General features: G+C 48.3%; 52 protein-coding genes, 2 tRNA genes and 1 pseudogene (1 of these 55 only partly in view). 46 read left to right on the forward strand and 9 right to left on the reverse strand.

Annotation, left to right across the window (positions count from 1 at the left end):
- Window positions 1-641 precede the first annotated feature (641 nt).
- The 4 genes from HMPREF0980_RS10730 (at window position 642) to HMPREF0980_RS10745 (ending at window position 5,337) form a co-directional block, all read left to right on the forward strand.
- Window positions 642-1,523: a DMT family transporter gene (locus tag HMPREF0980_RS10730; RefSeq protein WP_049729040.1), complete on the forward strand. Its 882-nt coding sequence runs from the start codon at window positions 642-644 to the stop codon at window positions 1,521-1,523.
- Window positions 1,524-1,568: 45 nt separating this feature from the next.
- Complete coding sequence (locus HMPREF0980_RS10735) at window positions 1,569-3,383, forward strand: diguanylate cyclase (protein WP_049729041.1); 1,815 nt, start codon at window positions 1,569-1,571, stop codon at window positions 3,381-3,383.
- Between the two features lie 105 nt (window positions 3,384-3,488).
- Window positions 3,489-4,373: a proline iminopeptidase gene (pepI, locus tag HMPREF0980_RS10740; RefSeq protein ID WP_049729042.1), complete on the forward strand. Its 885-nt coding sequence runs from the start codon at window positions 3,489-3,491 to the stop codon at window positions 4,371-4,373.
- A gap of 22 nt (window positions 4,374-4,395) precedes the next feature.
- Window positions 4,396-5,337, forward strand: coding sequence for a DMT family transporter (locus tag HMPREF0980_RS10745; protein WP_049729043.1), 942 nt, complete (start codon window positions 4,396-4,398; stop codon window positions 5,335-5,337).
- A gap of 523 nt (window positions 5,338-5,860) precedes the next feature.
- Here the strand turns inward: HMPREF0980_RS10745 and HMPREF0980_RS10750 are convergent.
- Window positions 5,861-6,499 carry a type 1 glutamine amidotransferase family protein gene (locus HMPREF0980_RS10750; RefSeq protein ID WP_049729044.1) on the reverse strand — a complete coding sequence of 213 codons (639 nt, stop codon included), beginning with the start codon at window positions 6,497-6,499 and terminating at the stop codon, window positions 5,861-5,863.
- A gap of 106 nt (window positions 6,500-6,605) precedes the next feature.
- Between HMPREF0980_RS10750 and HMPREF0980_RS10755 the strand changes: the two genes are divergently transcribed.
- The 5 genes from HMPREF0980_RS10755 to HMPREF0980_RS10775 all read left to right on the forward strand — a co-directional run bounded on the left by HMPREF0980_RS10755 (window position 6,606) and on the right by HMPREF0980_RS10775 (window position 10,794).
- On the forward strand, window positions 6,606-7,538 hold the full coding sequence (locus HMPREF0980_RS10755) for a helix-turn-helix transcriptional regulator (RefSeq protein ID WP_049729045.1): 933 nt from the start codon (window positions 6,606-6,608) through the stop codon (window positions 7,536-7,538).
- A 91-nt stretch (window positions 7,539-7,629) separates the two neighbouring features.
- Complete coding sequence (locus tag HMPREF0980_RS10760; protein ID WP_084002733.1) at window positions 7,630-8,400, forward strand: polysaccharide deacetylase family protein; 771 nt, start codon at window positions 7,630-7,632, stop codon at window positions 8,398-8,400.
- A 91-nt stretch (window positions 8,401-8,491) separates the two neighbouring features.
- Window positions 8,492-9,133 (forward strand): lysoplasmalogenase family protein, encoded by a 642-nt coding sequence (locus tag HMPREF0980_RS10765; protein ID WP_049729046.1) that lies wholly within the window; start codon window positions 8,492-8,494, stop codon window positions 9,131-9,133.
- 189 nt (window positions 9,134-9,322) lie between these two features.
- Complete coding sequence (locus HMPREF0980_RS10770) at window positions 9,323-10,525, forward strand: FprA family A-type flavoprotein (RefSeq protein WP_049729200.1); 1,203 nt, start codon at window positions 9,323-9,325, stop codon at window positions 10,523-10,525.
- Between the two features lie 23 nt (window positions 10,526-10,548).
- Entirely contained in the window at window positions 10,549-10,794 is a 246-nt protein-coding gene (locus HMPREF0980_RS10775; protein ID WP_049729047.1) for a TM1266 family iron-only hydrogenase system putative regulator, read from the forward strand.
- Window positions 10,795-10,832: 38 nt separating this feature from the next.
- On the opposite strand, the gene HMPREF0980_RS10780 is transcribed toward HMPREF0980_RS10775, so the two are convergent.
- The gene (locus HMPREF0980_RS10780) at window positions 10,833-11,477 is read right to left on the reverse strand and encodes a phosphate propanoyltransferase (RefSeq protein ID WP_049729201.1); all 645 of its coding nucleotides are present in this window, start codon (window positions 11,475-11,477) and stop codon (window positions 10,833-10,835) included.
- 193 nt (window positions 11,478-11,670) lie between these two features.
- Here HMPREF0980_RS10780 and HMPREF0980_RS10785 point away from each other — a divergent pair, with 193 nt between their 5' ends.
- The 5 genes from HMPREF0980_RS10785 (at window position 11,671) to HMPREF0980_RS10805 (ending at window position 16,102) form a co-directional block, all read left to right on the forward strand.
- A complete protein-coding gene (locus tag HMPREF0980_RS10785; RefSeq protein WP_049729048.1) occupies window positions 11,671-11,880 on the forward strand; it encodes a hypothetical protein in 210 nt (69 codons plus the stop codon).
- A gap of 191 nt (window positions 11,881-12,071) precedes the next feature.
- Window positions 12,072-13,403 (forward strand): glutamine synthetase family protein, encoded by a 1,332-nt coding sequence (locus HMPREF0980_RS10790; RefSeq protein ID WP_049729049.1) that lies wholly within the window; start codon window positions 12,072-12,074, stop codon window positions 13,401-13,403.
- Between the two features lie 47 nt (window positions 13,404-13,450).
- The gene (locus HMPREF0980_RS10795) at window positions 13,451-13,999 is read left to right on the forward strand and encodes an ANTAR domain-containing response regulator (RefSeq protein ID WP_049729050.1); all 549 of its coding nucleotides are present in this window, start codon (window positions 13,451-13,453) and stop codon (window positions 13,997-13,999) included.
- 24 nt (window positions 14,000-14,023) lie between these two features.
- Window positions 14,024-14,857, forward strand: coding sequence for a diaminopimelate epimerase (gene dapF, locus HMPREF0980_RS10800; RefSeq protein WP_049729051.1), 834 nt, complete (start codon window positions 14,024-14,026; stop codon window positions 14,855-14,857).
- A gap of 30 nt (window positions 14,858-14,887) precedes the next feature.
- Complete coding sequence (locus HMPREF0980_RS10805) at window positions 14,888-16,102, forward strand: LL-diaminopimelate aminotransferase (protein WP_049729052.1); 1,215 nt, start codon at window positions 14,888-14,890, stop codon at window positions 16,100-16,102.
- Window positions 16,103-16,192: 90 nt separating this feature from the next.
- Here the strand turns inward: HMPREF0980_RS10805 and HMPREF0980_RS10810 are convergent, their stop codons facing one another.
- The gene (locus HMPREF0980_RS10810) at window positions 16,193-16,990 is read right to left on the reverse strand and encodes a MerR family transcriptional regulator (protein WP_049729053.1); all 798 of its coding nucleotides are present in this window, start codon (window positions 16,988-16,990) and stop codon (window positions 16,193-16,195) included.
- A 157-nt stretch (window positions 16,991-17,147) separates the two neighbouring features.
- Here HMPREF0980_RS10810 and HMPREF0980_RS10815 point away from each other — a divergent pair, with 157 nt between their 5' ends.
- From HMPREF0980_RS10815 to HMPREF0980_RS10825, 3 genes are all read left to right on the forward strand, one after another.
- The gene (locus HMPREF0980_RS10815; protein ID WP_049729054.1) at window positions 17,148-18,476 is read left to right on the forward strand and encodes an MATE family efflux transporter; all 1,329 of its coding nucleotides are present in this window, start codon (window positions 17,148-17,150) and stop codon (window positions 18,474-18,476) included.
- Between the two features lie 81 nt (window positions 18,477-18,557).
- Window positions 18,558-18,628: transfer RNA gene (locus HMPREF0980_RS10820), tRNA-Gln, on the forward strand.
- A 61-nt stretch (window positions 18,629-18,689) separates the two neighbouring features.
- Window positions 18,690-18,763, forward strand: a tRNA-Pro gene (locus HMPREF0980_RS10825).
- Window positions 18,764-18,789: 26 nt separating this feature from the next.
- Here HMPREF0980_RS10825 and HMPREF0980_RS19150 read toward each other — a convergent pair.
- Window positions 18,790-19,227, reverse strand: coding sequence for a hypothetical protein (locus HMPREF0980_RS19150; RefSeq protein ID WP_198146259.1), 438 nt, complete (start codon window positions 19,225-19,227; stop codon window positions 18,790-18,792).
- A gap of 627 nt (window positions 19,228-19,854) precedes the next feature.
- Here HMPREF0980_RS19150 and HMPREF0980_RS10830 point away from each other — a divergent pair.
- The 4 genes and pseudogenes from HMPREF0980_RS10830 (at window position 19,855) to HMPREF0980_RS10840 (ending at window position 22,421) form a co-directional block, all read left to right on the forward strand.
- Complete coding sequence (locus HMPREF0980_RS10830) at window positions 19,855-20,235, forward strand: GNAT family N-acetyltransferase (protein ID WP_049729055.1); 381 nt, start codon at window positions 19,855-19,857, stop codon at window positions 20,233-20,235.
- A gap of 613 nt (window positions 20,236-20,848) precedes the next feature.
- Window positions 20,849-21,139 (forward strand): annotated as a pseudogene (locus HMPREF0980_RS20035) (hypothetical protein); the annotation flags it as partial.
- A 45-nt stretch (window positions 21,140-21,184) separates the two neighbouring features.
- A complete protein-coding gene (locus HMPREF0980_RS10835) occupies window positions 21,185-21,817 on the forward strand; it encodes a GNAT family N-acetyltransferase (RefSeq protein ID WP_049729056.1) in 633 nt (210 codons plus the stop codon).
- 142 nt (window positions 21,818-21,959) lie between these two features.
- Window positions 21,960-22,421, forward strand: coding sequence for a GNAT family N-acetyltransferase (locus tag HMPREF0980_RS10840; protein WP_049729057.1), 462 nt, complete (start codon window positions 21,960-21,962; stop codon window positions 22,419-22,421).
- Between the two features lie 89 nt (window positions 22,422-22,510).
- Here HMPREF0980_RS10840 and HMPREF0980_RS10845 read toward each other — a convergent pair whose 3' ends face one another.
- A complete protein-coding gene (locus HMPREF0980_RS10845; protein ID WP_049729058.1) occupies window positions 22,511-24,433 on the reverse strand; it encodes a PfkB family carbohydrate kinase in 1,923 nt (640 codons plus the stop codon).
- 299 nt (window positions 24,434-24,732) lie between these two features.
- Here HMPREF0980_RS10845 and HMPREF0980_RS10850 point away from each other — a divergent pair, with 299 nt between their 5' ends.
- The 16 genes from HMPREF0980_RS10850 to HMPREF0980_RS10925 all read left to right on the forward strand — a co-directional run bounded on the left by HMPREF0980_RS10850 (window position 24,733) and on the right by HMPREF0980_RS10925 (window position 44,430).
- Window positions 24,733-25,893, forward strand: a complete 1,161-nt coding sequence (locus HMPREF0980_RS10850) for a M24 family metallopeptidase (RefSeq protein WP_049729059.1) — start codon at window positions 24,733-24,735, stop codon at window positions 25,891-25,893.
- Between the two features lie 87 nt (window positions 25,894-25,980).
- Window positions 25,981-27,120 (forward strand): sugar ABC transporter substrate-binding protein, encoded by a 1,140-nt coding sequence (locus HMPREF0980_RS10855; RefSeq protein WP_049729060.1) that lies wholly within the window; start codon window positions 25,981-25,983, stop codon window positions 27,118-27,120.
- A gap of 126 nt (window positions 27,121-27,246) precedes the next feature.
- Entirely contained in the window at window positions 27,247-28,740 is a 1,494-nt protein-coding gene (locus HMPREF0980_RS10860) for a sugar ABC transporter ATP-binding protein (RefSeq protein WP_198146230.1), read from the forward strand.
- A gap of 18 nt (window positions 28,741-28,758) precedes the next feature.
- On the forward strand, window positions 28,759-29,727 hold the full coding sequence (locus tag HMPREF0980_RS10865) for an ABC transporter permease (RefSeq protein WP_049729062.1): 969 nt from the start codon (window positions 28,759-28,761) through the stop codon (window positions 29,725-29,727).
- Window positions 29,727-30,668 (forward strand): ABC transporter permease, encoded by a 942-nt coding sequence (locus HMPREF0980_RS10870; RefSeq protein WP_049729063.1) that lies wholly within the window; start codon window positions 29,727-29,729, stop codon window positions 30,666-30,668. The genes HMPREF0980_RS10865 and HMPREF0980_RS10870 overlap by 1 nt, the downstream gene beginning before the upstream one ends.
- 19 nt (window positions 30,669-30,687) lie before the next feature.
- On the forward strand, window positions 30,688-31,611 hold the full coding sequence (locus tag HMPREF0980_RS10875) for a dihydrodipicolinate synthase family protein (protein WP_049729064.1): 924 nt from the start codon (window positions 30,688-30,690) through the stop codon (window positions 31,609-31,611).
- A 26-nt stretch (window positions 31,612-31,637) separates the two neighbouring features.
- Window positions 31,638-32,597 (forward strand): phosphoglycerate dehydrogenase, encoded by a 960-nt coding sequence (locus tag HMPREF0980_RS10880; protein WP_049729065.1) that lies wholly within the window; start codon window positions 31,638-31,640, stop codon window positions 32,595-32,597.
- A 173-nt stretch (window positions 32,598-32,770) separates the two neighbouring features.
- Complete coding sequence (locus HMPREF0980_RS10885; protein ID WP_442855433.1) at window positions 32,771-34,024, forward strand: dicarboxylate/amino acid:cation symporter; 1,254 nt, start codon at window positions 32,771-32,773, stop codon at window positions 34,022-34,024.
- Window positions 34,025-34,193: 169 nt separating this feature from the next.
- Window positions 34,194-35,876 carry a LytS/YhcK type 5TM receptor domain-containing protein gene (locus tag HMPREF0980_RS10890; protein WP_049729066.1) on the forward strand — a complete coding sequence of 561 codons (1,683 nt, stop codon included), beginning with the start codon at window positions 34,194-34,196 and terminating at the stop codon, window positions 35,874-35,876.
- An 8-nt stretch (window positions 35,877-35,884) separates the two neighbouring features.
- Window positions 35,885-36,613 carry a LytR/AlgR family response regulator transcription factor gene (locus HMPREF0980_RS10895; protein WP_049729203.1) on the forward strand — a complete coding sequence of 243 codons (729 nt, stop codon included), beginning with the start codon at window positions 35,885-35,887 and terminating at the stop codon, window positions 36,611-36,613.
- 1,034 nt (window positions 36,614-37,647) lie between these two features.
- Window positions 37,648-38,670, forward strand: a complete 1,023-nt coding sequence (locus tag HMPREF0980_RS10900; RefSeq protein WP_049729067.1) for a type II glyceraldehyde-3-phosphate dehydrogenase — start codon at window positions 37,648-37,650, stop codon at window positions 38,668-38,670.
- 93 nt (window positions 38,671-38,763) lie between these two features.
- Window positions 38,764-40,017 carry a phosphoglycerate kinase gene (locus HMPREF0980_RS10905; protein ID WP_049729068.1) on the forward strand — a complete coding sequence of 418 codons (1,254 nt, stop codon included), beginning with the start codon at window positions 38,764-38,766 and terminating at the stop codon, window positions 40,015-40,017.
- Window positions 40,018-40,029: 12 nt separating this feature from the next.
- Window positions 40,030-41,364 carry a nickel-dependent malate racemase, LarAH6 family gene (gene larA, locus HMPREF0980_RS10910; RefSeq protein ID WP_084002734.1) on the forward strand — a complete coding sequence of 445 codons (1,335 nt, stop codon included), beginning with the start codon at window positions 40,030-40,032 and terminating at the stop codon, window positions 41,362-41,364.
- Between the two features lie 27 nt (window positions 41,365-41,391).
- The gene (locus tag HMPREF0980_RS10915; RefSeq protein ID WP_049729069.1) at window positions 41,392-42,567 is read left to right on the forward strand and encodes an NAD(P)-dependent malic enzyme; all 1,176 of its coding nucleotides are present in this window, start codon (window positions 41,392-41,394) and stop codon (window positions 42,565-42,567) included.
- Window positions 42,568-42,610: 43 nt separating this feature from the next.
- A complete protein-coding gene (locus HMPREF0980_RS10920; RefSeq protein WP_049729070.1) occupies window positions 42,611-43,477 on the forward strand; it encodes a transketolase in 867 nt (288 codons plus the stop codon).
- Window positions 43,474-44,430, forward strand: a complete 957-nt coding sequence (locus HMPREF0980_RS10925; protein WP_049729071.1) for a transketolase family protein — start codon at window positions 43,474-43,476, stop codon at window positions 44,428-44,430. Before HMPREF0980_RS10920 ends, HMPREF0980_RS10925 begins: the two co-directional genes overlap by 4 nt.
- A 67-nt stretch (window positions 44,431-44,497) precedes the next feature.
- Here HMPREF0980_RS10925 and HMPREF0980_RS10930 read toward each other — a convergent pair whose 3' ends face one another.
- From HMPREF0980_RS10930 to HMPREF0980_RS10940, 3 genes are read right to left on the reverse strand one after another with little or no spacing between them, the layout of a single operon-like run.
- Entirely contained in the window at window positions 44,498-45,571 is a 1,074-nt protein-coding gene (locus HMPREF0980_RS10930; RefSeq protein WP_049729072.1) for a LacI family DNA-binding transcriptional regulator, read from the reverse strand.
- On the reverse strand, window positions 45,568-46,389 hold the full coding sequence (locus HMPREF0980_RS10935) for a sugar phosphate isomerase/epimerase family protein (RefSeq protein WP_049729073.1): 822 nt from the start codon (window positions 46,387-46,389) through the stop codon (window positions 45,568-45,570). The genes HMPREF0980_RS10930 and HMPREF0980_RS10935 overlap by 4 nt, the downstream gene beginning before the upstream one ends.
- A gap of 11 nt (window positions 46,390-46,400) precedes the next feature.
- Entirely contained in the window at window positions 46,401-47,459 is a 1,059-nt protein-coding gene (locus HMPREF0980_RS10940; RefSeq protein WP_049729074.1) for a zinc-dependent alcohol dehydrogenase, read from the reverse strand.
- Window positions 47,460-47,735: 276 nt separating this feature from the next.
- Here HMPREF0980_RS10940 and iolN point away from each other — a divergent pair, with 276 nt between their 5' ends.
- The 6 genes from iolN to HMPREF0980_RS10970 all read left to right on the forward strand — a co-directional run bounded on the left by iolN (window position 47,736) and on the right by HMPREF0980_RS10970 (window position 54,977).
- Window positions 47,736-48,866 (forward strand): 3-dehydro-scyllo-inosose hydrolase, encoded by a 1,131-nt coding sequence (iolN, locus tag HMPREF0980_RS10945; RefSeq protein WP_242847381.1) that lies wholly within the window; start codon window positions 47,736-47,738, stop codon window positions 48,864-48,866.
- Between the two features lie 40 nt (window positions 48,867-48,906).
- Complete coding sequence (locus HMPREF0980_RS10950) at window positions 48,907-50,349, forward strand: tagaturonate epimerase family protein (RefSeq protein WP_049729075.1); 1,443 nt, start codon at window positions 48,907-48,909, stop codon at window positions 50,347-50,349.
- Between the two features lie 31 nt (window positions 50,350-50,380).
- Window positions 50,381-51,400 (forward strand): inositol 2-dehydrogenase, encoded by a 1,020-nt coding sequence (gene iolG / locus HMPREF0980_RS10955; protein WP_049729076.1) that lies wholly within the window; start codon window positions 50,381-50,383, stop codon window positions 51,398-51,400.
- 81 nt (window positions 51,401-51,481) lie between these two features.
- On the forward strand, window positions 51,482-52,459 hold the full coding sequence (locus HMPREF0980_RS10960) for a substrate-binding domain-containing protein (RefSeq protein WP_049729077.1): 978 nt from the start codon (window positions 51,482-51,484) through the stop codon (window positions 52,457-52,459).
- Window positions 52,460-52,494: 35 nt separating this feature from the next.
- On the forward strand, window positions 52,495-54,009 hold the full coding sequence (locus HMPREF0980_RS10965) for a sugar ABC transporter ATP-binding protein (RefSeq protein WP_049729078.1): 1,515 nt from the start codon (window positions 52,495-52,497) through the stop codon (window positions 54,007-54,009).
- Window positions 54,009-54,977 (forward strand): ABC transporter permease, encoded by a 969-nt coding sequence (locus tag HMPREF0980_RS10970; RefSeq protein ID WP_049729079.1) that lies wholly within the window; start codon window positions 54,009-54,011, stop codon window positions 54,975-54,977. Before HMPREF0980_RS10965 ends, HMPREF0980_RS10970 begins: the two co-directional genes overlap by 1 nt.
- A gap of 145 nt (window positions 54,978-55,122) precedes the next feature.
- Here the strand turns inward: HMPREF0980_RS10970 and HMPREF0980_RS10975 are convergent, their stop codons facing one another.
- Window positions 55,123-55,752, reverse strand: a complete 630-nt coding sequence (locus HMPREF0980_RS10975; protein WP_049729080.1) for a GNAT family N-acetyltransferase — start codon at window positions 55,750-55,752, stop codon at window positions 55,123-55,125.
- Between the two features lie 82 nt (window positions 55,753-55,834).
- Between HMPREF0980_RS10975 and HMPREF0980_RS10980 the strand changes: the two genes are divergently transcribed.
- From HMPREF0980_RS10980 to HMPREF0980_RS10990, 3 genes are all read left to right on the forward strand, one after another.
- Entirely contained in the window at window positions 55,835-56,641 is an 807-nt protein-coding gene (locus tag HMPREF0980_RS10980) for a MerR family DNA-binding transcriptional regulator (protein ID WP_049729081.1), read from the forward strand.
- A 107-nt stretch (window positions 56,642-56,748) separates the two neighbouring features.
- On the forward strand, window positions 56,749-57,264 hold the full coding sequence (locus HMPREF0980_RS10985; protein WP_049729082.1) for a GNAT family N-acetyltransferase: 516 nt from the start codon (window positions 56,749-56,751) through the stop codon (window positions 57,262-57,264).
- Window positions 57,265-57,275: 11 nt separating this feature from the next.
- Window positions 57,276-57,671, forward strand: partial view of an HAD family hydrolase gene (locus HMPREF0980_RS10990; RefSeq protein ID WP_049729083.1) — the 5' portion only. Its footprint extends 294 nt past the window's final position; only the first 396 of its 690 coding nucleotides appear in the window; the start codon lies at window positions 57,276-57,278; its stop codon lies off the right edge, out of view.

Consider the following 57,671-nt stretch of genomic DNA (forward strand, 5'->3'; position numbering starts at 1 on the left):
GGCACGGGCGGGGGTGGCTGTGTGACGTTACTGGCGGTCAGAAGGAATTTATCTGTGCCGGTATATTAATAAAAAAGCTGAGCGAGTGAAAACCTTTGAAAAATGAAATTATTATGAGGAAGAGCCGGAATCAGGTACAGGGCTGTTATATGAGATAACATCCCTTGCCTGATTCCGGCTCTTCTTCCAGCAACGGCGTGCACGCCTCGCTGCAAACGTTTAACTGCGATAATATACACCGTACTAATTTGTATGTGTTGTATACACTAAGCTTGCTATCATTTTCCATCTAGCTGACACAGCCAGCGTTCATCCGCTGGCTAGTAACGCTACACAGCCGTCCTCGCCCTTGTTAAGTAAAGTAGATAGCGGGCGGGGAGCCGGGTGGGAGATGCGCAGGTGTAAGCGGAAGAGGCGGAGAATCCTTTCCGTAGCCCTTATCCTGCGGGATGCAAGCCGCTATCAGCGCGCATTACGCAGGGTTAGGGATACGTGAAATAGTCGGAGCCTCGAACGCATCGGAGCAGATGCCACCCGGCTCCCCGCCCGCAGCCTAATTTACGTAAACTCACATTTGTATTTGCACAGCCCCTGTATTATAATATCCATAATAAGCTGACGTCTGGAAAGTGGGGGGAAGGATGAAGGAGAAGAAATCGGTCTACATACTGTTTATCTTTTTACAGAGTATCTTGTACGGCATCGGCAACCCGGTGACGAAGATTGCGTTTGAGAGCATCTCTGTCTACTGGTGTCTGGCGCTGCGTTTTTTACTGGCCTTTTTAGTGCTCCTTCTATTTTTTGGAAAGAAGATTGTCCGGGAATTAAAAGGCGCAAAGATTATGGATTACCTGCCAGCCAGCCTCTGCATGGCGGCGGCGTACATATCTGTCAATCTCGCGCTCAAATGGACGACAGCCACTAACGTCGGATTTCTGATGTCTCTTCCGGTGGTCATCGCGCCTGTGCTTGCGAGAGTTGTACTTAAGACAACATATGAGTGGAAACATATCCCGGTACAGACTGCCGTGGTGGCGGGGCTGTATCTGCTTTGCTGCGGGGAGCAGGGGTTCGCATTCGGCAAGGGAGAAGCATTTGCCCTGATAACGGCGGCCGCAGTAGCGGGGGCATTGGTATTTGGCGAGAAATCACTTGAAGGTATGAGTGCCTGTACGGTGTCGGCAGCCCAGGCCGGACTGACGGCGGTAATCAGCCTTGTCCTTGCAGCCGGTCTGGAGGAATTGCATGTAGGCAGCGTGACACCGGCTGCATGGGGCGTCGTGGCCTATCTTGCAATCGGTTGTACGTGTATTGCCTACTTGCTGCAGAACACAGCGGTTGCCGAGCTGTCTTCACAGGCGGTCTCTATGCTCCAGACGTCGCAGCCTGTCGCGACGGCGGTATTCTCTTTTCTCATACTAGGGGAACGACTGACCGTGAAGGGATATATCGGGGCAGCCACGATACTTGTATGTATATTGGCGGAAAGTGTATTTGCCAGGCAGGGCGAAAGAAGTGTATAATAAAAAAAACGGTTCGTGTGTGCGGGAACCTGGGGAAGTGTCTTTATGAGAAGAAGAAACATAGTAGTCAGTATAGTCTGTACGTTAATGTGCTGTACGGGTGTAACTGTTATCTTTGAAAGATACCAGTCATGGACGAACCAGGCTTTCGATGAGCTGGCGGCGGAGAATATAAAGGCTTATTCTGACAGCCAGTATACAGAAGTTACTGCGAGGGTAGAGAACGTCAGGACAACGTTGAAAACGATAGCCGAGATGGTACAGCAGAGGGAAGAGACAGGAGAAGGCACGGAAGGGCTTAAAGATTACTTTGATGCGGTGAGCAGCAATGAGGATATACAGGCAAAAGGCGTGCATTATTACAGGTTCGACAGCCTTCACACCTCGCGGATGGAAGAAAGGGACGCGGAGATGATAGAGAAGCTGAGACGCGGAGAATCCGTCGTTTCAGAAATCTATCCTTCTGAATCAGGAGGCGATTCTAATTTTTATTATGGAATTGCAGAACCGATATATGTAGGAGGGGAAGTAGTAGGATTTATCAGAGGGCTGATTAATGGCTATTCGCTGCTGAATTCCAGCCAGACAGGCTTTATGCGGAACGATACAGAAAGCTTTCTCATCTATGAAGACGGCACGAACGCTTTCACGGAGAATCTGGAGGAAGATCACAACAAGAATGAGAACACGATTGACAGTCTGCTGGAGCCAGACGGCAGTACTGATAACGTAGAGGCTTTGAAAGAAAATATAGCCCAGAAGAAACAGAAGGTCATGATAATGGAGAGCAAAGAAGGACCGGTATACGTATCCTACAGCTTCCTCCCATATAATGACTGGGTTATCCTGAACGTATTCCATTCCAAAGAGATGAACAAGTATGTCTTGACACTGGAGTATAACGGAAAAAGGATGACGGCCCTGCTCATCGGACTGGCGGCGGTGACCGTATTGCTTGTCGCGGGTATCGTCTACCACAGCAATAAGGAACGCCGCTTTGAACGGAAACGTACCGCGCTTCTGGCCAATTTCAGCGATATGATTCTGTGCGAGTATGACAGGAACAAAGATGTGCTGAGGTGTACTTCGAATATATCCAGGGTGCTGGCGGTAGAACAGACGGAGATAACAAATTTCAAGAAGTTCATAGAAGAATCCGGGCTTGTCCACCCTCAGGACCATGCGGTGCTGGACGATATGCTGAAGAGGCATCTGAAAGAAGGGGAAACGGAAAAATACGAAGTACGCCTTAAGGCAAAGGACAGAGCGTATATCTGGTGCAGACTTGATATTATAAGTATAGGAAATAAAAGGAAGCGGCTTCTGGTCATAAAAGTTACAGACATCTCAGGCGAAAAAAGAAAAGAGATGGCGCTTATGCAGAAAGCACAGAGAGACACATTGTCCGGCCTGCTGAACAGAGGAGCGTTTAAGGAACAGGTGACTGCTTATATCAAGCAGAGCCAGGGCGGCTTCCTGTTCTTGATCGACCTGGATAATTTTAAAGATATCAATGACAGATACGGACACCTCGCCGGAGATGAGAGCATAAGAAAAGTCGGGGAGGTGATGCAGGCATGCTTCAGGGCAAGGGATATCGTAGGCCGGTACGGCGGGGATGAGTTTTTTGCATTCATACCGGGCAGGATGAGCAGGGATGTTATAGATGAACGTGCGGCGGATGTCATTGGAGCGGTTGGTAAGATTACGCTGGAGGAGGCGCCGGATCTGCACTTCACCTGCAGCATAGGGGTTGTCAGATGCGAGGAAGGCAGCCGTTTCCGTGACTGCCTGAAAAATGCAGACGATGCCATGTATGAAGCCAAAAGCAGGGGGAAGAATTCATGGATTATACAATAAGCACTGTACAATGGACGATGATTTCGATATAATTATGTTATCCGCATAGGGGTGTGCGGTATGACAATATTATCCGCGTTAAGCGGCAAGGAGGTTTTTCTAGAGATGGAAATCAGAGAAGGCTATATGCCATTTAAAGAGTACAAGACGTATTACCGGATTGTAGGGAAGAAGACCGGTAACAAGAAACCATTGGTTCTGCTCCACGGCGGACCCGGATCCACACATAATTATTTTGAGGTGCTGGACCGTCTCGCAGAAGAGGATGGACGGGAACTTGTCATGTATGACCAGATCGGCTGCGGCGAGTCTTATGTAGAGAACCGTCCGGACTTGTGGACGGCAGAGACATGGATTGAAGAGCTTGCGGCGGTCAGAGAGCATCTGGGACTGGACGAGATGCATCTGCTCGGGCAGTCATGGGGTGGCATGCTTCTTCTGGACTATGTATGCAACCATAAGCCGGAAGGCCTTAAGAGCCTTATCCTGTCCAGTACGCTTCCGGCATCCTGGATGTGGGGCGTTGAGCAGCATCGCATGATTAAAGAGCTTCCGCAGGAAATGCAGGATGCGATTGAGAAAGCGACGACGTCAGGAGATTACAGTGACCCGGTATATGCAGAGGCAGAGACTGAATACATGCTGCGGCATGCGGCAGGCGCTGTGACGGACGATTCTCCGGAATGCCTGAGACGTCCGGTGCAGAAAGGCGGAGAAGCATATGTAACGGGATGGGGGCCGAATGAATTCACTCCGATGGGAACGCTGAAAGACTATGATGTGACAGAGCAGCTGAAAGATATTCAGGAGCCGTCACTTGTCATCAACGGAGGGAATGACCTGTGCACGCCGTATATTGCAAAGTATATGTATGACCGGATTCCAAACTCCAGGTGGGAACTGTTCCAGTTCTGCCGTCATATGTGCTTTGTAGAGGACAATGACAGATATGTAGAGCTCATGAAAGAATGGCTGAATGCCAATGATTGATAATAAATAGGAAAGAAAGAAGATGAGTGATAATCCTGTTACAGCTGAACTGGCTGCAGAAGATGAAAAAAAAGAGAAAGACAGACAGAGAAAAAGAGGTTTTTTTGCCGCTTTTATGGCAGGGCTGTTATGGGGGGCTTCAAGTCCTATCGCGCAGTTCTTGTTTGAGGACAAAGGAGTGACGTCAGAATGGCTTGTGCCTTACCGCCTCGTTATGGCGGGCATCCTTTTATTTCTGTATGCTGTTCTTATCAAGAAGCAGAGCCCTGTCGTTTGGAAAGAGAAACAGGACGGTATCCGCCAGATCGTATTTTCCATACTGGGCATGATGGGGATGCAGTATACGTTTTTTGCTGCGGTGCAGGAGACGAACGCGGGGACGGCTACCATATTCCAGTATCTGAATCCGGCAATGCTTATCATTTATTTTGCGGTTATCTATAAGGTGATGCCGAAAGCAAAAGAGATAACAGCCGTACTATGCTCGCTGGCAGGTATTTTTCTTGTGGTGACCCACGGGAATATCCATGCTCTTTCTGTATCTCCCAAAGGCATCATGCTTGGACTACTGGTGGCGCTCACGACCTGTTTCTACGGTGTCCTGCCAGGCCCTCTGCTGAAAAAATATCCAGCGGAGATGGTGTGTGCCTGGGCCATGATTATCGGCGGCCTCGTACTGACGATAGTGACAAGGCCGTGGAGACTCTACGTACATATCGACTGGGCGGTAGCTGTCGCGTTCTTGTCTATCGTCATTTTGGGAACGATATTTCCGTTCTGCTTTTACCTCGCTTCACTGAAAAGCGTGGGGTCTGTATATGCAGGCCTGCTTTCGAGCGTGGAACCAGTAGCCGCCACCGTGCTGGCCGCGGCTTTTCTCGGAACGACGTTCCGCATGATAGATGTGGCAGGATTTGTGCTCGTATTGTCCACTCTCTTTATATTGAATATCAATTCCAAATAGAATGCGGCGCCAAAGCCTTGTTATCTGATTCAACTTTGGCGCTGCCTGTTTTTTTCGGCTAGTAACAGAATAAAGACGGTTATCTTAAAATCAGCGCCGTCACTGACAGAAATAATGACAAGAAGGATGAAAACGGCAGATATATCCAGAACGAGCCAAAGATAGAAGAAGGCAGATGTATCGCAATAGAAGGATAGGGCATAAAACGCACAGCTGTGAGCGGACGTGTCCCGGGAAAAAGGGGTGGATTGTGGAAGAAAATCATAATGACTGCCCATGTAAAAGGGCTAGATGTGAACGGCATGGCAGATGTGCCGCCTGCCGGGAGCATCACGATAAACCGGACGTGAAGTACTTAACCGCCTGTGAGCGGATAGATAAAAGAAAGAAAAAGATGCCGGGCAGGAATGCAATAAAGTAGGCGTATCGTTTTGACGGTACGCCTGCTTTTGGCATTAGGCTATGGAAGCGGGTGCTCGTCAGCATAAAACAGTCCATTGGTTTCTATAGTGTCTGGGAAGTATCAGTTTTCATTGCCAGACGGCAGAGTATGCATGAGGGCAAAGAAGTGTTCCGGGTTCCCGGTACTAAAATATTCATACCACGATTCCAGCGTGTCTGATTGAAATACACCCAGATATTCAATAATTTGTCTCGCCCACGACAGGGCTCCGGTGGAACTTGCGGTAATAAGGTTGTCATCTGCTATGGATGGCTTGTCTATATAAAAACTTTGCCCTCTATAGCTGGGAGAAACCATTTCAAGAAATCCCGGTCCATTGCTGGTATGTGGACGCTTATCCAATAGACCGAAGTTGGCAAGGGCGGCGGTTGCGCCGCAAATTGCACATACTGCGGCTCCTAAAGAGAGAAATTCGCCTGCTTTTTCGATGATAGTGCTATGCCTTGGATCGTTCCATGTGTCTGCGCCCGGCAAGAGCAACATGCTTGTTCTGCTCACGGTAATATCATCAATTACGCAGTCAGGCACGATGGTAAGCCCGCCCATTGTATTGACCGGCTCTTTGGAATAGCTTACTGTTTTGAGCGATATGGGCGGTGCATCCTTTTTGAAAAAGCGGCCGGAATTCAGCTCCGAAATAACATGCCCCAATTCCCAGTCGGCTAAAGTATCAAGAACATAAACATAGATTGTGTACATAAATTTCCTCCATTTTGTTGTCTTATTGACTTGTCTGCTTTTTTATTGTACCATGTGATTGTTGACAACAGTATGGCAACAATAATTATAAAAAGGAGATTATCAGATGAAAATAGACAGGCTTGTCAGCATTATTATGATACTCCTTGATAAAAAGCGGATAGGCGCACAACAATTAGCAGATATGTTTGAAGTATCACCCCGCACGATCTACCGTGACATAGACGCTATCAACATGGCGGGTATCCCGATTCGCTCGATATCGGGAGCGGGCGGCGGCTTTGAAGTCATGCCGGAATACAAGATTGATAAAAAGGTTTTTTCGGCCGACGACCTTTCTGCTCTTTTGATGGGTCTCTCCAGCCTTTCCAACATGATGCGGGGTGATGAACTGGTACATGCTCTTGCGAAAGTCAAGAGTTTTATTCCCGCCGACAGGGTGAAAGATATTGAATTAAAAGTAAATCAAATTCATATAGATCTTAGTCCGTGGAGAGGCAGCAAAAATATACAGACATATTTAGAAATCGTCAAGGCAGCTTTACAGGAAAGCAAGCTGCTGACCTTTGAATATGTAGCTCACCACGGAAATAAGACTGTGCGGACAGTCGAGCCGTATCAGCTCGTGCTGAAAGGCAGTCATTGGTATGTGCAGGGGTATTGCCGCATTAGAAATGATTATCGGTTATTTCGCTTATCCCGTATGTCCGACCTGCAGATGCAAGAGGAGGTTTTCGTACCACGAGATTATCAGAAACCTCCACTGGACTTTGATGATATTCTTGAAACTATGCAAACAAAAATCAAAATCCGTATTCATAGATCTGTGATGGACAGGGTGCTTGATTTTTGCTCTTATGAAGCATGTTCGCCAGACGGTGATGAACATTACCTTGTTGATTTCCCTTTCATAGAGAACGAATACCACTACGACATTCTTTTGAGCTTTGGAAACAAGTGCGAGTGTTTAGAGCCGCGGCATATCCGCGCGGAAATGATACGCAGAATACAAGAGATGGCTTCCATATACGATAGTTGATACACAGATGAATTATTGCCACATTATGGATGTAGGACGAATTTCATGGGCATATAATAGAATAAGTGCATCTATTCTGGAGTTTTGCCTTATGAAGCAGGAAACAGTCAAAAGGGTAAAAAATTATGTGGTACTGGTCCTTGTAACTGCTGTTGCAATTGCAGGTTCATACCAGTATGTGTCGCAGTATGTGAAGGTATCAAGCAATGTAAATGGCAGAGAGCTTCCAATATACTCGGTAGACACGCAGGAGAAAAAAGTGGCCCTCACGTTTGACGCGGCGTGGGGAAACGAGGACACGCAGAAGATACTGGACATATTGAAAAAACATGATGTCCGCGTGACGTTCTTTATGACGGGCGGGTGGGTTGACAAATATCCGGATGACGTGAAGTCCATATATAAGGCAGGACATGATCTGGGAAGCCACAGCGAGAGTCATAAGAATATGTCCCAGCTAAGTGATGAGGAGAAAAAACAGGAACTGCTGTCCGTTCACAAGAAGGTTAAGGAGCTGACGGGGACAGACATGAATTTATTCCGGGCGCCTTATGGCGACTATGACGATGCGGTCATTCTGACTGCCAAAGATATTGGCTACTATACGATTCAGTGGGATGTGGACAGTCTGGACTGGAAAGACTATGGGGTGAAAAGTATACTATCGACCGTGCTGGACAGCCAGGAACTTGGAAACGGCTCTGTCATCCTCTGCCATAATGGTGCGAAATATACGGCGGACGCGCTGGATCAGCTTATAGACGGCCTTGAGAAGAAAGGATACGAGATCGTGCCTGTATCACAGCTCATCTATAAGGACGGTTACCATATGGACGTCAACGGGAGGCAGATAAAAGACTGAAATGGCCCTGTTAAATCCTTAACTACTATGCTATACTCGGATTATATACTTGTACGTTTTAGAGAGGGATAAGGAGAACAAAGAGGGAGACATGAGGGTATTGGTTATCGCAGCAGTTCTCATGCTGGTTTTTGGAATCATATATGGGGCATCCAGGGAAAGAATCGGGTGCAGGTCACTTGCATTTAAAGCACTTGCCACATTTATGGCTGTGTATCTCGGTATGTACGGGGCCATCAGGTTCGGTGGCATGACAGGCACATTTATGTCGTTCGGTCTTGTATTGTGCCTGGCAGCTGATGTTGCGCTGGAATTGGATTTTGTAAAAGGTATCCTGCTGTTCGGAATCGCGCATGTATGTTTCATCGTGTCCTACAACAGGCTGGTCCATCCGGTATGGTATACATTTGCAGGAGCATCTCTGGCTTATCTGGCCTTATTCGTCATATTTAAAGATGACCTGAAAAGTCTTGGAAAACTGAAAGCCGCGGCAGTCATATACATGGCAGTGCTCTGCTATATGGCGGCCTCGGCAGTTACACTTTGGATTGCTTATGGAACAGAAGCGTCGGCGATGGTCGCAGCTGGGGCAGTCTGCTTCGTCATCTCAGACGGGATTATCGCGTACAGGACTACAAAGGGGAAGAATGAGCTTATATACGGAGCTGCCATACTGCTGCTGTATTACGGCGCCGTCTATCTGTTTGGAGCAGCGGTGTTCATAGGATTATAGGGCGGATGTGCAGTATTGATAAAGGATATCAAATTGTATAGAGAAAAATGCAAAGTAAGGGCAAATTTTTTTATACGTGATTTTATGTTTGTGTTATAATGATGCTGGTAATCAGGAATAGAAGGTGCCAGTTTGGAAAATGATGAATGGAACGTATATAAATTTAATGACGACAGGAGGATGCAGAAAATGCAGGGTACAAGAAAAGTAACAGATGATATCGTGTGGGTCGGCTGCAACGACAGGCGGCTAGCTTTGTTTGAAAATTTATTTCCAATACCACGGGGAGTGTCCTATAATTCGTACCTTATCATGGATGAGAAGGTGGCATTGATGGATACGGTGGATGCGTCTGTCACGAGCCAATTTATGGAGAACCTGGAATATGTGCTTGCCGGACGTGACATCGATTATCTCGTCGTTCAGCATATGGAGCCCGACCACTGTGCCAACATAGAGGAACTGATGAAGAGGTATCCTCATATGCAGGTGGTCGCTAACACAAAGACGGTGCAGATGATCCACCAGTTTTTTGACGTTGAAGCTGACGGAAAGGTTAAACTTGTCAAAGAAGGGGACACGCTGTCAACCGGAGAGCACACGCTTCGCTTCGTGATGGCACCTATGGTCCATTGGCCGGAGGTCATGGTGACCTATGATGAAAAGGACAAGATTCTATTTTCAGCGGATGCCTTTGGTACATTCGGCGCGCTTGACGGCAATATCTTCAACGATGAGATTGACTTTGAAAGGGACTGGCTTTCTGAGGCGAGAAGATATTATTCAAATATTGTGGGAAAATACGGTGCACAGGTACAGAGCCTGCTGAAGAAAGCTGCCGCACTTGATATCGCGATGATATGTCCCCTGCACGGGCCGGTGTGGAGAACAGACATCGATTTCTTCGTGGATAAGTATGACAAGTGGAGCAGATATGAACCGGAAGAGAGTTCTGTTGTCATCATATATGGGTCGATATACGGCCATACGGAGGCGGCAGTGAATTCGCTCGCATGCCGTCTGGCGGATGCCGGAGTGAAGGGAATCAAAGTGTATGATGCTTCATCTGCCCACGTGTCGGACCTGATTGCGGAAATATTCCGCAGCAGCCACGTTGTGCTCGCCTGCGCAACGTATAATGGAGGCATATATCCGCCGATAGAGAACCTGCTGAGCGACATGAAGGCGCTGTCGGTACAGAAGCGTACAATTGCGCTTATGGATAACGGGACATGGGCACCGGCTGCAGGCAGGATGATCGTGAAGAGGCTGGAAGAGATGAAAGACATCACTGTGCTGGAGCAGCTTTCTATCAAATCTGTCCTCAAAGAAGACAGGGCCGATGAGCTGGAAGCATTTGCCCGGAAGATTGTAGAAGCAATGCAAGAATAAGATGAGGCAAGAGGAAGAGATATATGGACAACAGAGTATCTGTAATCAGCATAATCATAAAGGAAGAAGAATCCGTGACAGCAATCAATGAACTGCTGCACGAATTCCGGGAGTATATCGTGGGAAGGATGGGAATCCCATACCGTGACAGAGGCGTGTCCATCATCAGCGTGGTGCTGGACGCCCCTGGCGATGTGACGAGCGCGCTCTCCGGCAGGCTCGGGATGCAGCCTGGCGTCACCGCCAAGACATTGACGGCAAAATTGTGAACAGGGACGTGATCTTTTTTCGTTTTCCTACGTCCCCCTTATAACCTGTGGATTCCGTTTTGGAGCTCTTCCGCCCATTTCTGCAGGTTGTATGTCCTGCCGCCGAAAAGCTTCAGGATGACCCCGGTCGGATTGTTTTCATTGGCAAAGGCATTGGCCTCGTCGGTATCTACGTGCATGGCGAGCGCGAAGTCGGGGCTTACGCGTACGACGACATCTGCAAATATAAGCGACCGTTCATAGCTCTCCATGATGACGAATACTTCATCATTGTCTTTGACGTTCAGCAGACCGGCCTGGACAGGCGTCATATGGATGTGGCGTTTGGCGACTATGACTCCGTGTCCGAGCTCCAGCGTCCCCTTTGGACCGATGAGCGTGCACCCGGGTGTGCCCTGGGTATCGCCGGACTGCCGGATCATCCCCGGCACGCCGAGCTTCCGGGAGTCGGTCATGGAGATTTCAACCTGTGTTTCCCGGCGGTAAGGCCCGAGCACTGCAATGTTTTCAAAACTGCCTTTCGGGCCTTTGACAGTGACCCGCTCTTCAGACACATACTGCCCGGGCTGGCTTAGAGGAGCTTTATATGACAAGGTCTTGTCCTCTCCAAATAGAATCTTATAATCTGCTTCGCTGATGTGCATATGGCGTGCACTCGTCTCGATTGGTATAGCAATCCCCATAACTCTCCACACCTTTCTGTCTATTTCATAGAATATCGCCAGACATAATATATCCTTATTGTAACAAAGAGGAATGCTTTTTTCAATCTTCATATATTTCAGATTACGTGCTTGAGAAATGCAGATAAATGGCATATAATAGGAGCAGGGAACGTAACTACTTGGAGTATAGATGATTTAAGGAGGAAGAAGGATGAAAAACATTTGGGAAGCAGTGAGGGAATTTTTCAAGCGGGACTGGACGCCGGCGGAAAAGGTGCTTGTTATACTATGCTGTATCTTGATTGGAGTCGTGAAAGGCTTCTTGCTGTCCCCGGTCAAGAAAGGCATCAGCTGCGGCAATAATAATGGAAATGTATATAACGAGCTTGACGATGATTACTGGCTGGATGACGAAGATTAGATTACATTTGTGGCAATGTTTGGCACTTTGGCACGTTGACAAAGTGCTAATTACTATTTATAATTTTATATTGTATAAAACAAAGGCGTTTTCACTGACATGGGAACGCCTTAAATTATACATAAATATGCATAAATATGCACATATTCTGTCGTAAATACTATAAATTCGTGTTGAGGAGGGAAATGATAATGAATAATTACACGGTAGAGGATGTTTTGAAAATGGTCCGCGACGAAGACGTGGGATTTATACGCCTTCAGTTTACCGATATCTTTGGCACTTTGAAAAATGTAGCGGTTACGGTAAGCCAGCTTGAGAAAGCGCTCGACGGCAGCTGTATGTTCGATGGTTCGGCCATCGATGGTTTTGCTGGCGTGGAAGATTCAGATATGTACCTGCGCCCGGACTTGAGTACATTTGATATATTTCCGTGGAGGCCGCAGCAAGGTAAAGTGGCGCGGCTTATCTGTGATGTATATAAAGCAGATGGAACCGCATTTGAAAGCGATCCGCGTTTCATATTGAAACAAGTGGCAGGCAAGGCTAAGGTAGAAGGCTACGAGCTGCATGTAGGTCCGGAATGTGAGTTCTTCCTGTTCCACACGGATGAGGACGGGCTGCCGACCACGCTCACACATGAATGTGCCGGCTACTTTGACCTGGGGCCACTTGATCTGGGAGAAAATGCCCGCAGAGACATGGTGCTCACGCTTGAGGATATGGGATTTGAGATTGAAGCCTCCCACCATGAGATGGCCCCGGCACAGCATGAGATAGATTTCAAATATGATGAGGCGCTGGCTACCGCAGATAATATCATGACATTCAAGCTGGTCGTCAAGACCATTGCAAAGCGCCATGGACTGCATGCTACATTTATGCCGAAGCCGAAATACGGTACGAACGGTTCGGGCATGCATCTGAATATGTCGCTTAACAGAGATGGAATCAATGTGTTTTCGGACCCGGAGGATGAAAAAGGGCTGAGCAGAAAGGCGTATCATTTTATAGGGGGCATCATGAAGCACATGAAGGCTATCAGCCTTATTACCAACCCTGTAGTCAATTCTTATAAAAGGCTAGTACCCGGTTATGAGGCGCCGGTGTATATCGCATGGTCGGCAAAGAATCGTACGCCGCTTATACGCATTCCGGCGGCACGTGACGGCGATGTGAAAGTGGAGCTTAGAAGTCCGGATCCTTCGGCGAATCCGTACCTTGCCTTGTCCGTCTTACTGGCGGCAGGAATGGATGGCATACACAAGGAGCTGATGCCGCCTCAGAGCGTTGACTGCAATATAAACAAGATGACGGAAGAACAGAGGAAGGAAGCTGGTATCGCCCCCTTGCCGGGAAGCCTTCTGGAAGCGGTTCGCGCATTTGAACAAGATGAGTTTATGAAAGGAGTGCTGGGGGAAGACCTTTCTAAAAAGCTTATCAAGGCGAAGACAGAAGAGTACATGAAATACCGTGGACAGGTTACCGAGTGGGAGATTGAAAAATATCTGCACAGAATCTGATACCTGCCTGCCATAACGAGTAGAAAAACATTACAGGAGGTGTCGGTTTGGCTGGTATTATTGTTGTATTTCCAAATAAGGACAATGCAGTCAATATCCGTAACCTGTTAGTCCGCGAAGGTTTCGCTGTCACCGGGGTATGTACTACTGGTGCGCAGGCCATGAATTATGTCGATACGGTTGAGGAAGGAATCGTCGTGTGCGGGTATAAGATGAAAGATATGCTGTATTCTGAACTTCGTGAATATCTTCCTGATGATTTTGAGATGCTGTTAATAGCGTCTCCTGACAAGTGGAGCAGCGGGCTCGCAGAAGGTGTGGTGGGGCTGAACATGCCAATCAAGGTTTATGACCTGATGAATACGGTGGAAATGATGCTTCAGAACATGAACCGCAGGAGAAGAAAGAGGAAGCAGAGGCAGAGGGAACGGAGTCCGGGGCAGCAGGAGGTCATACAAAGAGCAAAACAGCTTCTGATGGAACGCAACAACATGTCTGAGGAGGAAGCGCACAGATATCTGCAGAAAAGCAGCATGGACAGTGGGACAAATATGGCGGAGACGGCAGAGATGGTATGGAGCATCATGGCTGAATAGAGATCGTGGAAGGAGAGAGCTAATATGAGATTTACGAAAATGCATGGGCTTGGCAATGATTACGTGTATGTGAACTGTTTGGAAGAGAGGATTGGGAATCCGCCGGAAACGGCCAGATATGTAAGCGACCGGCACTTTGGGGTGGGTTCTGACGGGCTTATTATGATCAATCCTTCAGAAATCGCCGACTTTGAGATGGAGATGTACAATGCCGACGGTTCGCGGGGAGAGATGTGCGGCAATGGAATCCGATGCGTGGCAAAATACGTGTACGATTACGGACTTACCGATAAGACCAGCATCTCTGTAGAGACACTTGGCGGCATCAAATATCTGGATTTGACCGTAGAGGATGGAAAAGCCGTGCTTATCAAAGTGGATATGGGGACGCCGGTTCTTGCTCCTGAACAGATACCAATCGTATCTGTGGGGGATGCTGTTATCGATGAGCCTGTCGTTGTAGACGGAACAGAGTATAGGATGACGGGCGTTTCTATGGGGAACCCTCACGCTGTAATTTATGTAGATGATCTGTGTGGACTGGATATTGAGAAGACAGGGCCGAAGTTTGAAAACCATGAGCGTTTTCCGAAACGTATCAACACGGAATTCGCCCGCGTAATCGACAGGACTACAGTGGAAATGCGCGTCTGGGAGCGTGGTTCCGGCGAGACTCTCGCGTGCGGCACCGGTGCCTGTGCAGTAGCAGTGGCCAGCATATTGAACGGCTTTACGGAAGATGAGGTTACCGTAAAGCTGCGAGGTGGCGACCTGCTCATAAAGTGGGACCGTGAAACAGATAAGGTGTATATGACGGGGCCGGCTACCGTTGTATATGACGGTGAGATTGATATATAGACATGTTATAGATAACGAGGAGGAAAGTATATGTTTAAGATAAATGAAGACTACTTGAAGCTGCCGGGCAGCTATCTGTTCTCTACCATCGCTAAGAAGGTTGCGGCCTTCCAGACAGAACACCCGGACAAATCTATCATACGGCTCGGAATCGGGGACGTGACCCGGCCGCTGGCACCGTCCATCATCGACGCGCTTCACGGCGCGGTGGACGAGATGGCACATGCAGAGACATTTCACGGATATGCACCGGATCTGGGTTACGAGTTTCTGAGAAATGCGATGGCTGAACATGATTATGTGGACAAAGGGTGTGACATTAAGGCAGACGAGATATTTATCTCGGACGGGGCAAAGTGCGATTCGGGAAATATTCAGGAAATCTTCGCAAAGGATAACAGGATAGCAGTGTGTGATCCTGTATATCCGGTTTATGTAGACACGAATGTGATGGCCGGGCGGACCGGAACCTATGATGCACGTACGGAGACGTGGAGCAGCGTCATCTATATGCCATGTACGAAAGAGACCAATTTTGCGCCTGAGCTGCCAGAGGAGGTGCCGGATATCATCTATCTCTGCTTCCCGAACAATCCAACCGGTGCCACGATTACAAAGGCTCAGCTTAAGGAATGGGTTGATTACGCGAATAAGAACGGAGCTGTGATTATTTACGATGCCGCGTATGAAGCATACATTTCTGAGGAAGATGTGCCACATACGATCTACGAATGCGACGGGGCCAGGACGTGTGCCATAGAGCTGCGCAGCTTTTCCAAAAATGCAGGTTTTACAGGTGTCCGACTAGGTGCCGCTGTGGTTCCGAAAGATTTAAAATGCGGAGATGTCATGCTTCATTCTCTGTGGGCACGCAGGCACGGAACTAAATATAACGGCGCCCCCTATATTGTCCAGAGGGCAGGGGAGGCAGTTTATTCAGATGCGGGTCAATCACAGCTTAAAGAACAGGTAGCATACTATATGAAAAATGCCGCTATTATCTATGAGGGGTTGAAAAGCGCAGGATATAGTGTGTCCGGTGGAGTAAATGCACCGTATATATGGCTGAAGGCACCGGAAGGCATGACTTCATGGGAATTTTTCGACTATCTGCTGGAACGTGCAGGTGTGGTCGGTACGCCAGGCTCCGGGTTCGGGCCAAGCGGTGAAGGCTACTTCCGCCTGACTGCATTTGGCTCTTATGAAAATACGGTTGCCGCTGTCAAGAGAATCCAAGAGATATAGGGCATAGAAGAAGTAAGAGAAACAAAAAAGAGCAGGATTAAGCCGCCGGCAGAAGAAGATGCTTCCCGGGGGCTTTTCTGACGGCCGCGGTCAGTTTTGGCCTGCCTTAATCTGAAGCTCCGTAATGTGCTCCTTCTCTTCGGACGCCTGATGTATATCCGTCCAGAGCAGTTCCAGAAATGGTCCCTGTAGGCTGTAGCCGCGCTCTTTGGCATATGCCAGAAGCTTCGGGATATAGACGGCATTCTGGGCACAGTCTCCCCTATAGCTGACGGAGAGGTAATTTCCTGGCTCGATAACATCTGCTCCGCTTTTGTCAATGATAAAGACATCGGTATAGTCCCTGTAATCGCCTGACGCCGCACTGTCTACAGGGATGACGGACCCGATTCGGTTATTTCCGATGATATAAAGTTTGTCTTTGTTCTTATTCAAAAGCTGCTTGATAAGCATATCCATCTCCTCGTCCTGGCTGTAGCCGGCGTGAATCATATGGCATCGGCGCGCAGAAAGCGCCTTCTCTTCGATAACTCCAATTGGCTGCTTTATAGCGTCCCGGATAATTTCCAGGCGGTCTTCGATATTCGACTGCAGCGTTTCCAGGGACTTCATACGCTCCCTGATAATATCCAGCTCCTCCTGCAGCATAGTCTCCGTATTGGAAAGGCTTCGCTTGTCCAGATACTCCCGGATCCGCTCCATAGAAAAACCAAGCTCCCGCAGATCCCGGATAACATTCAACCGCCACAGGTCATGAATGTGATACATACGGTAGTCATTCTCCCCTCTGTGCGGCTTTAAAATACCAAGCTTCTCATAATAACGCAGAGAATCCGGGCCGATATTGTACAATTGAGATATTTCACCGATACGATAATAATGCTTCATAAAAAGATCCTTTCGTCATTTGGGTACAGGGCAATTGTCAATTTGGGACGTGATCCTTTTGAGTTTTGTTACGTCCCCAAATAAAACTCTTGACCTTAGTATTGTACCAAGGTTTAGTGTATAATTACAAGGTAAATGATTTAAGGAGAGATTAATTATGAGATTGGAAGGTAAATCACTGAAAGGTGATTTTATAAGATTTATCATACCATCTATCATTGCGCAGTGGGTATTTGCGCTTTATACGATGGTAGACGGTATCTTTGTTGCCAGGGGAGTATCGGAGGTGGCGCTGACTGCGGTCAATATATCTATGCCCTATGTTATGGCGCTGTATGCGATATCTATTTTATTCGCGGTCGGTACATCTACCGTGGTGGCGATTTTGTTAGGAGAGAAGAATGTCAGGCGGGCAAATGAAGTCTTTACACAGAATATTGTGCTGCTTGTCCTCCTTTCTGTCATCGTCACAGCGGTTGTTATGCTGAATTTGGAACGGTTCGCGGATTTCCTTGGAGCAACGGCCCACAACAGAGAGTATGTACTTGATTATCTCGGTACGCTTGCACCGTTCTCCGGACTGTTTATACTGGCATATTCATTTGAGACATTGATTAAGACGGATGGGTATCCGAAGCGGGCTACGATTATCGTGACAATTGGCTCTTTGATGAACGTGGTGCTGGATTATTTTATGGTTATGGAATGGGGCATGGGAATCAGTGGTGCCGCGCTTGCCACGGGTCTGTCCAATGTGGCGTTGATCGGGCTGTATCTGATGCATTTTCTGGGAGGCAAGGGGACTATTAAATTCCGGAAGTTCAAGCTGGATCTGCTGCTTGTTTGGAGGGAATTCAAGAACGGGCTGCCGTCCGGTATTACGGAGCTGTCGACCGGGCTGATTATATTCCTGTTTAACCAGGCCATACTACATTACCTGAATGAGGACGCGCTCGTAAGCTATACGATTATTTCATACGTAAATTCTATCGCTATCATGTCCATGGTCGGAATTGCACAGGGGTACCAGCCACTAATCAGCTATTATTACGGTCAAAAGCGGATTGACCGCTGCCGGAAGCTGATGCGGTATGGAATTACGGCAGCAGTGGTCGTATCTGTCGTATTCACAGCGGGAAGCGTCATAGGGGCGAAAGGAATAGTAGGCATGTTCGTTGCTAAAGAGCTAACGGAGCTGAGCGCTTATTCCGTACATGTGATGTGCATATTCGTGCTGTCCTTCCTCGTAGCCGGTTATAATATAGTGATAGGCGGTTATTTTACAGCAGTAGAGAAGCCGGTATCGGCCATGGTCATATCGGTGGCCAGAAGCATCGTCATGCTCGTATTGAGTCTTGGACTGCTGACCGCTTTGTTTGGAGGAAGCGGCATATGGTGGAGCCCGACTTTGGCAGAAAGCTTAACGCTCATCCTGACTATCGGCCTGTTTATACGTTATAAAAAGGGATGGAAAAAAGAAAATTAAAAAGTTGCAAAAAAAGGCTTGATTTTTGTGTTCTATTTGGTATAATAATACATGTTCCGTCAAAGAAATGACGAGCTGTATTGCGGATTGGTGTAATGGCAGCACAGCAGACTCTGACTCTGTTAGTAGAGGTTCAAATCCTCTATCCGTAGTTCCTTGGCAGGGGCGCCGGATTTCTCTTTTACAGAGAGTCCGGTTAACTAAATAGAATATCGGAGTGTGGCTCAGCTTGGTAGAGCGCTACGTTCGGGACGTAGAGGTCGCGTGTTCGAATCACGTCACTCCGATTTTACCCCCATTTTATGGGGTTTTTTCAATTTTTAGGTGTTAAAAAAGTTGGTTGGCTTTGGTTGGGATTATCCAGTGTGTGCCAGATTCTTGAATTTGGCATTTCTGTTTTGGATAATTTCTTTCTTTTCAGCAAGGTTTGAGGTGTCATAGGTATAATATTTATTGTTGACCTCTGTAGTATGTCCTGGCATACTTGCAACGATAGATTTCGGCGTTCCTTTGGCTTGTAAGTCCGAACTGGTAGTTTTGCGCAGTTTGGTGATACCGCCGCAGTTCCAATATTACGGATTGTCTCATTAATTCCCCAATACTTGTAAACAACAGTTAGCGCTGTGTCTCGTGTGCCTTGATTGCTCAATGACATGCTGTTACGGACATGATAATCGGGCAGACTGATGTAATAGCACATTCCGGCAATTAAACAGAGTAATAAAAGTATAGATATGACTTTTCTTTTCATGTGTATGTACCTCTTTTTCCTATGTCCTCTGATGGGATGACTATATAGTAATTACTACATAAAGATTTATTAAATATACTTTGTGTAGGGGTGATGCGCATGAATTATGGACATTTAGAATTAAGGATAGAAGAACTGTTGAAATAACGGGGGATCAGTTGCCCTGTTTTTGGTATCTCGTGGAATCCGCTGAAACTCAGCGCAGTATAGCAAGGAGAATTATTATTTTCCTTGAAGCTAGGCGAGTATAATTTGGTGATTATGGTGATGAAGCATTTCGTCAATGTATAGAATCAGTTACAAAAATTAAAGAGTATTTATCTTCTGAATTACCAGCAATAGATGATAACTCTGAATTAAACGCCTACATACGTTCCATGAGAAATTCATGTAATAAGTTTTTAAGCTGTTTTCCACAGAATATACAGGATAAATGTAGATACTGTAAAGAGGGAAATCCAGAATATTGGTACTTTGTTTCTACAATTGGTGAACTTAGAGGAGTTTCTGGTATTATGATTGGTCAAATTGCTAAAGCATATGGTTTAGATGTTGAAGATGATTTGGCTCGAATAATTCCGGACTAATTCTTGTAAAAAAATTCGGAAGTCGTGGAGATTTAAGATAATGAAATATAAAGTGGATGATAAAGAACTTAGTGCCCCTATCTTTGTACCTTTTGTAAATCAAATATGGAAAGGCAATTATGATATGGAGAAAACACAGGCCGCATTATCTAAAACAATAAACATCACAGCTTATGATGATGCAATACTTGTAGGATGTTTGCGTATTCTTACGGACGGTTATTATTTTGGAACAATTACAGAGTTGCTTGTTCTGCCGAAATACCAGAAACAAGGTATTGGAAGTAAGCTTCTCCAGCTTGCAAAAGAAAACACGCCTACTATGCTTTATTTTGGTGCACAACCGGGTATAGAATCTTTTTACCAAAAGAATGGTTGTCAAAAGAGCCTGCAATCCTACGCGATAGAAAAGAACAGGTAATTATTAATCTGTGATTGGTTTCAATAAACAGGTAGAAACGAATTGCTATTTAGCAGTTGCTTTGCTAAAATATAACTAGGTGTTACCATAACGGAATAGGCGGTTTGCCCTCTGACAGAGGGACTGAACCCTCTGATTACATAGAAATCTAAATTGGATTTATCTAATTGGGAAATCTAGGAAAGGAGGGCGAATGTATGAGTGATTTTGAAATGCTCTCCATCGTACTAATGATTCTTGCAATCATTGTAACGATTCTAGTTGCATACATAAACCATACAAAAAAGTAACCGCCCCCCTACCAAGGAAAAGTTACTTTTTTTGTATAACTGATTAAATTGGGAAACCGTTTATCGGTAACACCTTTTATAGTTATATATTAACAAGTATATTGAAAAATGTCAAATCATTGCTAAAATTTATGTTAAATAGTTGCAGTCATGCAAAAGAAAACCTTGCTTCTGCAAAGGTACTTGAAAAGCTTGGCCTTGTTTATGAAAGAGATGGTATTACTTCCCATGTCGACGGGGTTCGTCACTTTGATAACCGAGAATATTTTTTAGAGCTGGACAGTTGAATTCAATTTAGAGTGTTATGAAAATCAGAATTTATAGAGGTGTTTTATTTTTACTTGGAGCAATACGGTGTCATTGATGTACACTACATAAAACGTATTCACCGACAAAAAGATTTCAACGCAGTTAAAGAGGGTGAATTACCTGTTCGTCTTACAAGAAATGTAGGTAAGGTAACGTATGTCTTATATTGGGTACTGGAAAATGAAGAAGCTCATGCAAGAGTTTCAAAGCTTGGCGTAGAAAAATTCTATAAACATTGGAATAGGTGTTTAACCACAATGCCCAAAATAATCTTGGGTGAAAATATCTCAGATTACCTGATGTGAACACCTCAAAGCCTCTTGATATCCACAGGAAAAGGAGAAATATGGATGCTTATTCGAAATGAAGAAACAAAAGATTATGAAGTAGTAGAGGCAATCACAAGAAAGGCTTTCTATAATTTGTATGTACCAGGCTGCGTAGAGCACTATCTCGTCCACATCATGCGCCAGCATGAAGACTTTGTGCCGGAATTGGACTTTGTGGTTGAAGAGGATGGACACGTCATTGGAAATATCATGTATACAAAGGCCAGGCTGGTTGACGAGGCAAAGAAAGAAAAACAGATACTGACTTTCGGCCCAGTCAGTGTACTGCCGGAATATCAGCGGATGGGATATGGAAAAATGCTGATGGAACATTCCTTTGAGAAAGCGTTAGAGCTCGGCTATGATGCTATCGTGATATTTGGAATTCCAGGCAATTATGTAGGACGTGGTTTCAAAAGCTGCAAAAAATACAATATATGTATTGACAATGGCACATATCCGGCAGCGATGATGGTAAAAGAGCTGAAGGCAGGAGCGCTCAACGGAAGAAAGTGGATATATTACAATAGTCCTGTCATGCAGATGGATGAAAAGGATGCACAGAGCTTTGATGATGCTTTAGAAAAGATGGAAAAGCGGTACGAGCCAAGTCAGGAGGAGTTTTATATCCTCAGCAATTCGTATGTGCATTAGGTATAATTCTCGATAATCAGGCAATAACCATTACGAAAGCGACCAACGAGATGCGGCTGCACAGAACGATATAAACGCATGACTTCAGAGGGATGGGATATCATCGGCTTTTTGATGGGTTAGGAAATCAGGAGGAAGTATTATGAAGCTTCACTATGAAGCGGTTACAGAAGAACTGCGCCAGGAGGTACTTGCACTTGGGACGGCGGAGGGCCAGGAAGGGTATATAGAGCCTGTATCCCAATGCCTGGAAGAGGCTTGCGGCGACCACCGCTGGAAGCCTGTGGCCATATGTGATAGAGACACAGTGGTGGGATTTGCCATGTACGGATATTTTCTGCCTGAATATCCCCCGCAAGGCCGGCTTTGGTTTGACCGCCTGCTCATAGATGCCCGTTATCAGGGGAAAGGGTATGGGAAAGCGGCCATGGCGGATTTGCTGCAGCGTCTTTGCCGTGAATATCCGGACCGGGAAAAGATTTACCTGAGCGTCATCCGGGAAAATGAGACGGCCATCTCTCTTTACGAGCAATTTGGATTCTCCTTTAACGGCGAGAGAGATACGAAGGGGGAATATGTAATGGTAAAGGAAGTGGAAAAATAGTAATCGAAACGGATGCACATGCTCAAAAGTTAAGCTGCCGTGATACGATACACGGCAGCTTTTCTGATGCGGGAAAGCAATAATACCCGCTATAGCCCGCATTCCACATACATTGCATGGATATCATCCTGGTAGATATCAAGCTGCGCCCGGCTTGGAAATGACAGCTGTGTGCCTTGCTGCGTGACGCTTAGGCCGGCCGCGTAAGTCGCAAAGCAGATGCTGTAAGGAAGATCGTTCCCTTCCCCTAGAGATACGGCCAGGGCGCTGATGAAACAGTTTGCGGCACCCGTAGTATCTACTGGTGTGAAAGGGGCGGCACGGAAAAAGTGGCTATACTCAGAGTTCTTTAAATAACAGCCTCTGGCTCCCAGTGTGACGATAATCGTATTCTGACACATATGATACAGCCGCTCGGCTTTCTCCTGGATCGTATCATTCCCACCCGCTAACACGGCCAGCTCGGCTTCGTTCGGCACGAGATAATCAATCTTGCGCAGCAGCGTCTGCTCGATTTTTCCTGTAGTAGAAGGCTTTAGAAAAATCTTAACGTTCAGCTTCTGGCAGCGCTTGATTGCGTAAGCGACGACTTCGGGAGCCAGCTCTGTAGAAATGAGGCAGTAGTCTGTGTTGGTCAGAAGGTGGGTGCATTTGTTAAGCTGTTCCACGTCAAAAAACGAATTGGCGCCCGGATAAGATATGACACAGCTGTTATTGCCGTCCGGCACGGCAATAAACGCTTTGCCGGTGGAGGTGGAACCGTCTATATATATGCCATCTGTCTTAATGTTGTAAGTTGACAAAGTATCCGATATGGTATGCCCTTCCGCATCGTCGCCAAGCCTTCCTATGGCATAGACAAATCCTCCCAGCTTTCCGGCACCGATTGCCTGGTTGATGCCCTTTCCGCCTGGTGTGCTGAAGATATTGTTAGAAACGATAAGCTCCCCGGGAGAGGGAATCTTTTTTGTACTTATAATGATATCCATAGTCATATTGCCGATAACCGCAATCTTTGTCCTGCATGCGCTCGGAAGAGCAAGGCTATCCCCCTTGTGGATGACGGGCTCTATGCTTAGCGACTTAGGACGTACCGCATGGGTTTCCACCATGTCCAGAATGGATTTCGTGGCCACTTTGCCTAGCGTATCATAAGGGAGCTCTACAGAAGTGACAGGAGGATACAGAATCTGGGCCAATTCGTTCGTTTCACCACAGACAATAGATACCTCGTCCGGAATGGAAAGGTTCATCTCGTGTAAAAACGTATAGGCGCTTGCAGCGAGTACCGCGTTCTGGCAGTATAAGGCCGTAATATCCTGCTCAAACAATTGTTCAAATGCAGCATGTGTGTTGTGGGCATCGGATTTACATGAGATAATAAGGCTTTCATCGCGGGACAGTGAACTTTCAAACAAAGCACGAAGATACCCATTGCCGGCGGATGTGCTGTTGTCTGAAGCCGCATCCAGCACACAGCCTATGCGCGTATGTCCGTGATTTATAAGCAGCCTTACCGCGGTATATGCGATAGAAGAATAATCATAGCGTATGCAGACCTGGTTAGCGATTGGCTTCTCATATAAGAAGACTGACGGAATGCCGGAGCTGTTCCCCTTGTTAAAGGATTCTATATACCGTTCGTCGACGGCGTGAAAGATGATACCTTCGACACGCTTGGATCGAAGAACGTTCAACTGGCGTTCCAGCGAATAATCGGATGCATCAAGCGTACAGAGCAGGAGGCTGTATCCACTGGCTGACAGATTCTGCTCCAACGTAGTTATAAGTTCTCTTTTCATGAGGGACGGGTGGATGACGAGAGCAATCATGAAACTTTTGCCCGTCTGTGTCTCCTTGATATTCGAATAAGGAGTATAGTTATATTCTTTTATGACAGCGAGCACCCTCTCACGGGTTGCTTCGCTGATATCATGATCTTTTTGGTTCAGCACTTTAGACACTGTGGACACGGATACGTTTGCAGCAGCGGCGATATCGCGTATGTTCATTTTTCTACCTCCATCCCTTAGGGCCTTTTTTTAAGTATCTCATTGTAAAAACGAAAAGTCAACTAGCATAAACGTGTTTCGTAAATGGTTTCGGAACTCGTTTTTTTTAGATGGATGGAAAATTATACCTGCTGACTTTAATCTGCAAAGAGCATAAAATGTAAGATATATGGTAGATATGCACAAAAATATTATGACATATTTGGTAAAACAACTATATTGCATAAATCATTATGTAAGTATATAATGTAACTACAAATTGTTTAGTAAACATATTTCGTAAACGAGGAAGTGAATACATGGACAGGACAGACAAAGTAAGAAACGAGTTGGAAAAAGCGGGTGCAGACGTGGCCGTACTCGTGTCGGCTCCTGATGTCACCTACGCCGGAGGGTATGAAGTTCCATATTGGCCGGCATTTATGGGTGATATGAGCAGAGGGCTCCCTATGGCATCTCTCTGTATCGGATCAGAGACCGGTATTATACAGCATGTTGCATCAGAATTTTACAAAAGCAGGCTGAAAAGGGCTGGCAGACATGAGGTCAGCTACTTTCGTTCTTTTTCCCATACCGAAAGGAACGATGTAGCGCTTAACTTCAAAGATGCGCTCCTTGAAGCGGTAGACATTTGTTCAGGAAGTACGCGGCAGATGACAATCGGGATTGAGCCGGAGCAGTGTCCGGCATACGTTATGGAGATTCTGAAGGAGGCGTATCCACAGGCTTCCTTCCTCGATATCAGCGTTTGCATGGAACGCGCAAGATACATAAAGACGCAGGAAGAGATAAGCCTGCTGGAAAGAGCGGCTCTTGTGGCAGATGCCGCTCAGGAACGCCTGTATGAGATATCGAAAGAAGAAGGAGATTATACGGAACTGGATGTCTGGTTTGAAGTGCAGAAGGCAGTGTCCGGAATGAACAAAGGCCTCACCCCGTTCGTAGGAGAACTGGTAAGCGGCCCAAGAACGGGCCTGAGCGATTATCCGCTTGGCCCTTCCGACAGAAAGATTGAGAGAGGGGACATTGCAATCATGGATATCAGCCCAAGGGTGGGGGGCTACTGGGCAGACTGTTCTAATTCGGTCGTATTCTGGGATGCCCCGGACGAAGAACAGACAAGATACTTTTCCGCGGTCAAAGAGATCTATGACATTGGGAGGGACGCCATATATCCGGGCGTGACATTCCGGGAAGTCAATAGGAAGATGGAAGAGGCGTACAGGAAAAACGGATTTGAGATATGCAGCTATCAGGGGCATCAGATAGGTGCCAGTGTGAATGAGGTACCAAGATTCACGTACCGAGATGAAGCCGTACTGGAAGAAAATATGGTAGTGTGCATAGAACCGCAGATTTACTCCGGACCGTCCGGGAAGACAGGAGTCAGGCTGGAACGCATGCTTCATGTCACAAAGAACGGGGCAAGGGAGCTGAACCACTTCAGATGGGGACTGTGATAACAGAATTGATAAGCATACGCTTTCAATAATACAAAGCCTGCCATAATCTGCGGCAGGTAAAAGAAAAAGAAAGGGAGAAAAAGGATGAAGAAAAGGTTAGTAAGTATTTTGCTCTGTGCCGCGTTGATCGGTACGATGCTGGTGGGATGCCAGAGCAACCAGGAGACAGCATCGGACAGCAAAAAAGAAGAGGCGGCAAAAGTGGACTCGGATGAGGACATGACAAGCCAGATAAAAAAGGAAGGAGATAAATATAAGATTGCCCTGAGCAATTCTTATATGGGTAACGACTGGCGCCAGCAGATGGAACGGATTGTAGAGTATACGGCAGAACAGGAACCATACAAAAGCCGGTGTGAGCTCACGATCGTGAACTGCGAAAATTCTCCGGAAGACCAGGCGGCTTCTATCGATGCGCTCGTAAAAGAAGGTTATGACGCGATCCTCGTGGACCCGGCATCTGAGACGGCATTGAACCAGGCGCTGAAACGCGCCACGGACGCGGGCATCGAAGTGATTCTGTTTGACCAGCCCGCATCAGAAGAGTCCGCATATCACATAACGATTGATGCGGTAAAAGCGTATAAAGTTATGGCAAAGTGGCTGGCGGAAGCAGCCGGCGGCAAAGGTAACGTCGTATTGGATCAGGGGCTTCCGGGAGCAGCCGTATCTGAGCAGGAATATAATGCCGCAAAAGAGATATTTGACAGTTATCCTGATATGAAGGTCGTATCAGACTTTATAAGCAATTACGCGGAGGCTGACGGCGAGGCGGCGCTGTCAAGCGTCATAGCGGCCAATTCTGACATCGATGTCGTGGTGACACAAGGATATATGACATCTGTGACCAACGCATTCAAAAAAGCGGGAATTGATGACATACCGGCATCCTGTGGCGGCGGATATAACGGGAACCTGCTGACCTGCCTTGAAAATGACAGCCAGGGCATTATCCACGTATACATACCAGGGATCAGTGCAATAGCATTGAATTACGCCATCAGAATTCTGGACGGAGAAGAAATTGATAAGAACATTTCAATCGACCCGGCATATGTGGCCACTTCCAACAAATATGATATGGGCGAATTCTCGGACGTAACGATAGAAGTTGCAGAAGACGGCGTCAACTGCTTCAGCGACCAGCCTGACAACCTGCAGTGGCCGGTAGTGCCGTCCAACTTTGGGGTAGAGATACCGATGGATGTCGTATTAGGAAAATAAGCAGTAAAGCTGATGAATGGTGCAGAGGGACGTACCTTTGCACCATTTATATTTAGGACAGCAGACGGCACCGGCTTTAAGCCGCATGTGCCAGTGCGGATTGGCGTGTGGAAAGAGGAGAATAGTATGGCGGATTTTGAAATGAAAAATATCACGAAGTCTTTCCCAGGTGTAAAAGCGCTAGACAACGCCCATTTTACAGCGGACAAAGGCGAGATCGTGGCGCTTCTTGGCGAAAACGGGGCAGGCAAAAGTACATTAATAAAGGTGCTGTGCGGAGAGCATAAAGCAGACAGCGGAGAGATATATTTTGAAGGCAGACCATTGAAAATCCATGGTACGAAAAGTGCCATAAAGCAGGGAATATGTGCCGTATATCAGGAACTCAGCCTGATTCCGGATTTGACGGTAGCGGAGAATCTTTTTCTGGGAGTATATGATACGGCGATATCAGGGCGCGTGTCTTATCAGGAATTAGAAAAGAAAACATTGGAGTTATTTCACAAATATGGTGTGGATGTGATAGACCCGTGGACGAAGGTGAGCGCACTCCCGCTGCCAAAACGGCAGATGCTTGAGATACTGAAAGCATTGTCAAAGGACGGAGAGATCATCATATTTGATGAGGCCACATCTGCTTTGTCGGACAGGCAGGCCTCCTGGCTGATGGATATCATCCGGAACCTTGCGGATGAAGGGAAGATAATTATATTCATATCGCACCGGCTGGACGAAATCAAAGCATTATGTACGAAGGTTATCGTGTACCGGTCAGGCACTGATGTGGCAGATCTTCCGATGGAAGAAGCGGATGCGGACCAGCTGGTAACTTTGATGCTCGGAAGAGAAATTGGCGGCTATTACCCGCAGAAAGAATGCTTTACAAAAGAAGAAGTGCTCGTATCCATGAAGAATGTATCGAGCGGGCACAAGCTTAAGGATATCAATCTGGACCTAAAGGCCGGAGAGATACTAGGAGTCGGCGGGCTTGCGGGCCAGGGGCAGGCAGAACTTTTCATGGCCCTGTTCGGATTGGTCAGAACAACCGGCCATATACGGATAAAAGGAAAAGATGTACGTCTGAAAAATCCCAGAACATGTATCAGGGAGGGAATTGCTTTGATTCCGGAGGACCGTGGGCTTCAAGGGCTCGTTCTGGCTCAGAGCATACGGGAGAACATTGTCATGGCGGCTCTCGACCGGATCATGAAGGGAATCTTTATCTCAGAACAGAAGGAGAAAGAAATTGTGGACGAGATGATAAAGACCTTTTCCATCAAGGCAGAAAGCCCGGAGACGATTGCAGGAACATTAAGCGGCGGAAACCAGCAGAAAGTAGTGCTTGGAAAACAATTGGCGACGAAGCCGGATATACTGTTGATGTTCGACATTACACGAGGTGTGGATGTAGGAACCAAAAAAGAGATGTTTAATGTGATAAAGCAGTACGCGGAGGAAGGAAAAGGAATATTGTTTTACTCTACCGATATGGAAGAGCTTGTCAATGTGTGCAACAGTATTGTCGTCATGAACCAGGGTAAGATTGCAGGAAGGGTAGACCGGGAATTGATTTCCAGAGAAAATATCCTGCGGGTATCCGTCGGCGAGAAAGCAGTATAGAGGACGGAGGTAAAGGAAATGAGATTTTTAACACATAAAAAACGTACGAAAAACCCTGCGCTGGTGTCTGTCCTATTGTTCTTGCTTCTGGCGGTTATGACCTGCGTACTGCAGTCGGAGGCGATGAGCCTGGATTGGATCAACCTGAAAGCTGAGGCTGCTATGACACTTATTCTGGCAGCGGTTGGAGAGACGATGGTATTGCTGATTGGCGGAATTGACCTGTCCATAGCAGGGGTCATAAGCCTTACGAACAGCTTCTCGGCTATCTATATGCTGGATTCTGGCTCCTCCATCATATCGGTCAGCTTCGCATGCATACTCATGGGCCTGGCTGTAGGGCTGTTTAACGGTATCGTCATACAGAAGTTCAAGGTACAGCCGTTTATTGTAACCTTTTCTACATGGTTCATCTGCGGAGGGATTGCATACCTCGTGCTGCCAAAAGACGGGGGAAAGCCTCCGGTAAGTTTTGCCAATGCCATGGTGACAAAAATCGGTGGCAGGCTTTCTGTCGCGGTAATATTAATTTTTCTTCTGACAGCTGCGTGGCTTTATTTTAAGAAGACGAAACTGGGCATCTATATGTATGCCGTGGGAAGCAGCGATAAGGCGGCCTCTCTCAATGGAATCAATGTATTTCGGGTAAAGTTATTCGCCTATGCAGCTTCCGGTGTATTCGCGGCGCTTGCGGGAGTATACCGGACCGCGGTCGTAACATCAGGATCTCCTACAGCAGGGGAATCGTTTTTCAACCAGGCAATTGCGGCTTCGGTCATCGGTGGTACACTTCTCACTGGAGGCAGGGGAGGAGCGGTTGGAACGATATTTGGAGCTCTTGTATTGAAGATGATAGCGGATATTCTCGTATTTGCGGGGGTATCGTCCTACTGGTCGACGCTGTTCCAGGGACTTCTCCTCATCATGGCGGTTCTTATATCAACCGTATCCGAAATTATGAAAGACAGAAAGGAGATGCTGGCATAATGAAAATGAAAGTACAAAGACATCAGACGCTCATCGTAAGTTATCTCATCGCAGTCATATTGTTTGCGGCCATATCGGTCTATAAGCCAGGTTTTGCCAGTATCGACCATATCAGGGTATTATGTTCGGAAGCCGCAATCATCGGCGTAGTAGCTATCGGGCAGACATTTGTAATCATAACGGGAGGTATCGACCTGTCGGTGGCCTGGATGGTTGGTATTGCCGCCATCATGGTGACCAATACGACACACGGCCTGGACGAGAATCTGATTTGGGCCATTCCGTTCATTCTTATACTGACGACACTGTTCGGAGTGGTGAATGGATTCTGCATCGCTTATCTCAATATGCCGCCCATCGTAATGACACTTGGAATGAACACGGTGCTGCAGGGAGGCCTCGTGGCGGTGACACAGGGAGCTCCGGGCGGGGCGGCGCCCGCATTCGTAAAGAAGATGGGGCAGGGCAGCGTTATCGGCATGCCGTATCTGATTCTCATATGGATTGTCCTGGCTGCCGCCGTTACGCTGCTCCTCTTCAAAATGCGATATGGAAGAGAACTGTTCGCGGTAGGAAACAATGCTACCGTGGCCGCCTATTCAGGCATCAGCGTCAGGAAGGTGACATTGACTGCCTATGCGGTCAGCGGCCTGACAGCGGGAATCGCCGGGATGCTCCTGGCAGGCAAGGTAGGACAATCGTACCTTGGAATCGGAGACAATTTCCAGTTCCAGTCCATTGCCGCGGTTGCAATCGGAGGGACATCCTTGATGGGAGGGAACGGCAATTATCTGGGCACAGTGGCAGGTGCATTTACTATCACGATCATACTGGCGATTCTGGCGGCCTTGAATCTGCCCTTCGGTGTACAGAAGATGGCCTATGGTATCGTCGTGTTGTTTTCCGTTCTCATGTCGGTGAGAAAAGGATTAAGAAAGTAAGGGAAGGCAGGATATAGAAATGAAAAAATTATATGGTGTAACGGCAGCAATGGTAACCCCGTTTAAGAAAAGCGGGGAAGTGGATTATGACGGGATAGGGCAGCTTACCGGCATGCTGATAGAAAAGGGTGTGAATGGTCTCTATCCGTGTGGGACGACAGGGGAAATGTTCCGGTTAAGCGTGGAGGAAAGAAAAAAGATTGCAGAGGCAGTCATACAGAAGGCGAAGGGCAGAGTGACCGTCTTCGTCCACTGCGGTGCAATGGATGAGCGGGATACGATAGAGCTCCTCAGGCACGCTGAGCGTGCGGGGGCCGATGGAGCCGGTATCGTCACTCCCGCGTTTTTCGGAGCTACCGACAGGGAGATGGAAGAATATTATGTGACGGCGGCCGGATCCGTCGAGCGCGATTTCCCGATTTATCTGTATAATATACCTCAATGCTCTGGAAATGATATAACGAAAGAGACGGCAGAGAGAATTATCAAACGATGTGAAAATATTATCGGCATCAAATATAGCTATGCGGATATCAACCGTACAGTAGACTATCTGAATCTGAAGGGGGGCAGCTTTTCGGTGCTGCATGGGTGTGACAGAGCGTTCACGAGCATGCTGGCGTTAGGGTGCGACGGAACGGTATCCGGGATATCCGGCGTATTCCCGGAGCCGTTCGTAGAGGTGTATAAGGCTTACACCGAAGGCCGGCTGGAGGATGCCCGCAGCCTGCAGAAAATCTGTGTAAAATACTGTGATGCATTAAAATGTGGAAGCAACATGTCCTACTTCAAAGAAGGCTTAAAGATGAGAGGCATCAACGGCGGAGTCATGCGAAAGCCCCAGCTTGACATAGACGAGGCAGAGATACAGAGACTAAGAACAGAGCTGGAGGAGATCAGCTCCGGGGCAGGGATCAAGATGGACGCAGAAGTCCGGGTATAGAAAAGCAGAGGAAGGGAAGTGCGAAGATGGGCAAGATATTGATTACGGCATCGCATTATGAAGAATTGTGCCAGGACGCGAAGCAAATGCTGGAAGAACACGGTCATGAACTGATTATCAACAAAAGCGATATGCCTTATTATACATATGAGCAGATAGCCCAGGTCATAGGGGACGTTGACGGAGCCGTCATCGGGCTGGACGACTGGACGGAAGATATATTCAAGATAGCGCCTAAGCTGAAGGTGATAGCAAAGTTCGGCGTAGGAGTAGACAATATAGATATAAGGAAAGCCAAGGAATATGGCATCAAAGTAATCAACGCGCCGGGACAGAATTCCAATGCCGTCGCAGAATTGACGATAGGACTTATGATTGGGGTCCTGCGCGGAATAATACCATTGCATAAGAAGATGGAGAATGGAGAGTGGGTCCGCCGTGTCGGACATGAGATAAAAGGTAAGACGATAGGGCTGCTTGGATTTGGAGCAATTGCAAGGCTGACAGCAGAGAAGCTGATGAAGTTTGACGCTGAAGTGATTGCAAGCGATTTATATCCGGATGAGCGGCTGGCAGCAGAATATGATGTGAAAATGGTAACCCAGAAAGAACTGCTGTCCAGGTCGGATATCATAAGTGTCCATATTCCGGCCTCCGAGAAGACCTATCATCTTCTGGATGCAGAGGCATTCAACAGGATGAAAGATGAAGCATACATAATCAACTGTGCCAGAGGTTCCATCATAGATACGGATGCACTGTGCCGCGCATTGAAAAGCGGCAGAATTGGCGGAGCCGCCCTGGATGCATTCGAGGCCGAGCCGCTGACGAAAGATGCAGAAATACTTGCGTGCGGAAATGTAATATGCACGCCCCACACCGGAGCAGAAACATACGAAGCTTACAAGAATGTCAGCATGTGCACGGCACAGGGAGTGATTGATGTGTTGGAAGGCAGGGAGCCGGAGTATTGCACGAACAGGTAAAGGGCTGCTTGCTTATATGCGTAGCGCCCTCCGGTTTATACGGAAAAACTGCCGTTTAAAGCACAAAATCTGACATTTAAGGCAAAAGCTATTGATGTATTCCTTTTTTCTTATATGATAGAAGTATATAAAAAAGCTGTCCGGCCGGAAGACGAGAGTATGAGAAAAGAGGAATGAAAGTGGAAAAGAAGAAAAGATTATCAATATCGCTCACGACGCAGATATTAATTGCCACTATAGGCGGTATCATATTCGGCGCGTTAATCGGTCCCTGGGCCTCCAATATTAAGTTCATAGGTGATATATTCATACGTCTGATTCAGATGTCTGTTATCCTTCTTGTCATGTCTGCCGTAGCAGCAGCCGTAGGAAGCGGTGACGGGCAGGATGTAGGGAAGATGGGCTTCCATACATTCAAGTGGATTATATTATTTACAGTCATTTCAGCCGGATTGGGCATCGCATTGTCCATGCTGATACAGCCCGGCGTAGGGATACAGATTGCAAATGCAGAAGAGATAGCGAACGCCACCGTCGAATCGACCTCCCTCCAGGATACGGTCTTAGGGTTCGTGTCTACGAACATCATAGGGTCTATGGCGGACAGCGCCATGGTACCTTGCATCGTATTTGCACTGTTCTTCGGTGTGGCCATGGGAGCCTATACACGCCAGAGCGGTAACCGCAATATGGCAGACTGGGTAACCGGCCTGAATGCGATTATCACAAATATTATCAAGACGGTCATGCATATCGCCCCGATAGGTATCTTCTGTCTTCTGGCAGATGTAGCAGGCTCCACCGGCTTCAAAGTAATCATACCGATGCTCAAGTTCCTCGGTGTCCTGTTCCTGGGGGATGTGATACAGTTCCTCATCTACGGTCCGCTGACAGCTACGCTTTGCAAGGTGAATCCGGCGAAGATGCCGAAGAAATTTGCAAAGATGTCCATGATGGCGGTGACGACCACATCCGGCGCCATCTGTCTTCCGACCAAGATGGAAGATGCGGTGACGAAGTTCGGAGTCAGCCGCAAGGTGGCGGATTTTACCGGTCCGATTACGATGTCCATGAACAGCTGCGGTGCCGCTATGTGCTACGTGGTCGCTATCTTCTTCATGGCACAGTCCACTGGTGTGAACCTGACCGTCTACCAGATGGGCATGGCAATCTTGCTTTCCTGCCTTATGTGCATGGGTACGATAGTCGTACCGGGGGGGTCGGTCATCGTCTACACGTTCCTTGCGTCGTCACTCGGACTGCCGCTTGAGAGTATTGCCATACTGATAGGCATCGACTGGTTCTCGGGCATGTTCCGGACACTGATGAATGTAGATGTAGATGTCATGGTCGGCATGCTCGTTGCCAGCAAGCTCGGCGAACTAGACCGGGATGTATATAACGGTGTTAAAGAGGTTACATATTAAAAATTGATTCTTATATACGACGTACGCAGAAAAAATCATACAAAGCTTTAGCAGGCCCCCGGCATATCTTGCGATGTGCCGGGGGCCTGTGTTATGATGAAACACATAGACAACGTACAGCAGCGGCATATGAAAACAGGTCCCGGGGACCGGAAAGAGAGCGTCGTATATGCAGTCAGATAATTTGATATTCCAGCTCATACTGAATATTGGTCTTCTCGTTCTTGTGGCAAATCTGCTCTCCAAACTTAAAATCATCCAGAATATCATCCAGCAGGAACACCGCAGCTTTAAAAGCCAGGCGCTTCTGGCCCTCATGTTCGGGGGCATCATCATCCTGTCTACCTATACGAGCATCGATATCGGCACTTACAATCTGAATACGCGTGTGATAGGCGCCATGACTTCAGGTATCCTTGGGGGACCCATCGTAGGATTGTACGCTTCGCTTATCGGAGCGGTGTACGTCTACTTTTTTTCCGAGCCCCAGATGTTTGCCATGGCATCCGCTTTTTCCACAGTATTGTTCGGATTGCTCGGAGGTGGATTCTACCCTTATTTCCAGAGAGGAAAATGGAAATACAGGGATCTGTTCCTCCTCGCCTGCTTTGCGGAATTCTGTGACATGATAGCTCTGCTGCGGCTGGCAAGTCCCTTTGCCGATGCGTTGCGCACGGTGCTGGAAATAGCGGTGCCTATGATTGTATTGAACTCTATCGGAATTCTGATTTTCATATCCAGCTTCAATCATGTGTTCATCCAGCAGGACATCGAGAGCAGCCGCCAGCTCCAGCAGGCTTCGGAGCTGACGCAGAAGTGTCTGCCGCTGCTGCGCCATGGCATAAGCAGAGGAGAGAACATGCATGAGCTGGCATCCGCGATATTGAGGGAGACGGACTGGATGGGGGTCATGATTACAGACAGGGCAGACATCTTGGAATGGCAGCAGGAAGGAATCGAGTACCAGCCGGATCTGACAAGCATACCAAGGGTCGGCAAAAATGCCATGCAGACGGGTGGCCTGTCCACTATGTACAACGTTCCGAGGAGCAGCTCCTGGTACGAGTGGATGAAGGAGTATTCGATGGCGGCCGCACCTTTTGTCATAAAAGGGAAGTCTGTCGGCTGTCTGATCGTATGGATGAAAAAGAGATGGGTATTCCGCAAAAGCGAGCTGGAGCTTCTGCAGCATCTTGTCACCCTCGGATCCTTCCAGATTGCCATGGCAGAACTGGAATATCAGGAAATCATGCGGCAGCAGGCGGAGCTCAAGGCGCTTCAGTTCCAGGTCAATCCTCATTTCCTTTTCAACGCGCTGAATACGATATCGTGCGTGTGCAGGGAGAATGCTGAGCGGGCAAGAGAGCTGCTCGTGATTCTTGCCAACTACTTCCGCTATAACCTTGCCGGAGGCGCCGGCATGGTACCCATGGAAGAAGAGATCAACCATGTGAAAGACTACCTTGAACTGGAAAAGGGGCGGTTTGAGGAGAAGCTGATTGTGACGTACGATGTGCCGGAGCAGATGGATATCATGATTCCGACGTTAATATTGCAGCCTGTCGTTGAGAACGCCGTGAAATATGGAATCAACCAGACCGGGAAACGGATTGTGAATATCAGCGTTCGGGAGGCGGAAGAAGGATATATGGTGCAGATCAGCGACAAAGGAAAAGGATTCCCCGCAGAAGTCTTGGAAAAGCTGGAAAAGGGCGAAGCAGTCGGGAAGAGTATCGGCCTTAGCAACGTGTATAAAAGAATGAAGAGTACATATGGTGAAGACAGCGGAATCAGTATAATAAGTTCCGGGGACGGAAGCTGTGTACAGCTCTGTTTCAAGAAAGGAAGATAAATATGGCGATAAGGATTGCAGTGATTGACGATGAGAGGCCCGCTAGAAGCGAGTTGGGACATCAGCTTAAGGAACTGCTGCCGGATGCGGTGATTGATGAAGGCGATTGCGGCGCGGCGGCGCTGGAACTTGCAGGTTCCGGTAAATACGATATCTTTTTTCTGGATATCAATCTCGGTGATATAAATGGTACGATTCTCGTCAATGCGTTGAAGAACATGCAGCAGGATGCAAAGATAATCTTTGTCACGGCGTATTCCGAATATGCGGTGACCGCGTTCGAGCTCGGTGTGGAGGATTATATCCTGAAGCCCTACGACAAAGGAAGGCTTAAAAAAGTCCTGGAAAGGGTGCATGTACAGAGCCGGACGGACAAGAAGCAGGGGGGGACGGTAAAGCCACGTCCCGGCAAGATAGCAATCAGTAATGAGGGGAAGACGATATTCGAGGATATCGATCACATCATATATATTGAGACGCATAAGAGAGGCTGTCTGATACATACTGCTGAAAACGAATACTATGACGGCAAGAGTATCGGGGAATTTGAAAAACGGCTGGAAGGAGACCGTTTCTTCCGCTGCCATAAAAGCTATCTGATCAACCTTGATAAAGTAAGGGAGGTATTTCCATGGGGAAACCAGAGCCTCGGTCTCAAGATGCAGGGGTTTGAGCAGGATATCCTGTCTGTCGGCCGGGAGAAGACGAAGGTGCTGCGCCAGCTGCTTGGGTGGTAAGACTGCGGAACCGGCGCGGAGAAACCCCATATTCTTTTTTGAAGGCGGGCATATGTATCAATCGCTGAAAGAAACAAGAGTATGCGTGTTAAATTTCCCCTCTATCGACATTTATGACCGTTGTATCAAAACGATTGGCAACAATCAGTTTGAAACAGATGAAATTACCGCCTCCGGTTTAACGGCGGGAACACGATCTTTTTGAGGGGAGCCAGGAAGTAGCGGTTGCATTGAAAGCCGTTAGTATTTGTATAGATAGCGAACGCTATGACCAAAGCAAGCTGGGCAGATACGGGAAAAACGGATATTTATATCAAATCGACCAACCGGCCAATCCAGAAACAGGAGAAATCACACTGATAAATTACGGTACATTGGAACCGGGTGTTCCCATTGAATGGATTACAAATTAAGCATTCATAGTCGAGTAAACCTGTCCTTTCCGTAATCAAATAAGTAAATAGATTTTCGGGCCAAGTTGCGGGGGTATTTCGTATTGCCTTTATGAACAGGCGGCGGTTTTGAAATAACAATTTCAAGCCGCCGTTTTTCATTTCAAAAAGTGAAGTTATGGGGGGGATAATTGCGCCCTTTTTTCAAACCTTAACTATTGCGGCGGCACAAGGAGGCCACCGCTATGTTTCTATTGTCCTGCTCAAATAATTATTTACCAATAGCAATAAGGCCCACTATTCTCTTGACCGGGGGCAAATGAGCAAGATTAGCGGTATTGGAGAAAGCAAGCTGCGGGAACTGATCGAGGACGGAGAAATTGAGTACATCCAAAATGGCAACCGACGCTTGCTAAGAAACGTTTCGCAAATAAAGAAATAGAGACGATAAAAAAATCGAAAAAACGGAACAAAAATAGAAAAAATGTACTAAAATAATATTTACAATATGTTAAATTTGACAGTAAAATGACGAAATATTGACACGGACATAATTAAATGATAGTATACAAATAGAAAAACGTTTTTATATAAAGACAAAATGGACAAGAAGATACGTCTTAGTCGAAAGGAGAACGGAGAATGAATAAAATCAAGGTTGGAGTAGCAGGATATGGCACGATTGGCCAGCGCCTGGCAGACGGTGTGGCATTGCAGGAAGATATGGAACTGGTCGGTGTGGCGGATCTGGCGCCTACGCTTGCGCTACGGGCACTTTACGAAAAGGGGATGCCTTACAGCCTGTATCTCGTGGACGGAGCCAGGAAGGAGCAGTTTGATGCACTTGGCATTCCTGTTACAGGAACATTCTCGGATTTGGTTGACGGAGTAGATGTCATGCTGGACTCTTCCCCCGGAGGGGTGGGGGCAAAGAATAAGGAACTGTATGAACAGAAAGGCGTAAAAGCCATCTTCCAGGGCGGGGAGAAGAATTCTGTGGCTGACGTCTTTTTCCATGGCTATGCAAATTATGAGAAAGGGCTCGGAAAGGATTATCTGAAGCTGACGAGCTGCAATACTACCGGTCTTATCCGTGCCGTAGACTGTCTGGACCGTTCATGTGGAGTACAGAAAGTGGCAATCACCATCATCCGGCGCGTAGCAGACCCCGGCGATTACCACAGGGGATTGACAAATGCGCTGCAGATGGATAAGGCGCCGTCTCATCAGGCGCTGGATCTGATGACGATCATGCCGCATATCAACGCGACCGGAATCCTCGTACATACGCCTGTGACCCATGGACATATTATAACCGTGCTGGCCACAGGGAAACAGAAGATAACGAAAGAGATGGCTCTGGAAGCGTTCCGTAAGCATCCAAGAATTCGGGTCGTGAATATTGATGAAGGCTTTCAGGGGAATGCCTCCTTCTTCAAATATGCCCGGGATCTGGGCAATCCAAGAGGGGACATGTACGAGATCGGGCTGTGGGAAGACAGTATCGTAGAGAGCGGGGATGATATCATGTTTGCCATCCATATACCCCAGGAAAGCGTAACGATACCGGAGACGATAGACGGTATACGGGCCGCGTGCAGGATGCAGGATACCGGTGCCGGTGCGACAGAAAAGACAAACGAATATCTGCACATCGGCAGCTGATTTGTTTACCTCCTGGGGGCGGGGCGTGCCATGGCCCCGCCCCTTAACAATGAAAGGCAAGATATAAGAGGAAGGAAAGGAGTGGGGTAATTTATGCGTTTTGGGATATATACGCTGGATGACTATGATGTAAAAGACAGGACGGTATTGTGCAGAGTGGATATGAACCAGCCCATAGACAGAGAAAAGGGGGAGTTGAAAAGTACCGCGCGGATAGAGGCCTGCATCCCCACGTTGAAGGAACTGTCGGACCGGGGGGCGAGGACGGTGATCCTGGCGCACCAGGGAAGTGATATCGAATACAAGAACTATTATACGACAGAGCCGCACGCTCGTGTATTAAGCAGTCTGCTCGGGAAGAAGGTGGACTTTATCGCTGATGTATGCGGGCCTGCAGCACTTGAGAAGATTCGTTCGTTGGAAGCAGGAGGGCTTCTCCTGCTGGACAATGTACGTTTTCTGGCTGAAGAGCAGACGCTGTTTGAACAGAAGCTTGGCTTAAGCCACGGACAGCAGGCAGAGACGCTTCTCGTCAGGAAGCTGGCGCCGCTGGCGGATCTCTACGTCTGCGACGCGTTTGCGGCAGCCCACAGAGACCAGCCTTCTCTGTGCGGGTTTGAACAGATACTGCCCTCGGCTATGGGGCGTCTGTTCGAGAAGGAATATTGTGTGCTGTCGGAACTGATGAAGTCGCCAAAGCGTCCGTGTACTTTTGTCCTTGGGGGCGCTAAGATCGGGGATGCTTTTCTGATGATGGAGACGGTACTGGAATCAGGAGCCGCAGACCGTATCCTGGCAGGAGGGCTTGCAGGCAACATCCTATTGGCCGGTGCGGGTGTTGATATCGGCAGGGGAAGTATGGAATTTATACGCAAGTCCAACTACGCGCCCTATATCGAGAAGGCAAGCCGTTTATATGAAAGATATGGAAGCCGCATCGTAATGCCGGAGGATTTAGCTTATGTGGAGAATGGCGTCCGCATAGAGGTGAAGGCAGATGCAGTCCCTGACGAGGCAGGGGCTGTAGACATCGGTTGTGCGACGGCTGCCGGCTACCGGCGGCATATTTTGAGTTCTGGAACAGTGTTTGCCAATGGGCCGATGGGCATTTTTGAAGAAAAAGAGACGGAATATGGAACGAAAGCTGTGTTTGAAGCCATGGGTGAGACCATGGCGTATACAGTAATCGGCGGCGGAGACAGCATAACGGCAGCGGCAAAATTTGGTCAGACAGGGAAGCTGTCTTATGTCTGCACAGGAGGGGGCGCCCTGATCCGCTTTCTGACTGGAGAAGAGCTGCCGGTGGTAAAAGCGCTGCGCCACAGTGCAGCCAGATGTCCTGTTTAAAGGAGGGGCTATATGAACATTGAGCTGGGATTCGGAAATACAACGCAGGCGGTACAGATTCGGGATGAGAAGATACAGGATATCCTACTGCCGAATGCCGTCCCTCATGGGCTTACAGGAGCGGCGGAAGTACGCAGGGCGCTCCGGGAGCCGATAGCGAGCAGACCGCTGCGGGAAATGGTAAGGCCGGGTGAAAAGATAGCCGTCATAACGAGTGACATCACCCGTCCCCTTCCTACGTGGGAGATGATGCCGGAACTGCTGGAGGAACTGTATGCGGCAGGTATCGGCTGCGGTGACATTACCCTTGTCTTCGCGCTTGGCAGCCACCGCCGCCATACAGAAGAGGAGAAGGGGAAACTGGCGGGGAAACGGGCATATGAAGAGATAGCGTGCATAGACGGAGACATCAATGACTGCGTGCACCTCGGAGAGACGTCCCGGGGGACTCCGGTAGATATCGTACGTGTTGTGGCAGAAGCAGACAGAAGAATCTGCCTTGGCAACATAGAGTACCATTACTTTGCCGGTTATTCCGGCGGGGCAAAGGCAATTATGCCGGGGGTATCCACAAGAGAGGCGATTCAGGCAAATCACAGCATGATGACAGAACCGATGGCCTGCGCCGGGAACATAGAGTATAATCCTATCCGGAAGGATATCGAGGAAGCTGCCGCCATCTGCGGAGTAGACTTCATATTGAACGTCGTGCTGGATGAGCATAAGAAAATTATACGCGCTGTCGCCGGCGACGTGACAGAGGCCCATCGGGCCGGCTGCACATTTCTGGATACGCTGTACGAGAAGAAGATTAAAGAGCCGGCGGACATTGTGATCGTCTCTCAGGGAGGCGCGCCAAAAGACCTGAATCTGTATCAGACGCAGAAAGCGCTTGATAATGCCAAACATGCAGTCAGGGAAGGCGGTATCATCATCCTGGCAGGTTCCTGCCGGGAGGGGCTGGGAGAAGAGACATTTGAAGAGTGGATGACAAAAGCTTCACGGCCGGAGGAACTTATCGAGAGGGTACGTCGGGACTTCAGGCTGGGCGGACACAAAGCCGCAGCCATCGCCATGGTGCTTCAGCGGGCAGAAATATATCTTGTATCAGAGCTGGAACCGGCGTTCGTACAGACGTTATTCATGACACCCTTTGACAATGTGCAGGCGGCCTATGAAGCGGCAGACGCGAAGCTTAGCGGGCAGGGAAGAGAGGCGGCGGTGCTTGTCATGCCATACGGCGGCTCCACCCTGCCCCGGGTGCGAACCACAAATGAAAACCACCGGAGCACACCGGGGCCTGACCCCTGTGCCACGGAGGAAAACTTCCACATAAAAGGGGTCTGACCCCATCACGAACGAAAGGAGACGAAGATGGATTATGCAAAAGAGTCACTAAAGCTACATGAAAAATGGAAGGGCAAGATAGAGGTGATCGCAGCAGTGCCGGTGGAATCCAAGGAGGACCTGTCTCTGGCATATACTCCAGGTGTCGCGCAGCCGTGTCTGGAGATCAGGGACGACATATCCAAAAGCTATGACCTGACGCGGCGCCATAATATGTGCCTTGTCGTGACAGACGGCTCTGCAGTGCTGGGACTTGGGAATATCGGAGCGGAGGCGGGGATGCCTGTGATGGAGGGGAAATGCGTGCTGTTTAAAGCCTTTGCCGGTGTTGATGCTTTTCCGCTCTGTGTCAGGAGCCAGGATGTGGATACTATCGTAGAGACGGTATATCAGATATCGGGCAGCTTCGGCGGGGTGAATCTGGAGGATATATCGGCCCCACGATGTTTTGAGATTGAACGCAGGCTAAAGGAACGCTGCGATATTCCTATCTTTCACGACGACCAGCACGGTACGGCGGTCGTTACCCTTGCAGGACTTATGAACGCGCTGAAAGTAGTGGGGAAGAAGATGGAGGAAATCAAGGTCGTGCTGAATGGGGCGGGAGCCGCCGCGATTGCCATCACGAGACTGCTTCTCGCCAGCGGGGTGAAGGATATTACCATGTGTGACCGTACAGGAGCCATTTACGAAGGAAGAACAGATGGAATGAACGTTGTGAAGGAAGAGATGGCACGGCATACAAATCTTGAGAGGAAAAGGGGCAGCCTTGCGGATGTCCTGGCGGGGGCGGATGTATTCATCGGGGTGAGCGCCCCGGGTGCGGTGACGGTGGAGATGGTAAGGACTATGAAGGATAGGGCGGTTATATTTGCCTGTGCAAACCCGACGCCGGAGATATTTCCAGAAGAAGCGAAAGCAGGTGGGGCTGCGGTGGTGGCGACGGGCCGGAGCGATTTCCCGAACCAGATTAACAATGTGCTGGCGTTTCCGGGCATCTTCCGCGGGACCTTTGATGTACGTGCCAGTGATATCAACGATGAGATGAAGATAGCCGCTGCCCGGGCGCTGGCAAGTCTGATTGCCTCGGAGGAGCTTTCCGCGGATTACATCATTCCGGCCGCTTTTGACAGGAGAGTAGGCCCTGCGGTGGCAGAAGCAGTGGCTGAGGCGGCAAGAAGAAGCGGTGTGGCATGGCTGTGACACCAGATGAAGAGGGAAAATATGATAAGCAAAGGAGGCAGCTATGCTGGACATTAAGCTGAAAAAGGAACTGGAACGTCTGGCGCTGGAAATCCGCATCGGAGCGGTGGAAGAATTCAAGGCAAGGGGATTCGGGCATATGGGAGGGTCTCTAAGCGTTGCGGACGCACTGGCGGTGCTGTATGGCGCAGTCATGAACGTGGATCCGAAGAATCCGCTGTGGGTAGACAGGGACAAGCTCGTCTGCTCCAAAGGCCATGCCGGACCTGCTGTCTATGCGGCACTTGCATTAAAGGGGTTCTTCCCTTATGAAGAACTGAAGACGCTGAACCAGCCGGGAACGAATCTTCCAAGCCACTGCGACCGGAAGAAAACGCCGGGCATCGATATGACAACGGGATCATTGGGGCAGGGGACATCGCTGGCAGTGGGGATGGCGCTCGGCGACAGGCTGAAAGGGCGTCCGGGAAGGACATACCTTATCGTGGGAGACGGGGAACTGAACGAGGGACAGGCATGGGAAGCCGCCATGTTCTCGGCGGCAAAGAAGGTCACGAATCTTGTGTGGCTTATTGACCATAATAATAAGCAGCTGGACGGCTATACGCAGGATGTCCTCGATTCCGGCGACCTGCGCCTGAAATTCGAGGCGTTCGGTTTTGACGCGGTTTCCATCGACGGCAATAACCTGGAACAGCTCTATATGCTCCTTGGAAAAGACGTGCAGGACAGGCCGCTGGCGGTCATCATGGACACGATAAAAGGCAAGGGTATAAAGGAAGTGGAAGAGACGATGGCGAATCATTCCATGGCGGTGACGGAAGAGACATATGACAGATGGATTTGGGAATTGAAGCAGCAGTTGGATGATATTCCATGTGCAGGGGAAAGAAAGGAGGGCATTTCATGAATATTGTATATGACGGAAAGAAAGACCGGCCTTTCAAGGAAGTGTTGGGAGAAGTCATCCCCCGTCTGGCGGAGGAAGATAAAGATGTCATTTATCTGGATGCCGATTTGATGAGCTGCATCGGGACGTCGATATGGGCACAGAAGAATCCCCACCGGGCGATAAACTGCGGCATAGCCGAAGCCAACATGGCAGGTATTGCAGCGGGGCTTTCTAGCGCGGGCTTTAAGCCCATTGTACACACGTTCGGTACCTTTGCATCCCGCCGCTGTTATGACCAGATATTCTTGTCCGGAGGATATGCGGGTAATTCTGTCACCGTCATCGGGACAGATCCTGGCGTCTGCGCGGCCTTTAACGGAGGGACTCATATGCCGTTCGAAGATATGGCCTTGTACCGGGCACTGCCAGGGGCGTATGTATTTGACATAACAGACGCGGCGATGCTGGAGGATGTGCTGGCACAGTGCAAAGATATGGCGGGAGTCAATTATATCCGCGTAGGGCGTAAAAGCAATGCGAAGGTATATGAAGACGGCGCCAGGTTTGAACCCGGAAAAGGAATAGTCGTAAGGGAATATGGAACGGATGCGGTCGTCATCGCATGCGGTATCATGGTAGAAAAGGCGGTTGAGGCGGCCCGCAGACTGGCGGATGACAATATCAACATAACGGTGATTGACATGTTTACGGTAAAACCGCTGGATGAAGCGCTTGTCCTGAAATATGCCAAAATGGCCGGTGCGGTCGTGACGGCAGAAAACCATAATAAGATTGGCGGGCTGTACAGTGCAGTGTCAGAATTTCTCGGGCGCACTTATCCGGTTCCGCTCGGGTATGTGGCCGTGGAAGATGAGTTCGGGGAAGTGGGGCCTCAGGAATACCTGGAGGAACGCTTTGGGCTGACGGCAGAACGCATCGTGGAGGAAGTGAGAAGGGCAGGAAAGCTGTAGAGATATTACGAGGCAGCGCCCGGAGAAGATGGAAATGATTCTCCGGGTGCTGCCTTATTTGTGTGCGCTACCAGCTGCGAAGATCCCATGACGTATCTGTGCCGGCCACGGTGGAATTACGTACCACCAGGTCTCCGTTGAGTCTGACGAGCATTCTTGATGCACTGGGGTTTTCTGCTCTTCGCTGGAACAGTTCAAATGCCATCTTTCCCATTTCAGTCTTGGGGACATGGATGGTAGACAGTGACGGCTGGATGAGCGAGGCGGGGAAGTTGTCGTTATAGCCGATAACTGCAATATCTTCCGGGACGCGCAGCCCTGCATCCAGGATAGCCCGGATAGCACCGATTCCCATCTGGTCGTTACCGACAGCTACGGCATCCGGTCCGACATCCCTTGCAAGGAGCGCGTTCATACAATCATAACCGCTTACCGGAGAATAGTCCCCTTCTATTATCAGCTGGCTGTCCACGGGCAGCTCGTTCTGCTTCAGCGCGGCCAGATACCCCTCGCGTCTTGATTTGCCCATAGAGAACGTGGTGGGGGCGGCGATATAGGCGATTCGTTTTCTGCCCAGGCTGATCAAATGTTCCGTGGCGGTCTTAAGCCCTTCCTTGTCATCCATGACAACAGCGTCCAGCTTCGGGCCGATAGCCGATTCCAGGCAGATAAGTGGAATCGGGTGGCCATTGACGCTTAAGTCAGACAGCATATCAATGTACTCTGCGGAATCCGGAGCATCGGTGTCCACGCAGGAGGACAGCAGGATGCCGTCAATCCATTGGGAACGGAGCATCTGGATGTATTCTTTTTCCCGCTCAAGCCTGCCGGTCGTGCCGAATACGCTGAGCGAATATCCGTTCTGATTGGCGATGGTCTGTATGCTTTTTAACAGAGGGGGGAAAAAAACACTTGTAAGGGAGGGAACGATGACTGCAATCGTGTTGGTCTTTCCACTTTTCAAGCCGCGGGCGACCATATTGACTTCATAGTTCAGCTCGCTGACGGCGTTCATGACACGTTCCTGCAGCGACTCGCTTACGGTCTTTGTCCCGTTCAGTACATTTGATACAGTAGAGATAGAGACATTGGCACGTCTTGCGACGTCCTTGATTCCTACCGGTTTTGTGTTTTTTGTCATATTTGTTCTAACAACTCCTTTACGGAAGACAGCCAGTTTACGGCTGCCTCCTGTTTCGTCGGCAGAGGAAGGCACTCTGCGCTTATGGTTCCATTATACTTGTAATTGGATAATATTTCAATTATTTGCCGGAAATCAATATGCCCCTGTCCCGGCCAGAGGCGGTTAGAGTCGGCAAAGTGTACATATCTGATGTCGCCGATGTTGTCTATGACTGCCTGCCCGATATCTTTTTCTTCTATATTCATGTGAAACGTATCCATCATCATTTTAATATTCTTCAGCTCGTTCACATGAAGAAAATCCGCTACCTCATAAGTGCTGCACAAGTAGTTGTTCTCATAGCGGTTGATTGGCTCGAATACCATAGTCACGCCATGGCTGCAGGCATAGGCATCAAGCGTCTGCATGGATTCCCCGAGCAGCAGGAGAGTATCGCCGTATCTGTCAGGAGAAGGGACGTTCCCTCTTACGCAGCCGATGATGACGATGGAACGCAAAGCCGCTGCCACGTCGATATACGCTTTCATCATGCGGATTGCCTCGCTGCGCACCGCTTTATCTCCATCGGTCAGCGACAGTCCTTTGTTGACATAGAGACGGCCTGTGCCAAGAGCGGTCACCTGTATGCCGTTCTCCTTGAGGGCGGCGGACAGATCTGGTGTATGAAGCGCCGACGGGTCTGAAGCATGCAGCTCTACTCCATCATACCCGAGCCTGCGGGCATAGGCAACGCCTGCCTCAAAGGACCCTTCGTAAAGAAAAGGAGCGCTGCCGATTATTTTGTCGGTAAGGGTTAGGGATAATCGTATGTGCAATTTGATACCTCCTAATCTTCTTCCGGATAGATGACGACCTTCAGAGCTTTGCCGGCCCGCAAAAGCTCCAGCCCTTTTTCATATTCGCTCATAGGGAAGGTATGGGTTACGATTTCTTCCAGCGGGAGTATGCCGCTTTCGATGATCCGGGCCGTCTTTTCGAAATAGTATTTCCCAAGAAAGCCTCCATATATTGCCGCCTCTTTACGGACGATATCCGCCAGGCGGATCTGCGGTACGGCCGTCTCGTCATGACCGAACATTACGATTTTTCCGCCTGGACGGATGACATCGATGCTCATCTGAAGGAGCTGCCCTACTGCCTCGATGCAATGGTCCACGCCGAGCCCGTCCGTTAGGCCGAGGCAGACCTTCCTTATATCTTCTTTTTTTGGATTGACTACGTGCGTTGCGCCGCATTTCAGCGCTTTTTCTCTGCGGTATTCATAAGGTTCGGATACGATAACTTTGGTCGCCCCGTTTGCCCTTGCCATAGAAGCAAACAGAAGCCCCATAGGGCCCGCACCGAGTATGCACACGGTCTCGCCGGCCTGGATATCCAGTTTTTCAATCGCATATCCGACACAGGAGAGAGGCTCTGCCAGCGCGGCCAGCTGGAACGGCGTGCCGCTGTCGATTTTATAAACGGAGATGGAAGGGACTACCGTATAGCTGCACAGCGCGCCGTCGGCAAACAGGCCTCTCGTGACGCCGTGCTCCGGCCATGGGCTGTCCTGCTGGCTGTACAGCGTCGTACACAGATTGGGGCGGTCGCTCCGGCAGTTCTTACAGCTGCCGCATGGCGGGTGGGGATCCACGATAACCTTGTCCCCGGGGTTGAGCCAGTCCACATCGGGACCGACTTGTGCGACCTCACCGCAGTATTCGTGCCCGAAGATGATATCGGGCCTGGCCGGATGCATGGGAGGATCCATGAGTACGTGCAGGTCTGTACCACAGATGCCTACGCCGAGCACCTTTATCTTGACATCGTCACGGTTTTGAATCTGTGGTTCGGGACGGTTTTCATAAGCGTATACGCCAGGTTTTTTAAAAATAATCGATTTCATGTCAGTATCTCCTTTTCTTACTGTTAAGCTGCAAAAAATGCTGTGAATTGAAAAAATGTTAAAAAACGTTTCGCAAATACAATAAAATTTTGAATTGATACAACAAAAATACTTAAGCATATTATAGACATATATGACAAAAAAATCAATATTAAAATGTAAAAATTGATGGTAATTAATAATATAATTGACAATTAACAACCATAATGATAGTATTGAAATAGAAAAACGTTTTTAAAATACAAGCAAAAACCGTGAAAAGGAGGCAGTGAAAGATTGAAGATACAATTAAACGAATCCGAAAAAAAATGGATAAAGACGGAAGATCCCAACATCTTATTTGAAGACAATGAGGTGGGAAGGCTGAAAAAGGAAGTATGGGATATGACGGAAGACCAGCTCGATGAAGTGCTGCTGGAATATGGCATACCTTCTGCTCCAGAGCTCGGCATTGCAGGAACGTATATCCAGAATACGCCGAGGGCCGTCCAGATTGAGAAGCGCCGCAGGGACGATATCGTCTTTGTTCCGCTTGGCTGTACGGAAAACCATGGTCTCCACAACAATACGGGGCTGGATACGTTCATGTGTTCGCAGATCGTAGAAGGTGTCCGCCGATATACGAAGAAGCACAGCCAGGAGGTGAACCTGGCATTGCCTCCGCTCAATTACGGAGGTCATCCTTATCATCATATCGGTATGCCAGGAACGGTCATCATGCCGGAAGAAGTTGTGAAAGAGACGCTCATCTACACGATGCTCGGCCTGTGGAATGACGGATACCGCAAGATCATATTCATCAACAACCACGGGCATCTCTGGATGATTGAGTCTGCGATACAGGAATTCTGCAAGCGCTACCAGCTTCCGGGCATTTTCCGGGTTATCGACTGGCACAGAGCCGTCCGTGAATTCTTCTATCCGACGGCAGATGAACTGAGCCTTGAGACTCATTTCGTTCACGCCGATGAGGCGGAGACATCTGTTGCTCTGCTTATGTTCAAAGAAATGGTAGATATGCAGTATGTGCAGGACAAGCTGGGAGAAAGCCTCCTGCCGGACGGACATATGGACAAATCAGTGGATCCGTTCCGCCGTCCATGCCGATGGAGCGAAGGAGAGGGACATGCGGCGATTGAGAGGTCGGCGACACCAGAGGGCATTGTCGGCGTACCATCCCAGTCCGATGCCAGAAAGGCAAAGAGGCCGATTGTGGCTATCTTGAAATACCTGACTCTTCTGCACGACCAGATATTGGAGGCATATCCGGCAGGAACTGTTCCGCCGGTTGATAAAGTATCGCTGAGAGATCCTAAGGAAATGGAGCCATTTTTAAAAGAACCATTGAGCGAAGGCTGGAAGTCCATCGACGAGCTTCCGCGCATGGGAGTTTTTGAACATCTTTAATGTTGTAATGATATATTGATGAACCAGGAGGAAGAGCTGTATGGACAGATACATAGAGAAAATCAGGCAGGCAATGCCGGACGGCGATATCTGGATAAAGGAAAGCACTTATGCACAGACGGAAGGGCTGCGGGCAATATATGCCACGGCGGCAGAAAAAGAATGTCTTATCGTGGACGGCTGCAAAGCATTTCTTTTTGAAGGAGAAACCGTAAATGGGATTAAGATCTGTCCATTGAACCATATTAACCGTCTGGCTCTTAACATGGAAATAGGATATACAAGGCCGCAGTCCATAGGGGCAGAGACAGCATCCTTTGGCTGTGGCGACAGGCTTGGACTTGCGAACGAAGGACAGCTTGCGGCAGTCAGACGGACAAGGGTAAAACCTGTCCTGGCGCAGCAGAGCCTGCGGGAACTCGACCTTACGGGGCGTTCCTATGATGACGTTATCGATGCGGCTTCATGGGCCGTATTCAAAGCCGGCTACAGAGAAGGCTATGGTGCGGACGGAGACCACCTGAAGACGAAACAAGAGGTAGAAGCGGCACTGGAGCATGGCTGTTCTATGATTACGTTGGACTGTTCTGATGTCCTGAGAGAACCGCCGGTCCAGGCAGAGGCGTTAAGCCGGGCCTATGATCAGATTCCGGACAAGAAGCGCCTGATTCTGGAAGAGGAGTATCGGAATCTGCCGCATGCCGCATCCATTGGAGTTACCTATACAAGGCAGACATGGATGGAGGTCTTGGTTACATATCTGGACGCTTTAGAGCTTGCGGAAGAGATATATGTGGAACTTATCCGCAGCAGAGGGCGGCGTATTGATTATGAGATATCGCTTGATGAGACAGCTCATACGACGAGTGCGGCGGCCCACTACTTCGTGGCAAGAGAACTTAAGAAGCGGCATGTGCGAATCAGCAGTATCGCTCCAAAGTTCATCGGAGAATTCCAGAAGGGCATCGACTACATAGGAGATACGGAAGACTTCCGCCGCAACCTGCGGATGCACTGCAAGGTTGCAGCCTGTTTTGGGCATAAGGTGAGCATTCATTCCGGAAGTGACAAGTTTAAAGTGTTTCCCGTCATTGCCGATGAGACGAAAGGCCTTTTTCACGTCAAGACATCAGGAACGAGCTGGCTGGAGGCAGTACGGGTGATTGCAGGAAGCTCGCCGGACCTGTACCGCAGGATGCACCGGAAAGCGCTGGAACATCTGGATGAGGCAAGGTCTTACTATGAGGTGAACTGCGACATGTCAGCAGTCAGGCCGCTTGACACGGCAGCGGACGATGAGCTTCCCGCTTATATTGAGCAGGTTGATTCCAGACAGCTTATGCACATCACGTATGGAATATTGCTTAATGATACGGAAATGCACGATGCGATATATGAGTTCCTGAAAAAGAATGAAAAGATATACGAGATGCAGGTAAAACGGCATATGGAGAAGCATTTGAAAAGTTTGGGCTGCCTGTGACGGCTAACAGTCAATTAGGGAGAGGAAAACTATGAGTGTCAAAAATACGGTAGCGATCCTGGGCGCGGGACGGATAGCGCGCGTCCATGCCGAGTCGCTGAATAGATATGCACAAAACGTAACAGTAAAATATATCATCGACCCATATATGGACGATAAGATGCGCAAGTGGGCGGAAACCATAAATATATCATATGCGGAGAACGACTCGGCCCGGATGTTCGCCGATCGGGAAGTAGACAGCATCTTTATCTGCTCGCCGACACCGACTCACTGTGACTATATTCTGAAGGCCTGCGAGAGCGGGAAAAATGTATACTGCGAAAAGCCGTTGGATTCTGACATCAGCCGCATATATAAGGCTATGGAGGTTGTGGAAAAGTCAGGGATAAAGTTTCTGATGGGCTTTATGAGAAGATTTGATACAAGCCAGCGGAAGATGAAAGATATCATCGCCAGTGGAAAGGTCGGGGCTCCACAGATTATCAAGCTTTGTTCCAGAGACCCGGCACTGCCATCTTATGGCTACATTAAGACGAGCGGAGGCATCTATTTTGATTCAATGATACATGACTTTGATTTGGCTCGCTATTTTTCGGATTCGGAAGTAGTAGAAGTATATGCAACGGGCAAAGCCCTCATTGATCCTCAGGTAGGAGAGCTTGGGGATGTGGATACGGCAGCGGCGCTGTTAAAGTTCGAGAGCGGCGCTATCGGACTCATAGACTTGAGCCGGCAGTCCAACTGTGGTTATGACCAGAGGACGGAAGTGCATGCATCAAAAGGTTTCGTGCAAGTCGGCAATGTGCCGGAGAGCTCCGTCATAGTCAATAATGAGCATGGCGTTACACATGACAGGCCTGTCTACTTCTTTCTGGAACGCTATGAACAGGCATTTGTGAATGCACAGCGTACATTTTTCGATATTGTGAACAAAGACAAAGAGCCTCCGGTGACAATGTATGATGGTCTGCAGGCAGTCAGAATCGCAAAAGCGGCCAGGACATCTTACCTGGAGAACAGGCCGGTAAAACTGTCCGAGATTGAATAAAAGGGAAGGGAGGATGCAGGAGGCTTTGTAGATAGAGGGAGCAAGGTAGTATGAATCTAAAAACGATAAAAGGAGGATCTTATGAAAAAAAAGTGGATTTCGACGGCATTGGTAGTCTGTATGACAGCAACTATGGCACTGGCAGGATGCGGAAAATCATCGGACGATACAGACGCAGCCGATGGAGAAGGCAGTAAGGAAAAAGGTGAAGGAAAATATACGATTGGATATACGGTCAATGACTTTAATGACAAATGGGTTTCCTACGTAATAGATAATATTAAAGTCTGGGACGAAGAAAATAAGGATGTCAATGTCGTATTGGGAAATGGTGAACAGGATGCTGCGACACAGATGGCAATAGTAGAGGACTGGATTCAGCAGAAGTTTGACGTTATCTGCGTAAAAGCGGTAGACGTAGATGCAGCAGCATCTATGGCGAAGAAATGCAACGAAGCCGGCATTCCCTTCGTGGCAGTTCAAGATCCGATAGAAAATTCAGACGTAAATGTGCAGCAGGATTCCAAAACCTGTGGCCAGACGCAGATGGAAGCGGCGATAGAGGCGATGGGCGGTTCCGGTAAAGTAGCTTATATGAGCGGAGTCCCGGGAACCCTCGTGTCAAACAATCGTGAAGAAGGCTCTATGGCAGCGCTCGAAAAATATCCGGACGTAGAACTGGTGGCGAATGAAGTAGGCAATTGGCTGAGAGAAGAAGCGATGACCGTTGTCGAGACATGGGTACAGGCGGGGATGGAATTTGATGCCATCGTATGTGCCTGCGATGAGATGGCCATTGGTGCGGAGATAGCCCTTGAATCTGCCGGTGCCCGTGAGGGAGTAGTCATTGCCGGAATTGACGGAACAGTGGATGCACTGGAGATGATGTTGGACGGCAAGCTGGATGTAACGATGTACGCAGATCCTGAGGCGCTGGCAAGAGAGCCTCTTGAGACAGCCGTCAAAATCATCAATGGAGAAAAAGTAGATGATTATATGATTCAGGATATCCTCATTCTCCCTGAAGATGCACAGGAGTATCTTGACATGCAGAAATAGCATGCGATAAACAATCTGGAAAGGAGCAGTCCTTTATGCACGAAGATTATATTCTGGAAGCTGAGGAAGTCTCAAAAGCATTTTCCGGCGTGACTGCGCTTGATAATGTAATGTTGAAGGTTAAGCGGGGTACCGTACATACGCTGATGGGAGAAAACGGAGCCGGCAAATCTACCCTGATGAAGATTCTGCTGGGCATATATCAGAGAGATACAGGTATTATTAGATTTGACAATGAGGAAGTGAGATTCAAAGGTGCAGCCAATGCGCTCAAATCAGGCCTGGCTATGATACATCAGGAATTGAGCAATGTCAGGGAACTGACGGTCTATGAGAACATTTTTCTTGGCAAAGAGCTGACGTATGGAAAGAGCATCTTTTCGAGGCAGAAGAAAATGCGTGCAGAGGCGGAGAAGCTGTTTCAGGAATTGGACATCGATATTGACGTAAACAAGAAAATGAAAGTACTTAGCGTAGCTCAGCAGCAGATGTGTGAAATTGCAAAAGCGATCTCATATAATGCGAAACTGATTATTATGGATGAACCTACCTCGGCTATTACAGAAAGTGAAGTGGAACATCTGTTTCGTATGATAGGTAATTTAAAGAAAGATCGTGTCAGCGTAATCTATATCACTCACAAGATGGATGAGGTGTTTCAGATATCGGATGACATTACGGTGCTGCGTGACGGCAGATACATCGATACACTGTCCGCAGATGAGTGTTCCGGACAGAAACTGATCTCTCTCATGGTTGGCAGAGAGATTACTGATTTATTCCCGAAATCAGAGGCTGAAATAGGAGAACCATATCTGCGCGTGGAAAATCTGTCAAGAAAGGGAGAATTCTCCGGCGTAAGCTTTGAAGTTCGAAGGGGCGAAATACTCGGGGTCGCCGGTCTGATGGGGGCAGGACGGACAGAAGTCATGGAAACTATTTTCGGTATCCGTAAAAAGACAACAGGTAAAATATTCATCGGAGAAAAAGAAGCAGTAATCAGAAGTCCGAGAGACGCGATAAAATATAAGATTGCGCTGCTCACGGAAGACAGGAAAGAAAGCGGCTGTTTTCTTCCGCTGAGCGTAAGGACGAACATATCGATCGCCTCCATCAAAAAATACGTAAGGCTTGGTCTTGTCCGGAAGAAGCAGGTTGATGCGGATGCGCTGGAGATGAAGGATAAGATGAGTATCAGTACCCCTTCCCTTGACAAGAAGATCATGTATCTGTCTGGAGGCAATCAGCAGAAAGTATTAGTCGGAAGATGGCTGCTTACCAATCCGGAGATTTTGATTGTGGATGAACCTACAAGAGGAATAGATGTAGGTGCAAAAGCAGAGATACACAGACTATTGTCAGCACTGGCACAAGAAGGGAAATGCATTATCATGATATCTTCCGAACTGCCGGAAGTCATTGGCATGAGTGACAGAGTCATGGTCATGAGCGATGGACGTATGGCAGGTATACTCGAAAAGGATGAAGTGTCACAGGAAAAGATAATGCTGTATGCCACAGGTGAAACACAAGTTCGAGGAGGAAGCTGATGAAAACAAAAAGTCTTAACAGTAAATATGCGGCATTAAGAAAAGAAATAATGGACAAATATGGAACCTTTGTCATCCTTCTCGCTATGATGCTTGTAATGACTCTTATCAAAGGGACAAATTTCCTGTCTCTCGGCAATCTGACGAACATCATGCGGCAGCAGTCCGTTATCGGCATCATAGCACTCGGTGTCATGCTTACTATTATTACAGGAGGGACGGACCTGTCCGGCGGTTCCGTGCTGGCACTGTGCAGCTGCGTCATCGCAACTTTTGCGCACGGTGATTATCCGCTCATAGTACCTGTAATGATGGGTATCCTTGTAGGAGCTGCTACCGGCCTCGTCAATGGTTTCTTTATTGCGTACGGGCATGTTCCGCCTTTTATTATGACTCTTGGAATGATGTCGGCGGCAAGGGGACTTGCCCTCATAGTGTCAAACAGTAAACCTATCAATGGATTCACAGATGCATTTAACGCGATTGGCGCTGAATCATGGTTTGGCATCCCGATTGCGGTATGGCTGTTGATTGCAATGACTGTTCTGTTCTATTTTTTATTACATAAAAGCAAATTCGGCACATATGTGTATGCAATCGGAGGGAATCAGACAGCGGCCAAGGTATCTGGTATCAATGTAAAGATAATTCTGACTATTGTCTACACCATTGCGGGAGCCTGTACCGGTCTGGCGGCTTTGATTATGACTTCCAGGACACTGGCAGGCAACCCGAGTTATGGCACGGCTTATGAGATGGATGCCATTACATGCTGTATCATTGGCGGCACGAGCTTCACAGGGGGGATCGGCCGCGCGGTGAATACGACGATTGGCGCATTCATAATGGGGGTGTTGACAAACGGCATGACAATGCTGCAGATTGATCCAAACTCACAGCAAGTAATAAAGGGTGCGGTAATCGTTCTTGCCGTACTGCTTGATGAGCGGAAAAACAGAAGAAGCTGACCATGAAGGAAACGCAAAAGAGAAAAGTGTTCACTTGCGTTTCCTTTTTTTAATGCGGGAAATCATGCCATCTTAGTACTCATCCTACGGGGATATGCCGCTGGCATAAACAAGAGATAGTACAAGCTATCGCTCCCTGCGCTTGTCAGACACAGAGATAATCGTATAGAAAAAATGTCATCTCTGCCCTCTTCCCCTTTATGTTAAATGTCTCTTTTTCTTCGGCGGCCCGCCTCATGCCATGACTCTCATAGAAGCCATAATTGCAGCTCGTGTCCGTGTACAGGAAAAAACGTCTGATATTCTCCCTTTTCATGTATGAGAGCATCTGCTTAAACAGCAGTGTTCCGATGTGCATGCCCCTATACTCAGATGCAACGGCAAAAAAGGCGACCTCACCCCCATAATCTTTTCGGCTCCGCTCAGACAGTGCTTTGTCTATGCTGCTGACACTCTGGAAGATTCTGGCTGTCTGCCTGCCCTCCCGGGAGAGGAAGAGGGAGATGACAGAGAGGACCTGCCTGAAGCGAAAGGCGAACGGACAGCGGTGACTCCTGATGTCCTTTGCCATGATGACTCCGGCCGCTTTCCCTTCTACTTCTGCAACCTGTGTATACGTCTGGTTTGCCAGGCAGCTGTACAGGAAAACTTTCGCAAGCTTTGCGGCTGTCTCTGGGGTGCAGAGTTCATCGTAGTGCCACGCTTCCCGGATAATGCCGGTGAGGCTGGCTTCGTCTTCTTTTCGATATGTCCTCAGTAAAATTTGTGTATTCATCTTATCTCCTTTTCATTTCTCTGTTTCTGATCTATAATTATCTTAAAGTATACAGTAAGTGTAAAGTCAAGGAGGAAATCACATGCAGCCGGACGCGGGTAAGATAACGACATCCCAGTTTGCAAAACTGCACGGAATCAATAAGAGGACGCTGCATTATTATGACAGCATCGGTTTGTTTTCACCCCGGTGGAAGGGGGAGAACAACTACAGATATTACGACTATATGCAGGGTATCGACCTGGAGTATATCCGTATGCTGAAAGGTCTGAACATGAGTATCGAGGAGATAAAGGCCTATGTGGATCACCCGGATGAAGCGGCTTTTCTGCAGATTGCAGATGAGAAGCTTGCAGAGATAGACAGAGAGATACAAAGCCTCAGAAGAACCAAAAAGATACTGCGCAGGAAAAAGGAGCAGCTGGAGCTGTGCAGAACACGGAAGGACAGGGACATCAGGGTGCTGCAATGTGAGGAGGAATACTATTGTGTGACCCCGTTTTCCTATTGTGACGATGACATAAAAGGGCTGTATGCACACATTAAGGATGTGTGGAGTCCAGGGCAGTACAGCATGGGTATCGGCAGCTATCTTTCGGTAGAGAACATGAAGCAGAAAGCATTTGACCGATACGAAGGGCTGTTCACTTATGCGCAGAAACGGACGGAGAAGGGCGTTATGGTGAGGCCAAAAGGAACATATCTGTGTGGCCTTGTAAAAGGGACATGGGAACATCTGCCTGAATTTTATGAAGAGCTGATGCATTATGCGGATCAAAATAATCTGGAGCCCATCGGATATGCCTATGAAATAGGGCTGAATGATTTTGTGATATCGGGCATGGACGATTATATTACGCAGATTGCCATACGCGTCACAGCGTCCTGACGGAGGAGGAGCGCGGCGGGCTTATCCATTTCTGGTAGAAAAGTAGATTGACAGGCCAGCGTATGACTGACATACTGGAATTATGAAAAGATATGAGGTGGACAGGTATGGAATTTATAATAGCTTCTTATGAACAGATAGACAGAATGTGTGAGATTACGGACATGGCAAAGAGGCAGCTTAAGAATCTCGGGCTGGACCAGTGGCAGAAAGGTTATCCGTCCAGAGAAGTATGGATGGAAGATGCAAGGGCAGGCTGTACGTATCTTGCCGTGGAAGGGGATGAAATCCTCGGTATCTTCGCCTTTCAGAAAGAGCCGGATCCGTCCTATGCAGCCATTGACGGCAGGTGGCTGACGGATGGTACGTATGCGTCCATGCACAGGGTATGTGTCTCGGACGAGTGTAAAGGAAGAGGCGTGGCTGGCAGGATGTTTGAACATGGCTTCAGGCTTGCCAGGGAAGCCGGGTTTCCGTCGGTGCGGATTGATACGCATCCAGGCAATCTGCCGATGCAGAGAGCGCTTGAGAAGTCAGGGTTCGTGAGGTGTGGAGAGATAGTTCTGGCAGAAGGATGTGAGGCGGGAGATAAAAGGATAGCATTTGAACGTATACTGGTATAGAAGGAGAATATATGTTAAAAGCGGTATTTGTTGATTATACGGGCACGATTGTCAAGGAGGAGGGCCCGGATATCCAGGAAGTGATCAGCAGGACGTACAGGAACAGTGACATAGAGAGTCCCCAGGCTATGGTGTCCTATTGGTGGAAATTATTGAATGAATATGAAGAGAAGAGCTGCGGCAGCAGCTATATATCAGAGGATGATATAGTGGACGAACTTCTGGACATATGTGAAAAGGAGCTCCATCTGAAAGAGGATCTGGAAGAGCTGCATGCAGCGTTTCAGAGGTTCTGGATGTATGCGCCTGCATATGAGGATGTGAGAGAGTTTTTCGAGAACTGCCCTCTGCCGATTTATATCATAAGCAATAACGCGGGGAAGTATATTGAAGAGAGCATGAGAGAC

This window comes from Dorea sp. D27, from assembly GCF_001185345.1.
GTDB lineage: Bacteria > Bacillota > Clostridia > Lachnospirales > Lachnospiraceae > Extibacter.

Excerpts from the sequence above, each read along its gene's own strand:
- HMPREF0980_RS10730 (WP_049729040.1), top strand. The coding sequence starts at position 642 with ATGAAGGAGAAGAAATCGGTCTACATACTGTTTATCTTTTTACAGAGT.
- HMPREF0980_RS10735 (WP_049729041.1), top strand. The coding sequence starts at position 1,569 with ATGAGAAGAAGAAACATAGTAGTCAGTATAGTCTGTACGTTAATGTGC.
- pepI (WP_049729042.1), top strand. The coding sequence starts at position 3,489 with ATGGAAATCAGAGAAGGCTATATGCCATTTAAAGAGTACAAGACGTAT.
- HMPREF0980_RS10745 (WP_049729043.1), top strand. The coding sequence starts at position 4,396 with ATGAGTGATAATCCTGTTACAGCTGAACTGGCTGCAGAAGATGAAAAA.
- HMPREF0980_RS10750 (WP_049729044.1), bottom strand. The coding sequence starts at position 6,499 with ATGTACACAATCTATGTTTATGTTCTTGATACTTTAGCCGACTGGGAA.
- HMPREF0980_RS10755 (WP_049729045.1), top strand. The coding sequence starts at position 6,606 with ATGAAAATAGACAGGCTTGTCAGCATTATTATGATACTCCTTGATAAA.
- HMPREF0980_RS10760 (WP_084002733.1), top strand. The coding sequence starts at position 7,630 with ATGAAGCAGGAAACAGTCAAAAGGGTAAAAAATTATGTGGTACTGGTC.
- HMPREF0980_RS10765 (WP_049729046.1), top strand. The coding sequence starts at position 8,492 with ATGAGGGTATTGGTTATCGCAGCAGTTCTCATGCTGGTTTTTGGAATC.
- HMPREF0980_RS10770 (WP_049729200.1), top strand. The coding sequence starts at position 9,323 with ATGCAGGGTACAAGAAAAGTAACAGATGATATCGTGTGGGTCGGCTGC.
- HMPREF0980_RS10775 (WP_049729047.1), top strand. The coding sequence starts at position 10,549 with ATGGACAACAGAGTATCTGTAATCAGCATAATCATAAAGGAAGAAGAA.
- HMPREF0980_RS10780 (WP_049729201.1), bottom strand. The coding sequence starts at position 11,477 with ATGGGGATTGCTATACCAATCGAGACGAGTGCACGCCATATGCACATC.
- HMPREF0980_RS10785 (WP_049729048.1), top strand. The coding sequence starts at position 11,671 with ATGAAAAACATTTGGGAAGCAGTGAGGGAATTTTTCAAGCGGGACTGG.
- HMPREF0980_RS10790 (WP_049729049.1), top strand. The coding sequence starts at position 12,072 with ATGAATAATTACACGGTAGAGGATGTTTTGAAAATGGTCCGCGACGAA.
- dapF (WP_049729051.1), top strand. The coding sequence starts at position 14,024 with ATGAGATTTACGAAAATGCATGGGCTTGGCAATGATTACGTGTATGTG.
- HMPREF0980_RS10805 (WP_049729052.1), top strand. The coding sequence starts at position 14,888 with ATGTTTAAGATAAATGAAGACTACTTGAAGCTGCCGGGCAGCTATCTG.
- HMPREF0980_RS10810 (WP_049729053.1), bottom strand. The coding sequence starts at position 16,990 with ATGAAGCATTATTATCGTATCGGTGAAATATCTCAATTGTACAATATC.
- HMPREF0980_RS10815 (WP_049729054.1), top strand. The coding sequence starts at position 17,148 with ATGAGATTGGAAGGTAAATCACTGAAAGGTGATTTTATAAGATTTATC.
- HMPREF0980_RS19150 (WP_198146259.1), bottom strand. The coding sequence starts at position 19,227 with ATGAAAAGAAAAGTCATATCTATACTTTTATTACTCTGTTTAATTGCC.
- HMPREF0980_RS10830 (WP_049729055.1), top strand. The coding sequence starts at position 19,855 with ATGAAATATAAAGTGGATGATAAAGAACTTAGTGCCCCTATCTTTGTA.
- HMPREF0980_RS10835 (WP_049729056.1), top strand. The coding sequence starts at position 21,185 with ATGCTTATTCGAAATGAAGAAACAAAAGATTATGAAGTAGTAGAGGCA.
- HMPREF0980_RS10840 (WP_049729057.1), top strand. The coding sequence starts at position 21,960 with ATGAAGCTTCACTATGAAGCGGTTACAGAAGAACTGCGCCAGGAGGTA.
- HMPREF0980_RS10845 (WP_049729058.1), bottom strand. The coding sequence starts at position 24,433 with ATGAACATACGCGATATCGCCGCTGCTGCAAACGTATCCGTGTCCACA.
- HMPREF0980_RS10850 (WP_049729059.1), top strand. The coding sequence starts at position 24,733 with ATGGACAGGACAGACAAAGTAAGAAACGAGTTGGAAAAAGCGGGTGCA.
- HMPREF0980_RS10855 (WP_049729060.1), top strand. The coding sequence starts at position 25,981 with ATGAAGAAAAGGTTAGTAAGTATTTTGCTCTGTGCCGCGTTGATCGGT.
- HMPREF0980_RS10860 (WP_198146230.1), top strand. The coding sequence starts at position 27,247 with ATGGCGGATTTTGAAATGAAAAATATCACGAAGTCTTTCCCAGGTGTA.
- HMPREF0980_RS10865 (WP_049729062.1), top strand. The coding sequence starts at position 28,759 with ATGAGATTTTTAACACATAAAAAACGTACGAAAAACCCTGCGCTGGTG.
- HMPREF0980_RS10870 (WP_049729063.1), top strand. The coding sequence starts at position 29,727 with ATGAAAATGAAAGTACAAAGACATCAGACGCTCATCGTAAGTTATCTC.
- HMPREF0980_RS10875 (WP_049729064.1), top strand. The coding sequence starts at position 30,688 with ATGAAAAAATTATATGGTGTAACGGCAGCAATGGTAACCCCGTTTAAG.
- HMPREF0980_RS10880 (WP_049729065.1), top strand. The coding sequence starts at position 31,638 with ATGGGCAAGATATTGATTACGGCATCGCATTATGAAGAATTGTGCCAG.
- HMPREF0980_RS10885 (WP_442855433.1), top strand. The coding sequence starts at position 32,771 with ATGAAAGTGGAAAAGAAGAAAAGATTATCAATATCGCTCACGACGCAG.
- HMPREF0980_RS10890 (WP_049729066.1), top strand. The coding sequence starts at position 34,194 with ATGCAGTCAGATAATTTGATATTCCAGCTCATACTGAATATTGGTCTT.
- HMPREF0980_RS10900 (WP_049729067.1), top strand. The coding sequence starts at position 37,648 with ATGAATAAAATCAAGGTTGGAGTAGCAGGATATGGCACGATTGGCCAG.
- HMPREF0980_RS10905 (WP_049729068.1), top strand. The coding sequence starts at position 38,764 with ATGCGTTTTGGGATATATACGCTGGATGACTATGATGTAAAAGACAGG.
- larA (WP_084002734.1), top strand. The coding sequence starts at position 40,030 with ATGAACATTGAGCTGGGATTCGGAAATACAACGCAGGCGGTACAGATT.
- HMPREF0980_RS10915 (WP_049729069.1), top strand. The coding sequence starts at position 41,392 with ATGGATTATGCAAAAGAGTCACTAAAGCTACATGAAAAATGGAAGGGC.
- HMPREF0980_RS10920 (WP_049729070.1), top strand. The coding sequence starts at position 42,611 with ATGCTGGACATTAAGCTGAAAAAGGAACTGGAACGTCTGGCGCTGGAA.
- HMPREF0980_RS10925 (WP_049729071.1), top strand. The coding sequence starts at position 43,474 with ATGAATATTGTATATGACGGAAAGAAAGACCGGCCTTTCAAGGAAGTG.
- HMPREF0980_RS10930 (WP_049729072.1), bottom strand. The coding sequence starts at position 45,571 with ATGACAAAAAACACAAAACCGGTAGGAATCAAGGACGTCGCAAGACGT.
- HMPREF0980_RS10940 (WP_049729074.1), bottom strand. The coding sequence starts at position 47,459 with ATGAAATCGATTATTTTTAAAAAACCTGGCGTATACGCTTATGAAAAC.
- HMPREF0980_RS10950 (WP_049729075.1), top strand. The coding sequence starts at position 48,907 with ATGGACAGATACATAGAGAAAATCAGGCAGGCAATGCCGGACGGCGAT.
- iolG (WP_049729076.1), top strand. The coding sequence starts at position 50,381 with ATGAGTGTCAAAAATACGGTAGCGATCCTGGGCGCGGGACGGATAGCG.
- HMPREF0980_RS10960 (WP_049729077.1), top strand. The coding sequence starts at position 51,482 with ATGAAAAAAAAGTGGATTTCGACGGCATTGGTAGTCTGTATGACAGCA.
- HMPREF0980_RS10965 (WP_049729078.1), top strand. The coding sequence starts at position 52,495 with ATGCACGAAGATTATATTCTGGAAGCTGAGGAAGTCTCAAAAGCATTT.
- HMPREF0980_RS10970 (WP_049729079.1), top strand. The coding sequence starts at position 54,009 with ATGAAAACAAAAAGTCTTAACAGTAAATATGCGGCATTAAGAAAAGAA.
- HMPREF0980_RS10975 (WP_049729080.1), bottom strand. The coding sequence starts at position 55,752 with ATGAATACACAAATTTTACTGAGGACATATCGAAAAGAAGACGAAGCC.
- HMPREF0980_RS10980 (WP_049729081.1), top strand. The coding sequence starts at position 55,835 with ATGCAGCCGGACGCGGGTAAGATAACGACATCCCAGTTTGCAAAACTG.
- HMPREF0980_RS10985 (WP_049729082.1), top strand. The coding sequence starts at position 56,749 with ATGGAATTTATAATAGCTTCTTATGAACAGATAGACAGAATGTGTGAG.